The sequence below is a fragment of the Pseudomonas sp. NFR02 genome, from assembly GCF_900119375.1.
Taxonomy (GTDB): Bacteria; Pseudomonadota; Gammaproteobacteria; order Pseudomonadales; family Pseudomonadaceae; genus Aquipseudomonas; species Aquipseudomonas paracarnis.
Genome location: NZ_FPJJ01000005.1, coordinates 268175 through 325845, shown reverse-complemented (window position 1 = coordinate 325845; position 57671 = coordinate 268175). Strand labels below are relative to the sequence as shown.

Below are 57671 nucleotides of genomic sequence, written 5' to 3'. Positions count from 1 at the left end.
TACGTTCTTCATCGCGTCATCGGCAAAGCCTTGCAGGAAGGCTTCGAACGCCGGTACGTCTTCCTTGCCGCCCGTGTAGGGCTGACCAATGATGGTCCAGGTCGCCAGGCTCTGGTTCGGGCCTTGTGGCACCACCTCCATCAGCGCCCACAGGTTGCCGATGTTCAGCGAGGTGTAGATCAGTGACCAGGTCATGGTCATGGCTTGGTCGTCATGGCTGTTGAGTTGCTCGATCACCACATTGCCGTCCTTGAACAGCTTTTTGCGTACCGAACGCACGCCCTCGCCCGTCATATCGATATGAGACAAGGCCGGAATAAACTTCGCGAAACCGGCGAAATCTCCGACCACACTCCACACACTGCGAGCTTCGGCATTCACGCTGACGCTGGCGACGACAGGGTTGCCCACCGGGTTACGGACCAGGGTATCGGGTTGTTGCATGAGAGAGCTCCTTTTTTCCGAAGGGCGGATAGTGGGCGCCTACCAAATGCAGTGGGCTGTACAAGTTCAACACCTGCTTGGCGTGGTTATCCGCTCTTGGCTGACTGCCGTAATGCCAAGGCTGCTACCCCGCACACGATCAACGCAATACAGGACACATAAAACGCATCGCTGTAGGCCATCAGGTACGCCTCACGACGCACGGTGTGGATCAAGCCCTCAAGGACCTGCTGTTGAGCGGGTAATAGCTGGTTGAAGATAAAAGCCTCGCTGTCAGCCATGCTGGCGCGCAGGCGCTCCTGAAAGGACGGGGAAAACAGCGTGATCGACTCCCCTACCCGCTCAGAGTGAAAGCGCTCGCGCATGGCCACGATCTGCGTCAGGCCCGCGGTACCCACGGCACCACCCAGGTTGCGCAGCATGGAGAACAAGGCCGAGGCGGAGCCGGCTTCATCTTTGGCCAGGCCAGACACCGCGAGCACGGAAAGCGCCACCATGATCAGCGGCTGCCCGATGCCCCGTACCACGGTGGACGGAATAATCACGTTGGCGGCGCTGTCCACGTCCAGGTGCGCGCCGAGGTAGCACCCCAGGGCCATAATGAAAAAGCCACTGGCGACCATCAGTTTCGGGTTGAGCCACTTCATCAGGCGCGGCATGAACGGCGCCAGTACCAGCTGCACCATGCCGTAGGCGATCAGGCTGATGCCAATCTCCCGGGCGTTGTAGCCCTGCAGTTGGGACAGGTAATTGGGCACCAGGAACACCAGGCCGAAAGTCGCCCCGCCAAAGATGAACATCGCTGCGCTGGCCACGCCGAAGTTGTAGCTCTTGAGCAGGCGCAGGTTGATGAAGGAGCGACTGCCATACAACTGCGACAGCACGAAGTACACCAGGGCCACGCCGGCCACCAGTGACATCCACACAATGAAATCGGAGCCAAACCAGTCCTTGCGGCCACCTTCTTCCAGCACGATCTGCAAGCCACCCAGGCCGACGATCATGGCGATGATCCCGCCCCAATCGCCGCGTTTGAGCAGGCTCAACTGCATGGGCTTGGCATCGATCGACCATGCCACCGCCAACAGCAAGAGAATGCCGGGGGCCAGTTGCAGGTAAAAGATCCAGCGCCAGGAATAGGCATCGGTCAGCCAGCCACCAATGGACGGCCCGGCGGCCTGGGCGACGCTGTTGGACAGCGCGAACAAGGCCATGCCCATCGCGATCTTGCTGGGCGGCAGTTCAGTGATGATCAGCTGGAATGACAAGGGAATCAGCACTGCGCCGGCGGCGCCCTGGATCACCCGAATGATGATCATCACTTCCAGGTTGGGCGCCCAGGAGCAGGCAATGGACGCCACCAAAAACACAAACGAGCCCACGAGCATCACACGCCGCAGAGAGAACACCTGCACCAACCAGGCGGTCAGCGGGATCATCACGATTTCCGCGACCAGGTAGGCGGTGGAAATCCACGAGCCTTCTTCGAACGTCGCCCCCAGGGAGCCTTCGATCTCCGGCAGCGCGGCGCTGGTCACGTGCACGTTCATGCCGGCCATGAAACAACCGAACAGCCCACCGATCACGGCCACCCAGGCGCGAAAGGAGACGCTCTTTTCAGCCGATTCAGTCATGTGCAGCGCCCTGCTTATCTGGGCGGGTGTCCACCGTGGTGATGACCGACATGCCCGGCAGGATAGGTCCGCCTTCGTCATGCTCATCAATGACGATTTTCACTGGAAAGCGTTGCACGATCTTGGTGAAGTTGCCGGTGGCGTTATCCGACGGCAACAGTGCGAACACCGCCCCGGAGCCTGGCGAGAAGCTCACCACATGGCCTTTGAGCTTGCGTCCCGAATAACTGTCGACGCTGATATCCACCGGTTGGCCGGCACGCATATCGCGCAATTGGGTTTCTTTGTAGTTGGCCACGACGTAAGCCTGCTGCAAAGGCACCACCGCCAGCAGTGGCAACCCTGGCGCGACGTATTGGCGGGTACGGACTTTGCGCTGCCCCACCACGCCGTCGATGGGTGAGCGGATCAAGGTGTCCTCCAACGCATGCGTCGCCAGGTTCAACTGCGCCTCGGCCTGGCTGCGCCGGGCTATCTGCTGCTGGAGCGAAGCCTGGGCCAGTTGACGGCGGGTGATGGCCACGGTCAAGCGGGTTTCCTGCTGGCGTTGCATCGCCTTGGCAATTTCCACCGCAGCATTGGCCTGGGTGTAACTGGCGGCGGCCGTTTCCAGACGCTGCGCGCTGGCAGCATGTTCGCGCACCAAGCCTTCGTAGCGACGCTGGTCGAGGCTTGCGCGGCGTAACTCAGCGGCCACACTGCGAGCATGGGCCTCAGCCTGGGCAACCCCGGCCTTTTGCTGGGCGATCAGGCTGTCAGTGACTGTCAAGTTGGCCTCTTGCGCTGCCACCGAGGCCTGGGTCTCGGCCAGTTCTGCGCGGGCTTGTGCCAAGCGGGCCTGGTAGTCACGGTCCTCGATGCGTACCAGCACATCCCCTGCCTTGACCGGCTGATCATCCTCTACCATCACCTCGGCCACGTAGCCTGAGACTTTCGGGCTGATGGGGATCCAGTCGGCCCGCACATACGCATCATCGGTCTGCTCCAGGTAGCGGCCGACGGTCATCCAGTACAGGCCGAACACCGTCACCGCGATCAACAGCGCGGCGCCACCCTGCAGGATCAGATGTCTTTTGCGGCGTGTGTTGCGCGCAGGCACTTGTTCATCCTGGACAGCAGTTTTTTCATCAACGGCGATATTCATGGCTGGGTACCGGAAAAAGTGGTGTAAGCATGGGTGGAAACTGAAGACTGCCAACCACCGCCAAGGGCACGGAACAGGCTGATCTGGCGTTGCAGTAACCGGTCATCGGCGTCGGCTCGGGCGGCCTGCAAACGGATCAGTTCACGCTCACTGTCCAGTACGTCGAGAAAGTCGATGGCCCCCGCGTCATAGTTGAATTGGGCCAAGGTGTAGGCCTGGCGGCTGCTCTCCAGCGCCTGGCTCAGGGCCGCATGACGCTGCCGTTCGCCGTCGTACAACGCCAGGGCCTGGCGCACCTCCTTGAGGGCCTTGAGGACGCTGGCCTCGAACTGCGCGACCTCCACCTGCTCGAGTGCCCGTGCCTGCTTGACCCGCGCGCGGTTGGCCTGCCAATTAGGGAACTGCCAGGTAATCAGTGGGCCGATGCCGAACATCACCGCACTGCTGTCCCCCAGCTCATGGGGTTTGTTGGCCGAGGAGGACACTGAAGCGCCGAAGGTCACCTTGGGGTACAGGTCGGCCTGGACGATATCCACTTGCAGCGTGGCCGCCTGCAACGCGCGCTCGGCCTGACGTATGTCGGGGCGGCGCGCCAATAGTTGCCAGCCATCACCCACCGGCAACTCGGCATTGAGTTGGGGCACCACTTCACACGTTGCGGCGCCAGAGCCTTGGTCCAGTTCAGCGACGCCCGTCAGCATGGCCAATTCGTAGAGCGCGGCTTGTCGACGCGCCTCCAACATCGGCAGCAACGCCTGGGTTTCGCCTTGCAGGGCTTGCATGCGGCTGTATTCAAGGTCTGTCACCACACCGGCCTGGCGCTGGCGATCGGTCAACGCCAGGCTATGCGCGACCACGTCCAACGAATGGCGCTGGACCTTGGCACGCGCGCCCAGGGCGCAGGCATTCACATAGGCGCGAGTGGTTTGCGCCACGACCGTGATGCGCAGCAAGTCCTCGGCATCCTGCGCCGCTGCGGTTTGCACGTGGGCACGTTCAATGGTGCGCTGAACCTGGCCCCACACATCCACTTGATAAGCCAGCTCGAAGCCTGGGTTGAATGCCCACTCTGACGGCGCATGGCTATCGGTGGCCTTGGCCAGCGTCTGGTCATCGGCCGTCTTGCCATAAGCGGCCCCCAGCGACGCCTGGGTGGACGGCCAGCGCTCGGCATCGGCCTGCTGGATCCCGGCCAGCATCGCTTGCACATGGGCCTGGGCCGCCGCCAGGTCGCGGTTGTGCAGCAACGCCTGTTGCACCAGCGCATCGAGTTGCGGATCGTTGTACAACTGCCACCAGCGCTCGGGCAGTGCCTGGGCCGACACGCCTTGCGGCAGGCGACTCAGGGCATTGATGCGTTCCGGATGTGGCTGGGCCGGTGTATGGGCGATCCAGGACGAACACCCTGCCAACAACGCCACCGCCACGCCGAGCAGCGAGAGACGGCCATGCCGTGGGAAAAAAGAAGGCGAACCCATCGAAGAAATCCAGAAAGCCAAGTAGAGACGCAGGGTAAAAGCGCAACGGGGTGCGCATCTCCCGAGTTCTGGACAACCATCGTTTCGATTGGGACAAGGTGGGGCGGCGCTTCCGAATCGCGCGTCGAACTCGTTCAGAAATGTGGGAGCGGGCTTGCCCGCGAAGGGGGTGTGTCCGTCGATGCATCTGTTACTGCACTAAAGCTTTCGCAGGCGAGCCAGCTCCCACAACCGCTGTGAATTCAGACCAGGCGGCAGTGACTTGGCGTGTAACCCAGGGTGCGCTTGAACATCGCGGTAAATGCACTCGGGCTTTGGTAACCGTGCTCCAAGGCCACCTCCAAAATGGAGGCCCCACTGGCCAGCCGCTGCATGCTGAGCAGCAACCGCGTGCGCTTGCGCCACTCGCTATAACTCATGCCCAGCTCTTTCTGAAACAACCGCGCCAGGGTGCGCGAACTCATATTGAGCTGCGCCGCCCAACACTCCAGTTTCGACTCCTGGGAAGGGTTGTCGATAAAGTCCGCGCACAGCGCCTTGAGCCTCGGCTCATCCGGAATCGGCACATGCGCCAGCACTCGCTGCGCGCGGTCAAGCTCCGAGAAAATCAGCTCGACAATTTGCACATGACGCAACGACGCCGCCTGGCTTTCAGGTTCATCGCCTGCAGCCACAATCAGCTCGCGCAGCAACGGTGAAACCCTGATCACCTCGCACTCCTGCGCCAACCGACCATGCGCCCCCGGCGAGATCAGCAAGGTGCGCATACGCACCTCGCCGGTCATGCGGATCTGATGCTCCATCGCCGGTGGCACCCACAGGGCATGCCCGGAAGGCAGCACCCAGGTTGCCTGCTGCACCGACACCAGCATCACACCGTTGATGGCATAGACCAGTTGGCCCTCGTCATGTCGATGGGCAGGCACGATGTCACCGTGAAGATAGTTACCGGCGAGGGCTGCCAAGGGGGTATGCGCGTTCATCTCAGGAGGCCGCGAGCAGGTGAGGTCGGCTAGTGTTGGAAGGATCCTGGGGCGTCATGTCGTTTCTCCTTTTTTGAACAGAGTGACCCGTTGGGCCTCGGTGGCGACTGGATTCAATACTAAACAAAGAAAGGGTGGGGGAATTGCGTATTGAGTTGGGTATTGGGAAAAAACGTCGAGGAAAAATTAAAAAAGCCGGAATATTGGGGAGTGGATTTCAATAAAGAGAGATTGATACTTTTGGGGATAATAGGGGCTCGCAAAAAGGCCCTGTGGGCCTGTCACCTTTTTTCCTTTACTTAGGTTGATCGCCAGGAAACGTGTCGGAAACCGGCCGGGACGGATTGAGCCTCGCGCCATAAAACGAAGACCCAAACCTTACCCGATGCTGATGCAAACGCGTTCGGCGGCAAGGGCCGAGGTCAGGAGAAATGGACAACCAAAGAAGGTTAAGTAAGTGCCATTCAAATCTGTCCCCTTTTTCTACTTTTTCCAAATACCAGTGCCTTTTTTGTCTTTACGACTTTTCAGCCATGACAACATCCAAATACCCGCACCTACTGGAACCCCGCAGTAAGCAGCGACTTTCAGAGAGGCATTGATAACGCCAGCCTCAAGCGCCCAATGACCCAGCTTGAAATATGCAATCGTCGCCACGAGTAAATTACCGACAATACCTACCACAAAAAAAACCAGAAAAAAATACACAACTAGCGTACCCAATAGGTACCAACCTACCGTTTTTGGCTTCACTTAAAGACCACCTGGCGGTTGTGACCACGCTGTACAACATGATGAGGATAGTTGGGCAAAACGACACGTCCCACTCTGGGCATAGGTAACCTCCTTCCTTAGAGAATTACAGCCTAGCAAATTGGGAAAAAATAAATCTGCCCCTTTTTTTGTTTATTCAGAATAAATCAGAAAGAAAGCTGATCCAAAATCTCTCTCACTTTTACGGTATCTTCCGGATGAAGACTTACATACTTATCACATGCTAGCCGTATGTATTTAGAGCAAATTTCTTCACTTACAACAACTGTATCTTCATTTTTTGGCGGATAACCATAAGCGAACTCAACACCTTCAAAATGCTCCTCCTCAAAAAAACTATTTAAATCAGGAAAATTGCAGTACGCACCATCCGTACTGAAGCCCCACCTTTTCACCAATAGCTCAAGAGATTTTATAAAATTACCATCGTGATACATCCGATCAAAATACCCCTTCACTATCCAGTAAGGGTCTGAATCAGTATATGGCTGTCCAAATAGCTCTTTCATATCAATCCTCACTGTGGGTGAAAGTTAGTAACTGCCCCTGTAGCCTTGTCAAGGTAGACCCTAAAGCTAACGCCCCCGGCAGTAGCATCATATTGAGTCACCCCCTTCGACAAAGCACCCCTGTATCCACTGGCCGCAGCCTGCTGTCCAAGATCAAGGATCTTTTGATCAGAGAAGACCTTCGGATCATAAACAGTCTTAGTAAACTCTTTCGCTTTATAGCCGATCACATTTCCAGCTCGATCATAAGCCGGTATCTGATATTCAATATTTGTAATCCCCTTAACAGAAGTCGGTGTCTCACCCAATATCTTTATGCCATTTGAAGATGCGGCCTGAGAGAATGCATTAAGATTATGGGTTCCGCTAACCCCACTTTTCTGGGTCAATCCATCGAAACTACTCAGATGGTTTTTGATGCTCGGATTAAAGCTCATGCCTTCCGGGAAGCTTGCAGCCCCTTTTGCACCGACGCCACCTCCACTCGGCCTCATTCCTCCAAGCGACGCGCCTAGTAATGTACCAGCAGCAGCATCCCAAAATGAAGACTGATCACCATCCCGCAATGCCGCCAGTTCCGTGGCTATCGTTAAAGTCGCAGTGGTGTTATTGCTGATGATAATAGCCGCAATCGTAGTGGCTTCACTGGTATGACCTTGTGCATAGAGCGATTTGGCCAACTCACGCAGCTTGGGCTCATCCGCGATTAAACGATTTGATGCTGCATCGCATGCGGCGGGAGCAGCTTGGCAAACCGATCGCAGCTCCCCGTTTCTAGCTTCGTCAAGTTGCGCGTAGCGGGCACGAACCTCATTTTTCTCAGCCTCGGTTTTCTTACTAGCAACCTCCTCAGTCATCTCCTCCACTTCTTGGTGAAACAGATAGTTGTATTGCGTTGCGTTACCCGCTACCCATGCCCCCGTTTGCAGATTTTTAGCGTCGGCATCGCCTTGTACCGATGCCGCAAGCACCCCAAGCAACTGCGAGTTCATGACCAGCAAACCTTTCTTCTGGTCATCGGGCATGCCGGCATAGTGCTTGGCGAGGCTATCCAGCAATGCCTCATTCACACCCGCTGCCAGAGCGCCTGTGCGGAAATCTCCTCCAGAAGCCTCAGCTGCCAACCCGCCCATCAAGGCATGCAGCCCAATCTTGGTAATGCCACTTTCTGCAAACCGGTTCTTGGAAATATCCCCGACCAGGTTGAATCCATAAGCCGCAAATGCGTTAGCCAAACTACTCTGCAACGCGTCGCCAAGACGGGCTTCGCCCCCGAGCGCCCGATCCACCAATAGGGATGTTCCGTTTTGCATTACTTGGTTGGCCGTGAACTGCCCCACGCCTTGCCAAGTGCTCAACGGACTTACGGTGGCAACTGCACCTGAGTTGGGGAGTGCAGTGGAAGTGCCTGTCTGAGTGCCGGTCCATTTGTCATAGACACCTGCAGTCAAGCCAGCAGTGACGCCGGACACCACGTAGCCTCTCATCGCGTCGCTGGAAGTGACATCCTTTAAGACGGTGCTCAGGTTTCCACGGTTATTGATGGTGCTGATCGCGCCGTTACTCGCCATGCCAGCAAGCACGGTACTGCCCGCAGCATTGGCCCACCCGGCAGACGTGGCCGCAGTCCCAACAGCCGTTGCCCCCGCCATCGATGTTCCCGAACCCGCTGCGGCAATTGCACCGCTGGCGGCGCCCATCGTGAAGTAGGTAACAATGATCGCGATGATGATCTGCGCGCCGGCGCCCAAGCCTGAATTGCTGTACTTGAAACTGTCGTGCAGTTCTTTAACCTGGCGCCAATCCACGTCCCCGCGCTGCTCGGCCTCTTTTAGCCAGGCCAGTTGCGGGTCAGCCTTGACCATCACATCAATCGTCTGGCTAACCGTATTTTGATCGATCTGCTTGATGTCAATTTTCAAGCCATCGACGGCTTTAATCACCACGCTGCCTTCTGCAATCATCTGCGTTTGGCGTAGCGTCTCGTCGGTATTCCCTTTGCCCTTGGAGCTGGTCCAGGCGAGGTCGCCCTTGCTCTTGGTGTGGCTCTCGTCATGCAGATCCTTCACTGCCTCAAACGTCACCGCCCCACCGCTGACAATCGCAATATCCCCCCCACTCTCAAGCTTCGCCGCCTGATACTTCTGATCACCCCCACTCTCCAGCGTCAAATCCCCCCCAGTCTTGATCTCGCTCCCGACATTCTTCACATCGGTCACTTCATCACGCTGGGTTTTCTTGCTGCCCCAACTGCCCTTCTTGCTCATGTCGTACAGCGAGTAATGGCTGTCCTGCGCCGCCAGCATTTGCAGCTCGTTATCCGCATGCACATAGGCTTCATTGCCCGCGCTGATTTTGCTGGCGACTAGCGTGAGGTCGGTGCCAGCGATCGCGATCAGGTCGCCGCCGGCTTTGAGTTCGGCGCTTTGTTGGGTGATGTCGTCCAGTTGAGTGGTGGTTTTGGTGCCGCCTTTTTTGCCTTTGGAGTAGTCGTGCTGTTCGTTGGCGGCGGCGGCCAGGGTCAGGTTTTCGCCGGCTTTGACGCTGAGGTCTTTGGCGGCGCTGACGGTGCTGGCGACCACGGCGATGTCGCTGCGGGCGTCGATGGCGAGGTTGCCGCCCACGTCCACGGCGGAGGTGTGTTGCAGGATGGTTTGCTCGGTGCCGCTGATGCGGCGGCGTTGGTAGGCGTAATCGTCTTGTTCGGTCTGGCTGGCGATCAGCACGTCACGCCCGGCGGTGACACTGGCGTTGCCACCGGCCTTGAGGTTGCTGCCGAGGTTGAGCACGTCGCGGCCGGCGTTCAGCTTGAGCGTGTCGGTGGCTTCGAAGCGTGAGGCTTCGCTGGCCACGTCGTTGCGCAGTTGGTAGCCCTGGCCGTCCTGTTTGAAGGTGGTGACGGTGCGTTCGTTGATGATGTCGCCGGTCACGGCGGTGGCGCTGATGTCGCGGCCATTGATGATGCCGCCACGGGTGTTGCGGATCGAGTCGGTGGCGAGCATTTCCAGGCGGTTGCCGGCTTGCATCAGGCCGCTGTTGTCGATGTTGCCGGCCACCATGTTCAGGTTGTTGGTGGCGCGCAAGGTGCCGCTGTTGCGCAGGTCGCCGCCGCTGATCAGGCTCACGTCCTGGCCCTGGATCAGCGCGCCGTTGGGGGCCAGGCGGTTGTTGGCCTGGGCCAGGTAGAGCACGGGGGTGAGGACTTTCTGGCCGTTGATCTCGGCTTCTTCCATCCACACGATGTCGTGGGTCAGTGCCGCGACTTGCTCGGCAGTTAGCGACACGCCCAGTTGCAGGTTGAGCGAGTCCTTGTACGAGATGGCGTTGTCCATCAGGTAGCGGAACAGTGCGTCGTCGCTGGCGAGGCCGTTGATGTAGCGTTGGCCGGTACGGGCCACAACGGCTTCGCGGATCAGACGTTGCTCGTACAGGCCGTCGCCCAAGCGCTTCCAGCTGGCGTCGGGGTTGTAGCCCAGTTTGCCGAGCAGGTAGTCGGAGCTCATGAACTGCTTGAGGTCGGTGAGCGCCGGGTTGGTTTCGATCAGGTATTTGTGGCTGTTGTCTACCGGAGCGATGTCCGGCAGGCCTTGTACGCGGGTGACCGATTGGGCGCGGCTGTCCAAGGCCAACGGGCCTTGGCCGTTGACCGCGCCACTGGCCGGTTGGCCGTCGAGGCTGAAGCCGCGCTCTTGCACGGCGCTGTAGTCGAGGGTTTTCTCGCGGTCGGCGGCGGTGATGACACGTCCGTTTGCGTTGAAGTCACCCTTGGCGGTATCCGCTTTACCCGCTGCACCGGCCTTCGCGGCCTGGCCGCTGAGGCGGAATAAGCCGTTCTCACCCGTTGGCAGGCTGAAGCCCGGCAAGGTCACCGGATTGACTTGGCGTTGGGCCAGGTCTGGCGGTAGCTGCGCAGTGATGGCCGGTTTTACGGTAGAGGCAAATACATCCGAGTTGGTGTTGCGGTTGGCCACCGGGGTGTCGATGTCGGTGGCGTTCGGGCGGATGACGCTGTTGTTGATTTCTTTGGTTGCGTTAACGGTGACCGAGCCGGCTGCCTGGATCACCGCTTGGGCGATCACGCTGCCAGAGGTGGGGACGGTGTAGTCGACAGGTGACGTGAAGAAGGTGTCCGAGAACCTCGTCTTCTCAACAAACTGGTCGAACGTGTACGCACCCGGCTTATAGTCACTTGAGTTGGGATCGTTGCTGCGGTTGAACTGTTCGACTTCGCTCATCAGCAACGAGTAAGCCGACCGGTTGCGTGTGTAGTAGGCGTAACCGAAATTACGCTGTTCACCGCCGGCAGCGCCGGTGTTGTTCAGCACGTCGGTGTTGATCAGGATGTTTTTAGCGGCCGATACCGAGCTGTAGAGGTTATCGAAGGTCTGGCTGCCCACCGTCAGGTCGCCACCGGCATTGATGAATGCGGAGGCGGAGCTGCCTTTGATAACGTCCTCATAGGTTTCGACGCCGCTGAACTTCAGCTCACAGCCTTTGCCTTTGCAGTAGTCGTTGCCGTACACACTGATGCTGGCGGAAACCAGGCTTTTCTCGGTGGTGAACTGGTCGCGCCGGTTGCTCAGGGTATCGGCCAGCAAACGCATATTGCCGTCGCTCTCCAACGTACCGGAGACGTTTTCGATCAGCGCACTGCGCCCATTGGCATCATCGCGAGCAATGTCGAGGCCGCCCAGGCTGTAGACATCGCCAAAGCGGTTACTGAAGTCGTTGACCCGCAGGGTCATCTCTTCGCCGCTGAACAGCAGGCCTTTTTCGTTGAGCAGATGGGTGGCGTTGAGGCGAACGTTCTCGGAGCCGCCCAGGGTGCCGTAGTTGTTCAAGGTGGCGGCGTTGACCGTCAGATCACCTACTGATGTCAGGCGACCACGGTTGTTCAAGACATTGGTGCTCGTGATTTGAGTAAGCGCGCCACCGCCAATACGACCATTCTCGCCCAGGTCCACGTTGGCCGCCGCGAGGGTCATATCGCCCAGGCTGCTGACCCGTCCGTTGCCGCTGTAACCGCCGGTGAGGGTCAGCTTGAGGGTGCCGTCACTGGTCAGCAGGCCGTCGTTGGTCCAGGTGTCGCCCGTGCCGGTCAGGCTTTGTGCGCCGAGCAATTGCCCGCTGGCGGTCTGGGTGAATTGGCCGATGTCGAGGTTCAGGCGCCCGGCCTGGATCACGCTGCTGTTGGTCCAGCTGGCAGCCTTGATGTCCAGTTGGCCGTTGGTGACGAAGCTGCCGCCGGCGCGGGTGACTTGATCGGACGTGAGGTTGAATTTACCGCCGCCAGTGTGGACGATACGCCCGCCGTTGTTATCCAGGCTGGCCGCTTGCAGGTTGAGGGTTTCGTTGGCGCTTTCCAGCGCGCCGAAGCGGTTATCGAACAGGCCCGTGGTGCGAATATCAGTGGTGCCAACCCGGCCCATGGCACGCAGGTTGCCGCTGACGTTGTCGATGGTCTGCGCGACAAGGCTCAGGGTGTCGTCGCTTTCGATCAGGCCATTGCGGTTGCTCAGGGTGCCGGTGAGGCCGAAGTCAATGGTGCGCGCACCGACCTTGCCACCGTTGTTGGCCGCTGTGCCCTGGTTGTTGAAGTCCTGGGCGGTGACTTTGAGCAAGGTGTCGGCATACACACCGCCGCCCTGGTTATTCAGGGTAGTGGTGACAATCCGGCTGTCACCGCCAAGGGCCGACAGATGCCCCAGTTGGTTGAGCAGGCCGCCTTTGGCTTCGATGTTCAACGACTGCGCCTGGGTGATGCCGCTGCCGTTGTTGAACAGCCCAGTGACCAGCTTGATCCAGCCTTTGCTGCTGTTGAGGATGCCACCTGCGGTATTGGCGACGCTGGCCGTTTGCAGGTCCAGGTTGCCACTGAGGCTGTCGACGCGGCCGCCCTGGTTGTTCAGGGCGCCACTGAGGCGCAGGCGATTATCGGTCTGGCTTTGCAGCGTGCCTTGATAGTTGGTGAGGGCGCGGGCGGTAAGGTCGAGCTTGCCCTTCTGGCTGAACATCAGGCCGTCTTGCTGGTTTTGAACGTCACCGGCCAACAGCTTGATCACTAGGTCTTTCTGGCTGGCAAGCGTGCCTTTGGCGCTGTTATCCAGGTCGCCATTGGCGAGGGTCAGGTCAAGGCGATCCTGGCTGACCAGTTGGCCGCCTCGGTTGTCCAGTCTGGCGGCTTTCAGCAACAGGGCTGCGCCACTGGCCAGGCGCGCATTGTTGGCATTGATCAGCGCGCCACTGAGGGTGCCGTCCAAAGTACCTTGGCTGATCAGTTGGCCGGCACTGTTATCCAGGCTCTGGCCGATAAGACTGATGTTGCCGGCGTTGATCCGGCCAGCACGGTTGAGGATTTGGCTCTGGGCGTTATTGAAGCCCAGGTGTTGAGCCGCAGCAATCAGGCCGTTGTTGCTGTTATCCAGCCGACCGGCAACGTTGAGGTCCACATCGGCCTGGCCGGAGATGATCCCCTGATCATTGTTCAGGCTGCCCGCGATGAGCGTTTGTTTGCCCAGGCTGACCAGGGCACCCGCCGCGTGGTTATCCAATACACCGGTGAGGTCAGTGTGCAGGGTGCCACTCTTGCTCGACAACGTGCCCTCGGCGCGGTTGTCGAGGCCATTGCCGACCACCGTCAGACCGTTCCAGCCTGAGATCAAGCCCTTGTTGGCGTTGACCACTGTATCCGCTTCAAGACGCAATTGATCAGCGCTGAGGATGACCCCGCGATCACCGTTATCGATGCGTTTGGCGGCCACGGTAAACGCTGTTTGGCTGGAGATTTCACCCTGTTCGCGGTTGGTCAGGTCGGCCAGGCGCGCGAAGGTCAGCGGGCCTTTGGCGCTGATCAAGCCCGCGCTGTTATCAAGATTTCCGCCTTGCAGATCGAGGCTCACAGCGCGCTCGCCGATCAAGCGGCCCTGGCGCTGGATCAGCTGTTGGACGATGAGCTTCAAGTCGCCCTTGGCCGAGATTTCCCCATCCAGGCTTGAGTCGACTGTTTGCCCGGTCAGGGTCAAATCAGCCTGGCTGTTGATCAACCCGGCAGTGTTATCGAGGTTGGCAGTGGTCAGGTTCAACGCCTGTTGACTGCCGATCACACCCGTGCGGTTATCCACATTGGCAGCGGTGACTGTCTGGCTGCCGTCGCTGACGATTCGCCCGCCCTGGTGATTGTCCAGCGCGCCAGTGTTGAGCGTCTGGAGCGTGCCGGCCGAAAGGCTGCCCTTGTCGCTGTTGTTCAAGGAGCCTGAGGTGGTCGTCAAAACCGTAGCGGCGGTGATCTGCCCTTGGTTATGGTTATCCAGCACGCCGGTGACCTTCAGGTCCAGCGCACCACGGCTGGCGAGCGCGCCACCGGCCTGGTTGTCCAGGCTGTCGGCTGCCACCTGCAGAACGCTCTTGGCGGACAGTACACCTTCCACGCTGTTATCCAGCGCCTTGGCGATACGTACCTGCAGGCTGTCGCCACTGATGACTTTGCCGCCGCGGTTATTCAGCGCATCGGCCATCAACAGGAATGACCGGGTGCTGGAGATTTCACCGCCCTGACTGTTGTCGACGTTGCCCAGGTTGTTCAGCAGCAGTTGGCCCGGTGTCGCGATCAGGCCGTGGTCGCGGTTGATCAGTTGCCCATGGTTCAAGTCCAGTTCGATGTTGGTGTTGCTGACCAGCTCACCACGGTCATGCTGGTCCAGCCCACTCAGGGTTGCCTTGACCGTTGACTTGGCGAAGATCGACCCTTGCTGGCTGTTGTCCAGTTGCCCTGCGTTGAGGGTGATACCAGCGTCACTGCTGATACTGCCGCGCTGGCTGTTATTCAGGCCGGCACTGCGCACATCAACCTGCTGCTTGGCGCTGATCACACCGCCCTGGCTGTTGTTCAGCGCAGCGCTGACCAGCGTGGCTGTGCCATCGGCGAGTAGTTTGCCTGCCTGGTTGTTCAACTGGCCCTGAGTGGTGATCGACAACACATTGGCTGCGGACAAAATGCCGCCCTGGCTGTTGTCCAGCGTACCGGCCTGGATGGTTAACGCGCCCTCGCTGAGCAGCGTGCCCTGCCCTTGGTTGAGCAAGTCGCCGGTCAGGATAACGTTCAGGTCTTTTTGGCTGGTGACACGGCCACCCTGGCTGTTATCCAGTCGGGCGCCGTTCAACACAAGGCTCTCACGCCCCGCCAGCAGGCCTTTGCTTTGGTTGAGCAGACGTTGGACCGTGAGCGTCAGGCCGCTGTCGCCGATCACCTTGCCGGTGGTGTTGTTCAGTTGGTCGGCGACCACCAGCACCTTGGCCTGACTGGATATCTCGCCTTGCTGATTAAGGATGGTCTGGCTGCGCAGGTCCACGCCGTTGGTGGCAGCGATAAGGCCGCCATTACGGTTATCCAGGGAAGTGCCGGTCAGGTTCAGCGCACCGTCGCTGACGAGTTCGCCCGCTTGTTGATTGAGCACACCGACCGTTGCCTGCAAGTCGCCCTTGGCGCTGATGCGACCGGCGCTGTTTTCGAGCTGGTTGGCGTGGAGGGTCAGCGCACCATCGCTGCCCAACTTGCCGCCATTGCTGTTGTTCAACCGGTTCAGTTGCACGTGCGCGGCGGCTTTGGTGCTGATCACGCCCGCTTGGCTGTTATCCAGATCGCCGCCGGTGAGGGTCAGCGCGCCGTCGGCAATGACCAGGCCACCCTGGTTGATCAGGCTGTCGCCGTGCAGCGCCAGGGTGGTTTTGCTGGACGCCAGGCCGCCCTGGCTGTTGTTCAACTGCCCTGCGGCTATTTGTTGAGCCCCCTGGCTGACGAGGTTGCCTTCATTGCGATTGTCCAGCAGCCCGGCGACGGTCAGGTTCATCACGCCCTGGCTGGCAACGGAACCTTTATCGCGGTTATCCAGGCTGGCCGCCTGTACCGTCAGGCTGGTGGCGGAGAAAATCCCCAGGCGGTTATCGATGGCACCGCTGGCGGTCACGTTGAGGTTGCTGCCCAACAATTTGCCGGAACGGTTATCCAGGTTCGTGGCAATCACGGTGGTCTGGCTGGCAGAAATTTCACCCGCCTGGTTACTCAACTGCCCGGCGGTTACACGGGCCTGCGCCTGGCTGGCAACCAGACCGTTATCGTTAGTCAGTTGGCCGGCGTTAAGCGCCAGGTTTTTGAGGCCGATCACGCGACCGCTCTGGTTATCCAGTGCAGCGGTTACGGTAACGTCGGTGCTGTTTTCACTGTGCAGCAGACCGTTGGTGCGGTTATCCAGACCGGTTGCCGTGACTTTGAGCGAGTCCGTACCCAGTAAACGACCACCACGGTTGTCGAGTTGACCGGCGTTAATCACGGCGGTGGTACCGCTCAGAGTGCCGCCTTGATTGCTCAAGGTTTGGTTGGCCGTGGCGGTAAGGGTTCGGCTGGCAACCACGCTGCCGCTATTGCTCAGGTTCGCCGCGTGCAGACTGACATCGCCACCGGCATTGCGGCTTTCATCGGCGTTGACACCGGCTTCGATGATGCCGCTGTTGACCAGCGCCCCACCGCTGGTCACGGTGATGCTGTCGCGGGCCGCAAGGCTTTTCTGGTTGCTCAGGCCTGTCGTGGTTTGTACATCGACCCGCGTGCCAGCATACACCGCACCCGCAGCGTCCAATTGACCGGCCTTGATCACCACCGCTTCGCTGGCTTTGGCATTAGCCAAACTCAGTCGTCCATTGGCATCAAGCTGAATATCCCCGCCACTGGCCATTAACGTACCGTCGAGCTTCACGCCCACGCCAGCCTCGGTGCCCACCAGTTTGATCGCCCCGGCGTACATCCCACCCAACGCCGTCGAGTCAATCGCCAGCTCCGGCTTGGCACTGCCGTCATCTGCGCGGGCAGTGGCGTGCAGGCTTTTAGCATCGACGTCATTACGCCCGGCAACCACGCTCAAGTTGCGCGCATTGATCTGCGCATTGATCCTGGCCGAGCGGGTGATGATTTCGAAACGGTCGACGTTATCGGCGTTCAAGCCTTGGCCGTCGATGGTCACGGCGCCGCCATCAACCTGGTAACGTTGCAGTTGCCCGCTTGCGTCGAGTATCGGTTTACCGGTGGTCAGCGTGACATTGGGGGTGTTGATGAAGCCGCAGCCGCTGCAAGTAATACCGTAGGGGTTGGCGACAATGACTTTGGCCGACTGGCCCGCCACTTCGGTGTAGCCGCGCAGTTGGCTGGGGCTGCCGCCGTTGACTTCGTTGAGGATGATGTTGGCGGCGCGGCCTTGCAGGTTCGGGTTGCCGAGGATGATGCCGCCCAGTTGCGTCGATTGAGTGCGTTCGGTGGCGTTGTTGAGGATCACGCCGTTGGCGCCGACGTTGTAGTCCTTGAACTGGTTGTGGGACAAGCCACTGCCATTAGGGGTGGCGATGTTCACAACCGGCACGCCATTGCCCGCCGCGCCCACAGTGGTGCCGGGGGCGCTGACCACGATGCCTTCGGCCTGGGCCAGCAACGGTTGCCAGAACAGCGCGTTGGCCAGGATCAGCGCCAGGCCACGTTTGGGCAGGCCCAGGAACGCGTCACGGCTTTTCAGGGCAGCAGAAGGCTGGCGAACCAGGAAGGCAAATTGGCGAACATCCATTTCAAATTCTCGTTGCAACTGGGCGTTGAATTACAGGAAGAAATCCATGCGGAAGTAGATCGGTGCTTCACGCTCAAGCAGCGCGGCCGGTCGTTCCAGCGAGTGGGCAAAGGTCACGCTGGTGCTGAGGTATTTACCGCGGGCGAACAGCTCAAGTGAGTTACTCGAGACGCGGCCATGCACTTCGCCGTTGTAGCGACCATTGCGGATCACGCCCTGGTCGTAGCCCAAGCTGGCACCATATTCACCGAAGACCGGGCGCAGCCAACCGAGGGTCACCGGGCGGCTCCAGCGCAGGTCATTGCGCCAGTAACCGCCGCTGTCGCCGGTCAGTTGCTGATCCTTGTAGCCGCGTACCGACGCCGAGCCGCCGAGGCTCATGCGCTGGGGGCTGAACAGCACGTCTTCACTGCGTTGGCCGGTGGCCAGGCTGGTAAAACTGAACGACTCGCCCCACAGCGTGAAGGGTTGCAGGTAGCTGACGGTGGCGGTGTATTTGCGGTAGCGGGAATTGGCCAATCGATTGCCGTTCTGATCGCGCTCATGTTGCGCCTGGGCATCGAGCAAACCGATGCCGTCCTGCATGCCGAGGTCAACGTTGACAAACGCACTGCCAACTCGCCGACCGTGGTTGATGCCCCACTGCAACTCGCTGAGGCGATTGCTGCTGACGGCCAGGCGGCTGTCTTCGATGTAGTTGTTGGTGCGCAGGTGGGACAGGCCGACGTTGAGCGACGTCTTGCTCACGGCATCACGGTGGATCACCCGCTCAGCGCGCAACTGATGGTTTTCACTGTCACCGGTTTGCTTGAAGTCGAAACCGTCGCCCTGGACGACCGAACGATAGTCGCTCTGGTTGTAGCTGTAGCTGAAGTTCCACCAGCCCCAGGGCACGTTGTAGTAGAGCATCGCGTTCTTGGAGGTTTTCTGGTGGTCGCTGACCGCGTCATGGCCGCCGCGCAGAATCAGCTGATCGGCCAGGCCCAGCGGGCTGTCCCATTCAAAGCCGGTGCCCCACTGCTGTTCGCCGGTGCTTTTCTGGCCATCGTTGTTACGCGACAGGCTGGCACGCCATGGCTTTTGCGGGTTGTTTTTGACCAGCACCGAGCTGCCGCCGACGGCATCGCCTGGGGTCAGCTCCATTTGGGCTTGGTTGGACGGCAAACGGTTGAGCTGGTCGACGGCCTGTTCGATTTCTCGCAGGTTCAATATCTCGCCGCTTTTGCCGGGAAAGGCCATGGCCAGTTCGCGGTCCGACAGTTTGCTGTTGTCTGCGCCCTTCACGCCTTCGAGTTTGCCTTCCACCACCAGCACTTGCAGGTGCCCCTTGGACATGTCCTGTTGCGGCAAGTAGGCGCGGCTGGTGACCAGGCCTTTGTCGATGTAGAAGTCGGTGAGGTCTTTGAGCAGGGCGTTGAGTTGTGAGACGCCCAGGCATTGATCGGTGTACGACTTGAGCAGACGCTCGCGTTCAGGGGCAGGCAGGTGCTCGGCACCTTGCAGTTCAATGGTCTGGATCGAGAAGCAACGGCTGTCCACCGGGGCTGCCGGCGCTTCGGGCCTGGCCTCTTTGCCGGGCAGCTCTTTGAGCTGTTCAAGGCGCCGCTGCTGATCTTCCAACAGGCGATTTTGCCGCTCGCGGATCAAGTCCTGATCACCCGGGAGGGTTGCCGCCATTACGCTGTGGGAAACGAGGCAGGCAAGCAGGGCAATACTCAGGGAATACCGAGTCCGTGGCAGTTGGGAAGACATGTTCGATCCATCGAATTTATGAAGGGTGGCAAACTAACATCGTCCGCCCCTCCCGCCAATAAACCGACTGCACTTTAGGAAATTTCTTAAAACCTTCTTAAGCGGCTGAAAAAAAAGAAAAAACAAGCAACCAGGGAGAATTTCGTTTGAAGTTCCGGGTTGGTTTCCGACCAGCGGTATCAGATTTGATACGCACTGAACACGCACACGAACGACCGGACTATCGGTCAGCGCCGGTCCGCGTATGAGTATTTGAATTTAAGGAATGCTTTTTGGACTGCGACGGAATCTGAGCAAGGAATGACTCAGCGTCGGCTCGGGCCTGCCAAATGACAGGCAAAAAAAAACCCGGAAATCCTCACTTACGTGGGCCTTCCGGATTTTCTAAACCGCCAAAAATGGTGGGTCGTGTGGGATTCGAACCTACGACCAATTGGTTAAAAGCCAACTGCTCTACCAACTGAGCTAACGACCCGCTGTGTGGTGGCGCGTATAATACTGATTTCTAAGGATTATTCAACACCTTATTTTAAATAAATCAGAAAAAACGCATTTGAACGGTAATTCGGTGGGTAGAACGCCTCTCGCAGCCGCCTGATCAGCGCCCTGGCTCGTCGTTCCACAGGTACTTGTGCAGCTGCAATTGCAGGCGCACCGGCAGGTTGTCCGCCACTACCCAGTCGGCCAGCTCTCGGGCGCTCAGGTCGTGATGGCTGGGCGAGAACAGCACCTCGCCCGCACGACGCTCCAGGCCATACTGGATCAGCTTGGAGGTGGCCCAGTCGTAATCGTCGCGAGAACAGATGACGAACTTGACCTGATCGTTGGCCGTCAGCAAGTCGATGTTCTCGTAGCGGTTGCGGTGGGCTTCCTTGGAGTCCGGGGTCTTGAGGTCGACCACTCGGCTGACACGCGGGTCGACCGCAGAGATGTCCAGGGCGCCGCTGGTTTCCAGTGAGACCTCGTACCCCGCGTCACACAGCCGCTTGAGCAATGGGATGGCATTGGGTTGCGCCAATGGCTCACCGCCCGTCACGCAGACGTAGCGCGGCCGGTAGCCGGCAACCTGTTCCAGGATGTCGTCGAGGGTGCGCACGGTACCGCCGCTGAAGGCGTAGGCGCTGTCGCAGTATTGGCAACGCAATGGGCAGCCGGTGAGCCGTACGAATACGGTGGGCAGGCCAGCAGTGCGCGTTTCACCCTGCAACGAGTAAAAGACTTCGGTAATACGTAATGTGTCTTGCATAGTCGCCACGGGCGTAACAGCTAAACAGGCTGTCCGCCTCCGTCAGGCACTTCAAGGGATTGCGCCAACGCGTCAACCCCAGGAAGCGTGTTTCATAAAAGGGCGTGGATTCTAACGAAAAAACCCGCGACAAGCGCGGGTTTCTTCTGAACGGGCTGCATTGCTTACAAGCGTTGCAGGTCCCGCTGGGCCAACTGCGCCGCGGAGGTACCCGGATACTGGGCAACCACCTGCTGCAGAATACCTTTGACCTTGTCGGTGTGACCCAGGCGGCGTTCTACGTCAGCGAGTTTGTACAGCGAGTCCGGCACCTTGGCGTGCTTGGGGTACAGCTGGCTGACCTTGGCAAAAGCCTGGCCCGCGCCCTGCAAATCACCCTTTGCCAGGTTGACCTCACCCAACCAGTACTGGGCATTGCCCGCGTACTGGCTGTTGGGGTACTTGCGCAGGAAAGCGGTGAAGGCCTGACTGGCCTTATCGAAATCCTTGGCCTTGATCAGGTCGAAGGCTGCATCGTAATACAGTTTTTCCTTCGCCGGATCACCCGGTTCACTGCTGGCGGCAGGGGCAGCCGCGGCGGCCCCTGCTGCTGCGCCACCGGCAGCGGCGCTTGGCGCGCCACCGGCAGCAGAATTATCAGGAGTAGCGGCAGGTGCAACACCGGCTCCAATACGACGATCAAGATCCTGGTAACGCTCCAGGCCTTCTTGCTTGAGCTGGTTCACCTGGTTCTGCAGCACTTCAATGGCGCCTTGTTGCTGGGCCAATTGATCCTGCATGCGTTGCAGCTGGTTGAACAGCTCGCCCTGTGCCGAGGGAGCGGACGTAGCCGCTCCCCCCGCATAGGCGCCGTTCGTGCCATAACCTGCTGGCGGATAACTGCTCCCGCTATTGTTATAGCCTGAGTTGCTATCCGTTACAGGAACCGCAGCCCACACCGCAAGCGGTGCGAAGCTGAGAGCCAATACAGTCAGAGCACGACGGCACGTTCGCATGACGAATTACTTACGCAGTTCGACGCGACGGTTCTGAGCCCACGACTGTTCGTCGTTGCCAGTTGCAACTGGACGCTCTTTACCGTAGGAAACCAGTTCCAGTTGGCCTGGAGCAACACCTTGCAGTACCAGGTAGCGCTGAACGGCTTTCGCACGACGCTCGCCCAGTGCCATGTTGTACTCACGAGTACCACGGGCGTCAGTGTTACCTTCCAGAACAACGCGAGCGCCGTTAGCTTTCAGGTCCTTGGCGTGAACGTCCAGAGCGCGCATGGCTTCTGGCTTCAGGTCCGAACTGTCGTATTCGAAGTAGAAAGTGGTGATTGCGCGCAGAGCAGCTTCTTCGCTCAGGGAGCCGTCGACCGCACCAGTGTTGGCGCCGTAACCAGCGTTTGGATCAACAGCTGCGCCTTCACCGGCATTGTCGCCGCCTTTAGAGGAGCAACCAACGGCTACGGACAGAGCCAGAGCCAGAGCAGCAAACTTACCAAACTTCAGCATTTCCATCGTGAAACTCCTAATGAACCCCAGTGTGTTAAGTACTTCTTTTTGTAGCGCCGCGTCAGTTCAGGTAAGGGGACCAGGATGGTTCTCTGACTTCGCCTTGTGCGGTAGGAAGTGGGAGCCTTACGCGTCCATTGATGGACACGAGCATCAAGACTCCCCGGCCCTGCTGGCGGGTGGCGTAGATTACCATGGTGCCGTTGGGCGCAACAGTGGCTGACTCATCAAGGTTGGTATCTGTAAGGATTTTTACGGTTCCGCGCTGCAAATCCTGGGCCGCAACCCGAAAATTAGTGAAACCATCCTGACGGTGAATCATCACCAACGTCTTTTCATCGGCCGAAAGCTTGGGGTTGGCGTTGTAGTTACCAATAAAGGTCACACGTTCCGCACCGCCGCCGTTCACATTTGCCTTGTAGACCTGAGGCTTGCCGCCACGGTCGGAGGTGAAGTAGATGGTCGAACCATCCTTACCCCAGAACGGTTCGGTGTTGATGCCCGGGCCGCTGGTCACACGCGAGAGTTGACGCGAGGCCATGTTCATCACGTAGATATCCGGGTTACCGTCCTTGGACAGCACGAAAGCCAGGCGCGAACCATCCGGCGACCAGGCTGGCGCACCGTTGAGGCCTTCGAAGTTGGTGATCTGCTCACGACGGCCAGTATCGATGTGCTGCACAAAGATGCGCGGACGACGCTGTTCGAACGATACGTAGGCAATACGCTTGCCATCCGGCGCGAAGCGCGGCGACAGGATTGGCTCACGGGACTGCAGCAAGGTCACTGCACGTGCACCGTCGTAGTCCGAGCGCTGCAGGGTGTAGCGGGTGTTGTCTACCGAGAAGCGCTCAGCGGTGACGTACAACAGGCGCGTCGAGAACGCCCCTTTGATACCGGTGAGCTTCTCAAACGACTGGTCCGAGATGTAGTGGGCCATGTCGCGCAGTTGCTCGGCGGTACCCGATACGCTGCCGGTCAACACCTGCTGCTCGGTGGCCACGTTGAACAACGTGTACTGGATCTGCAGGCGACCGCCGGCCGGCGTGATGCTGCCGACCATCAGGTACTGGGCACCGACGGCCTTCCAGTCACGGAAGATGACTTCGCTGGCCTGGGTTGGCTGGCTGATCATGTTGCCTTTTGGAATTGGCGCGTAGTAACCGGAGTTACGCAGGTCGTCGCTGACGATCTGGGCCATGTCGTCCGGCAGCACGCTGCCGCCCTGCCAACCGAACGGAACTACCGCAATCGGTGTGGCCCGATCACTGCCGCTGGTAACCAGGATGTTCTTTTCATCCGCCGCCGCTATCCCTGCCATACAGCAAATAACGACAAGCATTCCTCGAAGAAGGTTTCTCACAAGGCTAGATCCTCAGGTGTGAATGTCATCTTGAATGAACGATAGGGAGCGAAGTCACTTGGTTTCATTCCCTGCATCTCGGTCAACCGGCCAATATTCTTGACCGCGGCAACCGCCGAACTGTCGAACGAACCGTCACCACTGGACTTGGCCACGCTGACCGAAGTCACCGTACCGTCCGGCAACATGCCGATCTGCAGCACTACTGTCATGCCTTTACGTGCCGAAGGTGGACGTGTCCAGCCTTCCGCTGCCCGCGCCCGAATCAGGTCGTCGAAACTGCCCGCGACTTCATCGCCACGCTCATCGGCCAAGGCTTGCTGACGCTGCGGCGTGTCGGAAAGCAAATCTGCCAGGGCCTGGGCCTTTTTCTCTTCGGCGGATTTGCGTGCTGCTTCCTGGGCCTTCTTCTTGGAGGCGTCGGCGGCAGCTTTCTTCTTCGCTTCGTCGGCGACTTTCTTCTTCGCCTCGTCTGCTTCAGCTTTTTTCTTGGCGTCTTCGGCGGCTTTCTTCTTCGCGTCTTCGACTATCTTTTTCTTGGCTTCTTCAGCGGCCTTTTTCTTGGCCTCTTCTTCGGCAGCCTTTTTGGCTTCTTCTTCCGATTTCTTCTTGGCTATATCAGCCAATTGTTTCTCTTCGGCCTTTTTGGCTTCGGCAGCTTTCTCGGCTTTCTTGGCTTCATCAGCCTTTTTCGCCTCGTCGGCTTTCTTGGCTTCGTCAGCCTTTTTCGATTCCTCGGCCTTTTGAGCCGCCTCTTCTTTCTTTTGTTCCGCAGCAGCCTTCACCGCTTCCTGCTCGACCTTCTTCTGTTCCATCTGCTCGACTTCAGTCTGGCGCGCAGCCGACTTCTGGGCCTCACCCGCAATCTTCTGATTGGTCTGGGTGGTGGCCTGACTTTTCGATTTCAGCTGATACAGGGTCGCCTGCACGATCGGCTTGGCTGGCGGCAGGTCCGGGGTCATGGCAAAGCTGACAAACAGCATGCCGAACACCAGGACGTGCAGGGCTATTGCCCACACGCCAGGCCAGAAGTAGCTTTCCGAGGCGGACGGCTCTCGCTGTTGCTGCATCAGGGCGCCTCGGTAATCAAGCCAACGTTACCGACGCCGGCCTTCTGCAGCCCGCCCATGGCGCCCATGACGGAGCCGTAGTCGACCGATTTGTCACCCCGGATAAACACCTGGGTGTGCTTGCCGCCTTCGTTGCCGGAGCGAATGATCTTGGTCACAGCATCGGTCATGGCCGGCAACGTCAGGGCCTTGTCCTGCTGCTTTTGCGTGTCGACTTCGCTGCCAAGGTTCCAGTAATAGGTCTTGTCAGCCTTGATCGAAATGGTCAGGACCTGAGTGTTGTTGTCCTGCGGCAAGGCTTCACTGGAAACCTTGGGCAGATCAACCTTCACGCCCTGGTTGAGCATCGGCGCGGTCACCATGAAGATCACCAGCAGCACCAGCATCACGTCGATGTAAGGCACTACGTTCATCTCGGCGACCGGCTTGCGCTTTTTGCGAGCTCGAGCGATTAAAGCCATTGGGAATTACCTGCTTATTCTTCGCTGGTGTGCACTTTACGGTGCAGGATCGCCTGGAATTCATCGGCGAAGGTGTAGTAACGGCCGATCAAGGTTTCGCTGGTTGCGGCGAAACGGTTGTAGGCGATTACTGCGGGGATAGCGGCGAACAGGCCGATCGCGGTGGCGATCAGGGCTTCGGCAATACCCGGGGCCACGGTGGCCAGTGTGGCTTGCTGCGCCTGGGCCAGGCCGCGGAAGGAGTTCATGATCCCCCATACGGTACCGAACAGGCCGATATACGGGCTGACGGAACCCACGGTGGCGAGGAACGGCAGGCCCTGCTCAAGTTTCTCTTCTTCGCGGGAGATGGCCACGCGCATGGCACGGGCCACACCTTCCATCACCGCTTCAGGATCGACACCCGGCTGCTGGCGCAGGCGCGAGAACTCCTTGAAGCCGGCACGGAAGATCTGCTCGACGCCCGAATCCGGGTCCGGGTTGCTGCCGGCCTGGCGGTACAGCTTGGACAGGTCGATACCCGACCAGAAGCGCTCTTCAAAGCTCTCCAGGGCACGTCGACCGGCGCGCAACATGTTGCTGCGCTGAAAAATCATGACCCAAGAGGTAACCGATGCGGCTACCAGTGTCAGCATGACCAGTTGAACCACGACACTGGCATTGCTGACCAGGCTCCACATGGAGGAATGGTCGACGACGGTAGGTTCCACGCTAAATCTCCTGCTTTGATTGTTGACCCGCGCCGCTCACGGCGGCAAAGGCCGCGCGTAGAGTTTCGGGAATGGCCCGAGGTTTCAAGCTGTTGGTGCGCACACACGCCACCAGGAACTGCCCCTCACAGAGCAGCGTTGCATCCGTGGCCCGCCTGACCTGCTGTTTGAAACGCAGGCTGGCACGGTTCAATTCGATGACTTCAGCGCTGACCAGCAACTCATCGTCCAGTCGCGCCGGCGCGTAATACCGCGCCTCGCTGGAATGCACGACGAATAACAGGTCCTCGCCTACAAGCTCGGACTGGGCAAAACCCAACTCCCGCAGCCGCTCGGTTCGAGCCCGTTCCATGAATTTCAGGTAATTGACGTAATAAACGATGCCGCCGGCATCGGTGTCCTCGTAATAAACGCGACAGCGATGTGCGAACGACTGATCCCCGTTTTGCGCGCGCATACTCTAGTGCTTACTCCTCAGGTTGCCAATTGGCTGGGCAACTGTTTTTTCATTCCTGAACGCTTTTGCAGTGAATCAAATGACGACGCCAGACACTGGGACAGCACAAAGCTCAGATAAATCGTCCGGCGTAAGCTTTTTAATCGTCTACCGCATCGAGGAATTCGTCTACCACGGGCATCTCTCCCAATCGTGACGGAATGTTTAGCCCAAAGTGCAGGTAAGCATGACGCGTCACCACCCTGCCCCGCGGGGTTCGCATGATGTAGCCCTGCTGAATCAGGTACGGTTCCAGCACATCCTCAATGGTATGGCGCTCTTCGCTGATGGCTGCGGCCAGGCTGTCCACGCCCACCGGGCCACCGTCGAATTTCTCGATCATGGTCAAAAGTAGGCGTCGATCCTGGTGATCAAAACCATGTTCGTCCACATCCAGCAGGTTCAAGGCAAGGTCCGCCACGGCCTTGGTGATGTGGCCCTTGGCACGCACCTCGGCAAAGTCTCGCACGCGGCGCAGCAAACGGTTGGCAATTCGTGGCGTACCGCGAGCGCGTCGAGCGATTTCAAAGGCGCCTTCCGGGTCCAGGGGCAAGCCAAGGATACTCGCCGACCGGCTGACAATGGTCGCCAGATCGGCGGTGCTATAGAACTCTAGACGTTGAACAATGCCGAAACGGTCTCGCAGCGGGTTGGTCAGCATGCCCGCACGGGTGGTCGCGCCCACCAGGGTGAATGGCGGCAGGTCGAGCTTGATCGAGCGGGCCGCAGGGCCTTCGCCAATCATGATGTCGAGCTGAAAGTCCTCCATGGCCGGGTACAGCACTTCCTCGACAATCGGTGATAACCGATGGATCTCGTCGATAAACAGTACGTCATGGGGTTCAAGATTGGTCAGCAGCGCCGCCAGGTCTCCAGGACGCTCCAGCACGGGGCCGGAGGTGGACTTGATCGACACGCCCATTTCCTGGGCGATGATATTGGCCAGGGTGGTCTTGCCCAACCCGGGCGGGCCGAAGATCAAGGTGTGGTCCAGGGACTCACTGCGCCCGCGCGCGGCCTGGATAAACAACTCCATCTGTTCGCGCACGGTGGGCTGGCCGATGTATTCGGCCAGGCTCAACGGGCGGATGGCCCGGTCCTGGACTTCTTCACGGTCACGCGGGCCGGTGGCCGCGATCAGACGATCGGCTTCAATCACTTAAATCATTCCCTTCAGGGCACGGCGAATCATGTCTTCAGCGCTCAGGTTCTTGTCCTTGATGGCCGATACGGCCTTGCTGGCTTCCTGAGGCTTGTAGCCCAGGGAGATCAGCGCATTGACCGCATCGCTTTCGGCGCTGGCGACCTGGGCCGCCGGCATATCCGGCTGGTTCGGTACCAGGGCGAACATGCTCGGCACCACCTCCCAGGCTTTGAAGCGGTCCTTGAGCTCGACCAGCAAGCGCTCGGCAGTTTTCTTGCCGACGCCCGGCACCTTGGTCAGGGCCGAGGTATCCTGGGCCGATACAGCACGCACCAACTCATCCACTTCCAGGCTCGACATCAAGGCCAGGGCCAATTTGGGCCCCACGCCATTGAGACGAATCAGCTCGCGGAAGAAATCGCGGTCGCGCTTGCCGATGAAACCATAGAGTAGTTGCGCGTCTTCGCGCACCACTAAATGCGTGTGCAAGGTTATCGGCTCGCCGACCGACGGCAGGCGATACAAGGTGGTCATGGGCACTTCCAGCTCATAACCCAACCCATTCACATCCAGAATCAGGTGCGGCGGCTGTTTCTCAGCCAGGGTGCCGCGCAAGCGTCCAATCACGGTTCAGATCCTTAAAGCTGGGGGGTCAGATCGGAGCCTGACCGCAAAAATAACGATTGCGCTGATGCTATCAGAGACGCAGGCGCCCGCCACGACTACGTGCTGCGCCCAAGCCGTGAGGCAACAGGCTGGAGCGGGTATGGGCATGGCAAATGGCGATGGCCAGGGCATCCGAGGCGTCGATCTGTGGCTTTGAAGTGAGCTTGAGCATGTGCATGACCATCATCTGCACCTGCTCCTTGTTGGCGCCACCGGTGCCGACCACGGCCTGCTTGACCTGGGTCGCGGTGTATTCAGCGATCTCCATGCCCTCCTCGGCACCCGCCACGATGGCAGCGCCACGGGCCTGGCCGAGCTTCAACGCCGAGTCGGCGTTCTTGGCCATGAAGACTTTTTCGATGCCCATGGTGACCGGGCCGTAGGTCTGGATGACTTCACGCACGCCGCGATAGACGATCTGCAGCCGTTCGGCCAATTCCCCTGCGCCAGTGCGGATGCAGCCCGAGGCGACGTACACACAGCCACGTGGGGTCTGCTGCACCACGCCAAATCCGGTGATGCGCGAACCGGGGTCGATACCTAGGATTAAAGTCATAACGCCTGCGGTTGGGGTAAACACATTTTTTGATACACAGAGGATCCGATGTGGGAGCGGGCTTGCTCGCGAAAGCGGTGGGTCAGACAGCTCATGTACTGACTGACCCACCGCTTTCGCGAGCAAGCCTGCTCCCACATTCGGAACCACATCATCCTTCAGACCAGCTGTGCTGCAACTTCTTCAGGGATGTCGGCATTCGAATACACATTCTGCACATCATCCAGGTCTTCAAGCATGTCCAGCAGCTTCAGCACCTTCTGCGCACCGTCCAGGTCCAGTTCGGCACTGGTGGTCGGCAGCATCACGATTTCTGCGTCGGTGCCGTTGAAACCAGCGGCTTCCAGGGCGTTGCGCACGGCGTAGAAGCTGGCGAACGAGGTAAACACGTCGATGGAGCCGTCTTCGTTGGTCACGACGTCATCGGCATCCGCTTCCATTGCGGCTTCCATCAGCGCGTCTTCATCGGTGCCCGGTGCGAAGGTGATCTGCCCCTTGCGCTCGAACAGGTAGGCCACCGAACCATCCGTGCCGAGGTTGCCGCCGCACTTGCTGAACGCATGACGTACGGCTGCCGCGGTACGGTTGCGGTTGTCGGTCATGCATTCGACCATCACCGCCACGCCGCCCGGGCCGTAGCCTTCATAGGTCAGCTCGACCATATCGTCGGTGTCGGCCGCACCAGCACCACGGGCCACGGCGCGGTCGATGATGTCGCGGCTCATGTTGGCGCCCAGCGCCTTGTCCAGCGCCAGGCGCAGACGCGGGTTAGAGCCCGGGTCACCGCCACCCTGGCGGGCCGCGACGGTCAGTTCGCGAATCCACTTGGTGAAGATTTTGCCTTTCTTGGCATCCTGACGCTCTTTGCGGTGCTTGATGTTCGCCCACTTGGAATGGCCAGCCATAACACAACTCCGAATTCTCTAGAAACCTTATCAATCTCGCCCCAGGCGAGATTTCCCTCTTTTAAACGCAAAGGCGCATCCGAAGATGCGCCTTTTTGACTGCGTACAACCTTATCGCGCTTTCACGCTGCAGCCTTACTCAGCCTTCGGCGTCTCGCGCAGGCGGATGTGCAGCTCGCGCAGGGCCTTGGCATCCACAACACCCGGCGCCTGGGTCATGACGTCCGCAGCGCTCTGGGTTTTCGGGAAGGCGATCACTTCACGGATCGACTGGGCGCCGGTCATCAGCATCACCAGACGGTCCAGGCCGAACGCCAGGCCACCGTGCGGCGGCGCGCCGTATTTCAGGGCGTCGAGCAGGAAGCCGAATTTCTCTTCCTGTTCCGCTTCGTTGATGCCCAGCAGGCGGAATACCGCTTGTTGCATCTCTTTGCGGTGGATACGGATCGAACCGCCACCCAGTTCAGTACCGTTCAACACCATGTCGTAGGCACGGGACAGCGCGCCTGCAGGGTTGGCTTCCAGCTCTTGCGGGGAGCACTTCGGTGCGGTGAACGGGTGGTGCAAGGCGCTGAAGCTGCCGTCGTCGTTCTCTTCGAACATCGGGAAGTCCACAACCCACATAGGCGCCCACTCGCAGGTCAGCAGGTTCAGGTCGTGACCGAGCTTGATCCGCAGCGCGCCCAGGGCTTCGCTGACGATCTTGGCCTTGTCGGCGCCGAAGAACACGATGTCGCCGTCAACCGCACCGACGCGATCAAGGATCGTGTTCAGGTTGGCTTCAGGGATGTTTTTCACGATCGGCGATTGCAGGCCGTCGACGCCGTTGGCGCGCTCGTTGACCTTGATGTACGCCAGGCCCTTGGCACCGTAGATGCCGACGAACTTGGTGTAGTCGTCGATCTGCTTGCGCGGCATGCTCGCGCCGCCAGGCACACGCAGGGCGGCGATGCGGCATTTAGGATCGTTGGCCGGGCCGCTGAACACCTTGAAGTCGACGTCCTTGAGCTGGTCGGCCACGTCCACCAGTTCCAGCGGGTTACGCAGGTCTGGCTTGTCGGAACCGTAGCGGCGCATGGCTTCTTCGAAAGTCATGTGCGGGAATTCGCCGAACTCCAGGTCCAGCACTTCCTTGAACAGGTTGCGGATCATCTGCTCGGTCAGGCCCATGATCTCTTTTTCATCGAGGAAGCTGGTCTCGATGTCGATCTGGGTGAATTCCGGCTGGCGGTCAGCGCGCAGGTCTTCGTCACGGAAGCACTTGGCGATCTGGTAGTAGCGGTCGAAACCGGCCACCATCAGCAGTTGCTTGAACAGCTGCGGCGATTGCGGCAAGGCGAAGAAGCTGCCGGCATGGGTACGGCTCGGTACCAGGTAGTCACGCGCGCCTTCCGGGGTGGCCCGGGTGAGGATCGGCGTTTCGACGTCCAGGAAGCCGTTTTCATCCAAGAAGCGGCGGATGCTGGTGGTCATGCGCGAACGCAGGCGCAGCTTCTCGGCCATTTCCGGACGACGCAAGTCCAGGAAGCGGTAGCGCAGGCGGGTTTCTTCGCCCACATCGGAGTATTCGTTGAGTGGGAACGGTGGGGTTTCCGACTCGTTCAGCACTTCCAGCTCATAGCCCAGTACTTCGATGCCGCCGGACGCCATGTTCTTGTTCACGGCACCGGCCGGACGCAGGCGTACCTTGCCGGTGATCTTGACGACGTATTCGCTGCGCACGCGGTCGGCGGCTGCAAAACTCTCGGCGCGGTCCGGGTCGAACACCACCTGGGCCAGACCATCACGGTCACGGATATCGAGGAAGATCACCCCGCCGTGGTCGCGGCGACGGTGAACCCATCCGCAAAGGGTGATTTCCTGACCTTCCAGGGTCTCGTTCAGTTGGCCGCAATAGTGGCTGCGCATCATGGTCGTGGTTTCACTTCTCGTAATTCGAAATTCGGTGGCAGGCCCGCCTCGTCACCGTACATTAAAGCAGGGGACGGATAATGCAGGAGCCTGCGCGTAGAGTTCAACTCAGTCTGCTTTGTCGCCGCCCGCCAGGTTCTTCTTGGCGCCGGTCTTGAAATCGGTCTCGTACCAGCCGCTGCCGCTCAGGCGGAAGCCCGGCATGGACAACATCTTCTTCAACTCAGGTGCCTGGCAGGCAGGGCAATCGACCAGCGGCGCGGCGCTGATCTTCTGAATGGCTTCCAACTGATGACCACAGGAAGCGCATTGATAGTCGTACATGGGCATGGAGATGTCTCGGCGATCAGATCGTTACAGCGCCACGCCCTGCCCTGTGCTTAAAGCCCGGCATGCGCAGCAAAGCGCGGGATTATATCTGGTAAATCAACACAGCGCAGCCGGCTTTGTGCTCAGGGCCCGGCCCGCCGGGATGACGGACCGACCACCGGACTACTGCGCAAGCGTGTCCCCGCACGTGAGGGCGCCACGGCCTTTGAGCACATGGACCACGCACACCACCCTCACCAGCCCACTGAAGTTCTTCACGCCTCCGTAACGCAAATGCACTTCCCGATCGACGTAGGACAACAACGCACTGACCGAACAGGTATTGAGCCTGGCGATTTCCGTCAGGATGTTCCAATAGATCTGTTCAAGCCGCAGGCAGGTAGAAAACCCATTGAGCCTGACCGACCGGGACAGCGGCTTGGCCAGCCCCATATCAAAACCCTTGGCAAAAGGGTCGACCTTTATCTTGTGAAAACCACAGGTTTCCATCGCTCCCTTACTCACTCCACGTGACATACAGCTGACACTCCATTGCCAAACAACAGCCAACAGGTTTCTCCCATTGGACGATGGGCCTATAAAACAGCAGCCAGCACAGAGCAGCCAGAAGACGGGGAGTTGTTAGTCGTAGGACAACGCCAGGAAGCGCAGGGAAACCAGCAGGCGGCGCCCAAAAGGCGCCGCCAGGGTTCGACGATTACTGGTTTTCGAGCAGGGAGCGCAGCATCCACGCGGTTTTCTCGTGAACCTGCATACGCTGGGTCAAGAGGTCCGCCGTCGGCTCATCACTGACTTTGTCGAGCAATGGGAAGATGCCCCGCGCGGTACGCGTGACTGCTTCCTGACCGGCCACCAACTGCTTGATCATCTCTTCGGCGCTCGGCACCCCCTCTTCTTCCTTGATGGAAGACAGGCGGGCGTAAATCGAATAGGCACCCGGCGCCGGGAAGCCCAAGGCACGGATACGCTCAGCAATGGAGTCCACTGCCAGCGCCAGCTCGTTGTACTGCTCTTCGAACATCAGGTGCAGCGTACGAAACATGGGGCCTGTGACGTTCCAATGGAAATTGTGGGTCTTCAGATACAGAACATAGGTATCGGAGAGCAGGCGGGAAAGTCCGTCGACGATGGATTTACGGTCTTCTTCACTGATACCAATATCGATTGCCATGTGTTTCCCCTTCAATTGACGAGCATTCATTGATCAGGTGCAGCTCCACTCTAGCAAGAGAGTGCGCCACGTGCAGCCCGACACACTCGGGCGGCATGCGGCAAATCGCCCCGCACCGCCTGCGAGATCTGAGTTGGCAAGCCTGTTTACCTGTAGGAAGGGTCTTGGCTGCCACTGAAAAAATCCCGCACCTGTCTAGGACAAGCGTTTGACGCAGAAATGCCGTGGCCGTGGCAACACCCCGAAATGCTTGATTTGAGTAGGCACAGCCTTTGCTGTTAAATAGACGCGGTGTGGCTGCCGTTTATTCCTGCGGCACGTCACATAGGCTGATACCCGCGCACGTGCTCAACGCCTCCCATTGTTCAGAAGCGAACCGTGCCAGTCAGCTCTTCCTTGTGATCCGTCTTAACGTGAGTTAACCAAAATGTTGAAAATCGTCCACCTGCTAACGGGCGTTGCAGCGTTGCTGCTGTCCTTTATTCCGAGCCTGCAGCCTGAAAGCCTGCCCTACCTGGAACAACACGACGCCCTGTACCTGGCCTTGTTCGGCCTTCTTAACCTGACGCTCGCACCGGTAATCCCTTACTGGAACAAAGGCACGCGTCATCAACTGCAAAACCTGGTCAGTGCGCTGCTGGTGCTGACTGTTGTCGTACAAACCCTTACCCTCCTGGCGCCCATGCCTGAAGTCGGGGGCCATCCGGCCATCCTACTCAGCCTGGTGATTGCTGTGGTCGCCATCGTTCTTCACCTGGCCATCAGCTTCTACCGCTCGTCTCCAGCGGCCGCGTCGCAAAACTATGACATGACCAACCGGGATACCGGGACCGTCAAGTGGTTCAACACCTCCAAGGGCTTCGGCTTCATTTCCCGCGATTCGGGCGACGATATCTTCGTCCACTTCCGAGCCATTCGTGGCGAAGGCCATCGCGTACTGGTCGAAGGCCAGCGCGTGGAGTTCTCGGTGATGAACCGTGACAAGGGCCTGCAAGCCGAAGACGTCATCGCTGCCCTGCCGCGTCGCTGATTCCCCAGCTTTCGCAGCAAAAAAAACCGCGATCCAGCCTTGGCTGGGTCGCGGTTTTTTATTGCGTGCGCAGTCAATAGTGGGGCGGCGGCGCTTCTTCTTCGGATGACTCGAATTGCCCGCCCATTTCTTCCTGGCGCTTGAGCAGTGCAGTCATCTGCAATTGCAGGCGTTCGACGGCCCGCTGCTGGGTGACCAGAATGTCATTGAGGGTTTCAATGGTGTCGTCCTGGAAGGCCAGGCGGCTTTCCAGGTCGGTGACGCGTTCTTGCAGGTCCATGGTTCAGTCCTGGGTAAAGATGAAGTCGGCAGGCAATAGCTCACGCAATCGGCTGCGAATCGCGGCCACCTGCTCTTCGGTATAGGGCTGGGCCGGGTGCTTGCCCCACACGGGGGCTGGCCAGGCGGCGTCGTCGCGCTTGCGCACAATCACATGCACATGCAACTGGCTGACCACGTTACCCAACGCGCCGATGTTCATTTTGTCGGCCGCCAAGCCCTCGTTGAGCAACTGCGCCAAGGCTGTCGTTTCTTGCCACAAGGTTTGTTGATCGGCGACATCCAGTTGAAACACTTCGCTGATACCGTCGATGCGTGGCACCAGAATGAACCAGGGGTAATTGGCGTCATTGGACAGCAGCAGACGACAGAGCGGGAAGTCCCCAATGGCCAAGGTATCTTGTAGCAGGCGTTGATCTAAGGCGAACACGTGGCACTCCGTTCGGCAGGTCGGTAACAGGTGCCCAGCATACCTTCGAATGCCCAAGGCTTCACGGGCAATGCTGGCGGCCTTGAGGCAGCCGGGCAAAAAAATGCACCCTTTAGAGGCAGTAACTCAAGAGAGCAACGCTAGGCCGGGCCTCAACGGGATGCACCAAAATGACCCACCTGTGCCTCAAAGGGATCCGCCGATTACCCACTGATAAGGGTCAACCGGTAACGTTTTACCCAGGTACAGGATTCAGGTACCACCGAACCGGGGTAACACCCTGGCGTCAAGCCCAACCCAAATGGCGTAAAACCCCCGTGCTTATGCGGTTTTTACAGGTTCATCACACTTTTCACGAAAAAATGACATTCGGTCAGCGGTTTGAGCACGCTTGTTGCATTCACCCCCATATCGTCGGCAACGGCACCCGTTTGGACACAGGTGTTTCGCGATAAAAATAGTGGCGTTTCAATGTGTATCAGGGAAGTGTTCAAACTTTGAAAGAAGTCTGAAAACAGCATTGAAGTTGTCAGCCTGGATACATTTTTGGCTGTGAATTTGCGACATGGATCTAGCGATTTACGACAGCCTCGTAAAGAAGCTGAAAGGATAGTTGAGTAAGTATCGTCAATAGGGTCTGCGTGAGCTAACTTTGCGCCGACACAAAAAGAAAGAGCCGCCCAGATAAAAATACAGGTGGGACGGCAGTACTCTTCCTAAAACCAAAGGAGCAAATCACGATGCGCGTGATGAAGTGGAGCATGATCGCCCTGGCTGTTTCAGCAGGCACCTCGCAGTTCGCAATGGCGTCCGCCCAGGACGATTCCAAGGGCTTTGTTGAAGACAGCACGTTCAGCATCAATACTCGCGCGCTGTACTTCAGCCGTGACTTCCGTAACAACCCGTCGGGCCCAGGCTCCAAGAGCCGAGCTGAAGAAACCGGCCTGGGCTTCAATGCCCTCTACGAGTCTGGCTTCACCCAGGGCACCATTGGTGTCGGTGTCGACGTGATCGGCCTGATGGGCGTCAAGCTCGACAGCGGCAAGGGCCGCGCCGGCACCGGCCTGTTCCCAACCGGTTCCGATGGTCGCTCGCAAGACGACTACTCCAAAGGCGGCGGCGCGGTGAAGTTCCGCATCTCCAACACAGTGCTGAAAATCGGTGACCAATACACCACAGCCCCAGTGTTTGCCTCCGACGACAGCCGCCTGCTGCCAGAGCTGCCGCAAGGTATCTCCATCACCAGCAACGAAATCAAGGGCCTGAAGCTTGAAGGCGGTCACTTCACTTCCAGCGTCGCGCAGAACCAGACCTACCACGACAGCCTGGGCCTGACCAAAACCGACTTTGTCGGGGGTGTGTATGCCTTCACTCCAGAAGTCACCGGCAGCCTGTACTACGCGAAAACCGAAGATTACTTCCGCAAGTACTACAGCAACCTGAACTGGACCCACGCCCTGAGCGATGATCAGTCGTTCGCCCTGGACTTCAACATCTACGACACCAAGAGCGACGGCGCCGGCCTGCAACGCGCAGAGAAAGATGGCGTGACCAAGCTCGACAACCGTGCCTTCAGCTTGCAGGGTGCGTACACCATCGGTGCTCACACCTTCACCCTGGCAGCCCAGAAAGTCACCGGTGACGGCGACTACGGTTACGGCGTAGACGGCGGCGGCACTGTGTTCCTGGCCAACTCCATCGCCCGTTCCGACTTCAACGCCGAAGGCGAAAAGTCCTACCAGGCGCGTTATGACATCAACATGGCGACCTTTGGCATTCCGGGCCTGAGCTTCATGACCCGTTACGTCACCGGTAGCGGCGCCAACACCGGCACCACCTCGAACGGCAAAGAGTGGGAACGCGACATCGAAGCCAAGTACGTGATCCAGAGCGGCCCGGCGAAAAACCTGAGCCTGCGCCTGCGTCAAGCGACTTACCGTTCCGGTGATGGCGTGTACTACGGTTCGCCGTCGATCGACGAGCTGCGTCTGATCGCCAACTACCCGCTGAACATCTTGTAATTGCCGGTTCAATTACAACGATGACTTGAGGCCTCGGCCTTAAACAAAAAGCCGCTCCTCTGTTTAAACAGGGAGCGGCTTTTTTATTGCAGTTTTACTTCAACCAACAAAACAACTAGCAAGCTAAGTAACTAGTTTTTCAAAGCTGACCTTTCGGCCAACTTCGATAGCATCACGCCAAGTTACTTCGGCGCACTTTCCTGCATCACCCGAATAACCCGTTGCGGAAACGGAATATCAATCCCGGCCGCTTTCAAACGGTCACGCGCCAGTTCATTGAGCATAAACATCACGTCCCAATAATCCGGAGTGTTGGTCCAGCAACGCAGGGAGACGGTGATGGAACTGTCGCCCAAGGTCGACACCACCGCCACGGCGGCAGGGTCCTTCAGTACACGCGGGTCTTCGGCCAGAGCCAGCAATACTTCACGGGCCTTTTGCAGGTCCGCCTCATAGTCCACACCCACGTCAAACACGACCTTGCGGGTCGGCTGGCGGTTGGTGTTGGTGATAAGGCCGTTGGACAGGCTGCCGTTGGGAATGATCACCGTCTTGTTGTCGCCGGTACGCAGCACCGTGTGGAAGATCTGGATGCTGTCGACGGTACCCGAGGTACCCTGGGCTTCGATCCAGTCACCGATACGGAACGGGCGGAACAACAGAATCAACACGCCGCCGGCAAAGTTCGCCAGGCTGCCTTGCAAGGCCAGGCCGATAGCCAGGGTAGCGGCACCGATCGCCGCAACGAACGAGGTGGTTGCCACACCGATCATCGAGGCCACGTTGACCACCAGCATGACTTTGAGCGCGATGTTCGCAAGGCTGGTGATGAAGTGTTGCAGTGCCAAGTCTGCGTTACGCATGGCCAGCAGACGGCCCACGCGGTGAGTCAAGACGTTGATCAGCCACCAGCCGATGGCCAGGGTGACCAACGCCAGCAATACGCGGCTGCCGTATTCCATGATCATGGGGAGCCAAGACTGGGAGGTCTTGATCAGGTGATCCATTTCAGCGTTCAAATCCATCTACTTTCTCCTGTTGTGCGGCGATAAGGCTGTATTGACTGCCTGAAAACGCAATTGAGCCCCGAAGGGCTCAATTGTAGGCACTGATGCTGGGGCGTGGGACGTCAAAAGTGCCCACAGGTTCCCCAAAGTGCCATCAGTCGCGGAAGTTATTGAACTGCAGCGGCATGTCGAAAGTCTTGGCGCGCAGAGCTGCGATAGCCTCTTGCAGGTCATCACGCTTCTTGCCGGTGACGCGAACCTGCTCGCCCTGGATGGCGGCCTGGACTTTGAGCTTGGCGTCCTTGATATGCGCCACGATCTTCTTGGCCAGCTCTTTGTCGATGCCTTCCTTGAGCACGGCTTCCTGCTTCATCAGCTTGCCGGAGGCGTAGGCATCTTTGACTTCCAGACATTGCACGTCGATCTTGCGCTTGACCAGGGCCAGCTTGAGGATCTCGATCATCGCTTCCAGCTGGAAATCGGCTTCAGCGGTCAGGTTGACGGTCAGTTCCTTTTCCTTGAATTCGAAGCTGCCCTTGCCTTTCAAGTCATAGCGACGGTCCAGTTCCTTGACGGCGTTCTCGACGGCGTTGGTGACTTCGTGTTTGTCCAGTTCAGATACCACGTCGAACGAAGGCATGTGATTTCTCCAATATAAGGGGCGGGCTCAGTAGAGATGGAGCGCGCCCGAGCTAAAATGCCGGGGCATTATAGCGGTTCTTTCGCGCCGTTCACCGCTGGCGACCTTATGGAGTACACACTGATGTCGACCCCCTGGCATATTCTTGGCGCTGGCAGCCTGGGCACCCTCTGGGCCACGCGGCTGGCACGCGCGGGGGTGCCCGTCAGGCTGATCCTGCGTAACCAGGCGCGCCTGGCCAGCTATCGCGCAGGCAAAGGGCTGACCCTGGTGGAGCACGGCGTGGAACAGACTTATCCGGTCATCGGCGAAACGCCTGATAGCTCGGAGCCGATTCGGCGTCTGCTGGTAGCGTGCAAAGCCTACGACGCTCAAAGCGCCATCGCACAGTTGCAGCATCGACTGGCGCCGGACGCCGAATTGATCCTGCTGCAAAACGGCCTCGGCAGCCAGGACGCCGTGGCTGCGCAATGGCCGTCGGCGCGCTGCATCTTTGCCTCCAGCACCGAGGGCGCATTTCGCGATGGCGATTGGCGGGTGGTATTTGCCGGCCATGGCTACACCTGGCTGGGGGACGCGAGCCATCCCACCCCGCCGCTGTGGCTGGATGATTTGCAAGCGGCAGGCATCCCCCATGAATGGGCCACCGATATCCTGACGCGCCTGTGGCGCAAGCTCGCGCTCAATTGCGCCATCAACCCACTGACCGTGTTGTACCACTGCCGCAACGGCGGTTTGAGCGCCCACCACTGCGAGGTCGCCACGCTCTGCGCCGAACTGGCCGAACTGCTGGAGCGCTGTGGCCAGCCTGCGGCTGCACAGGACTTGCACAGCGAAGTCGAGCGGGTGATCCAGGCCACCGCCGCCAATTATTCCTCCATGTACCAGGACGTCGCCAACGCCCGACGCACCGAGATCAGTTACCTGCTGGGCTACGCTTGCCAGGCCGCGGCCCGCCATCAGTTGGCAGCGCCGCACCTGCAACAGGTACACACGCGGTTGGTGGCGCATCTGCTTGCACGCGGATTGGCCAGCGACTGAGGCACGCGCTACCCTGCCTACCTGTCTATCACCGGGGAAAACTCTGATGCCACTGCGCCAGCGTCTTGAAAATCTACCAGTAGGACAAAAACTGCTGGCGGCCCTGCTGGTGCTTCTCACCACCGTATTGCTGGTGGCCAACCTGACGTTTATCAGCGCCGCCTACTGGATCTCCCAGGAAAGCATGGCCCCCCAGGCCTTGCAGGCTATTGGTCGACTGGTGTCCAACCCCTCGCTCGCCGCCGAGGCGCTTGAGTCCCCGACCAAGGCCGAGGCGCTGCTCAATGAATTGACCAGCTATTCACCGTTGCGCGCCGCCGCGCTGTACGACGGCGAAGGCAACCGCCTGGCGCAGATGCAGCACGGCGACCGCCTGCACCTGCCGGACCACTACCGGCATATCGAAGCGTGGCGCCTCACCGAATTTCGCAGCAACCAGATCATCACCCTGCCCCGTGGCACTCAGCCTTCGGGGCATTTGTTGCTGGTGGCCAGCAGTGAGCTGCCGGTGGCGTTCTATACCGGCACGCTGACCGCGAGCCTGGGCATCCTGATTTTCAGTGTGTTGCTGTGGCTGGTCATCGCCCGGCAGATCAAACGCCTGATCACACGACCGATTCATGAACTTGAAGAACTGTCCCGCCAGGTGACCCGCGAGGAGAACTACGCTTTACGCGCCGGGCGTGGCAACCGTGATGAAATCGGCAGCCTGGCCGAAGCGTTCAACACCATGTTGTCGCGCATCGAAGCCCGCGAGCAGCAGCTCAAACGCGCGCGCGACGACTCTCAGGCCGCGTATGACCAGGCCCAGGGTTTGGCCGAAGAAACCCGGCATACCAACCGCAAGCTGGAACTGGAAGTCCAGGTACGCAGCAAGATCGAGAAAAAGCTCACGGGCTTCCAGAACTACCTGAACAGCATCATTGACTCGATGCCCTCGGCGCTGATCGCCCTGGACGAACAACTCTATGTCACCCAGTGGAACCAGGAAGCTACCGCCCTCTCCGGTACGCGTCTGGACGAAGCCCTGAACCAGCCGGTGTTCCTGGCCTTCCAGCCGCTCAAGCCGTACCTGCCACAGATCAAGGCCACCGTGGAGCAGCACACAGTGGAGCGGATAGAACGGGTCACCTGGATCAAGGACGACGAGCCCAAGCATTATGCGCTGACGTTCTACCCGTTGATGGGCGGCGCCGGGCGCGGTGTGGTGATCCGAATCGACGACATCACCCAGCGCCTGTCCCTGGAAGAAATGATGGTGCAATCGGAAAAAATGCTCTCCGTGGGCGGCCTGGCCGCAGGTATGGCCCATGAGATCAACAACCCGTTGGGCGCGATCCTGCATAACGTGCAGAACATTCGGCGGCGCCTGTCCCCCGAGCTGCCCAAGAACCTTGAACTTGCCGAACAGGTGGGCATCGAGCTGGAGACGGTCAACCGATACCTGCAAGGCCGCGAAGTCCCGCAACTGCTCGACGGCATTCAGCAGGCCGGGGCGCGTGCCGCGAAAATCGTTACCCACATGCTCAGCTTCAGCCGCCGCAGCAATCGCCAGATGGCGCCCTGCGATTTGCCGGCGCTGATCGACCAGGCCGTGGAAATCGCCGGTAACGACTTTGACCTGACCATCGGTTTCGATTTCAAGGGCCAGGCGATCATCCGCCAGTTCGATCCGCAACTGGGCCCGGTGCCCGGCACCGCCAACGAGCTGGAGCAAGTGCTGCTCAATTTGCTGAAAAACGCTGCCCAGGCCATTCACCTGCGCGAGGACGACAGCGAGCCGGGGCGCATCATCCTGCGCACCCGCCTCAACCCGCCGTGGGCGGAAATCCAGGTGGAAGACAACGGCATCGGCATGAGCGAAAACGTGCGCAAACGCACGTTCGAACCGTTCTTTACCACCAAGGAAATCGGCCAAGGTACCGGGCTTGGGCTGTCAGTGTCGTATTTCATCATCACCAACAACCACAAGGGCCAGATGGAAGTGCATTCCACCCTGGGCCAGGGCACCTGCTTTACCTTGCGCCTGCCTTTGGCCGGCAGCCAATTGCCCCCCACTGAACTTACCCAACTGGAGCACTGACCATGGGCTTTCGCCTGTCGAAGATCTACACCCGTACCGGCGACAAAGGCGAGACCGGCCTCGGCGACGGCCGCCGCGTGCCCAAGGACCATCCACGCGTGGAAGCGATTGGCGAGGTGGATACGCTGAACAGCCAACTCGGCCTGCTGTTGGCTAACCTTGAAGAACAAAGCGGCAAGCATCCGGGGTTGAAGGATGTGATTGAAGTGCTCACGCCTTGCCAGCACCGTCTGTTTGACTTGGGCGGTGAGCTGGCCATGCCGGTGTACAAGGCATTGAATGCCGCAGAAGTGGATCGGCTGGAAGCGGCGATTGACCGCTGGAATGAGGAGGTTGGGCCGCTGGAGAACTTCATCCTGCCTGGCGGTTCAGCGTTGATCGCTCAAGCCCATGTGTGCCGCAGCCTGGCGCGCAGCGCCGAACGCCGTTGTCAGCACCTGAATGCGGTGGAACCGTTGGAGGGTGTGGGGTTGGCGTACATCAATCGGTTGTCGGATTTGCTGTTTGTGGCGGCCAGGGTGATTGCCAAACGCCAAGGTGTTGCGGAAGTGTTGTGGCAGGCGGCGGCCAAGCCACACTGAGCAGATCGTTCCCACGCTTTGCGTGGGAATGCATCAACGGACGCTCCGCGTCCCAAAGCGTGACGCAGAGCGTCGCAGGAGGCATTCCCACGCAGAGCGTGGGAACGATCAGCACGATCAGCAGAGCGTGGGAACGCTCATCACACCTGCGGCCAGAACGCCCGAATACCTGCCACACCTTGCGCACCAGCCTCCCAAGCTTGCTCCCGCTGCGCCGGCCCAACCCCGCCCAACAGAAACACCGGCTTGCTGAACCCGGCGATCAACTCAGCCGCCTGTTCCCAACCCAACGGCTGCGCATCCGGATGGGTCTGAGTCGGCTGCACCGGCGACAGCGTGACGAAATCCACGTCCATCAACTCTGCCAGTGCCAGTTCTTCCGCGTTGTGGCAAGACGCCGCCAACCAGCGGTCTTTGGGCAGCGGCCGGCCCTTGCTCGCGTATTTGCGCAACTGCGCCGAGGTCATATGCCATCCCGCAGCAGGGAAATCCCCCAGCCACTCGAACGGCCCCTTGAGCATCAGTTGCGCCTTGCCAGCACACAGGCCCACCGCATCCACCGCCAGGTCACGGTATTTGGGGTCATAGCCGTTGGGCGCACGCAGTTGAACCAGCTTGATGCCACCGGCAATAGCCTTCTGGATACCGCGCAACAGCGTCGGGGTTTCCAGCTCGCCAGGGGTGATCAGGTACTCGGCGGGCAAGCGTGCCGCGGCGACAATCGGCGCATTCGCCGCCGGAAATTCATAGTTGACCAGGTCCCGCGGTGCCACCCACGCCAACGGCTGCCCTTCAGCGCCATGGGGCTCGCCGGTAAAAGCCGAGACTTCCCAGACATCCAGCAATACCTGCTTGTCCGGATAGTCATGTTGCACCTTGATCAGCGGCCGCGCCGTGGTGACCTGGATGCCCAGCTCTTCCTGCAATTCACGGGACAAGGCCGTGGCAACCGACTCATCAGCCTCCACCTTGCCGCCGGGAAATTCCCAGAGGCCGCCTTGATGCTGAGTATCGGCACGGCGCGCCAGCAGGATCCTGCCATCGACACCGCGGATCACCGCTGCTGCTACATGTACTCGTTTCACCGCCAGTTTCCTCTTGGTATCAGGTACGGTATTCCGCGTTGATCTTCACGTACTCGTGGGACAGGTCGGTGGTCCAGATGGTTTCGCTGCAGTCACCACGACCCAGTTCGATACGGATGGTGATTTCTTCCTGCTGCATCACCGCCGAGCCCTGGGCTTCGGTGTAGGTTTCGGCGCGGGCGCCACGGCTGGCGATGCACACGTCACCCAGGAACACGTCGATTTTGCTCACGTCCAGGTCCGGCACGCCGGCACGGCCGACAGCCGCGAGGATACGGCCCCAGTTCGGGTCCGAAGCAAACAGCGCGGTCTTGATCAGCGGCGAGTGCGCCACGGTGTAGCCCACATCCAGGCATTCCTGATGGTTGCCGCCGCCGTTGACTTCAACCGTGACGAACTTGGTCGCGCCCTCGCCGTCACGCACGATGGCCTGGGCCACGTCCATGCACACTTCGAACACCGCCTGTTTCAACGCCGCAAACAACGGGCCTTCGGTGGAGGTGATTTCCGGCAGGTTGGCCTGGCCGGTGGCGATCAGCATGCAACAGTCGTTGGTGGAGGTGTCACCGTCGATGGTGATGCGATTGAACGACTTGTTGGCGCCGTCCAGCATCAGGCGTTGCAGCACATCACGGGAAACTTTGGCGTCGGTGGCGATATAGCCGAGCATGGTGGCCATGTTCGGGCGGATCATGCCTGCGCCTTTGCTGATACCGGTGACGGTGATGGTCACGCCCTCATACACGAACTGGCGGCTCGCGCCTTTGGGCAAGGTGTCGGTGGTCATGATGCCAGTGGCCGCAGCCGCCCAGTTATCCACAGACAGATCATCGAGCGCGGCTTGCAGGGCGCCTTCGATTTTTTCCACCGGCAGCGGCTCACCGATCACACCGGTGGAGTACGGCAACACCTGGCTGGCATCGACGCCGGTCAACTGGGCCAGCTTGGCGCAGGTGCGCGCCGCCGCCACCAGGCCGGGCTCGCCGGTGCCCGCGTTGGCGTTGCCGGTATTGGTCAGCAGGTAGCGAATCGACCCGGCCACGCGCTGCTTGGCCAGAATCACCGGCGCGGCGCAGAAGGCGTTGAGGGTGAACACGCCCGCTACGGTCGAGCCTTCAGCACAGCGCATCACCACCACATCCTTGCGCCCCGGGCGCTTGATGCCGGCCGAAGCGATACCAAGTTCAAAACCGGCAACCGGGTGCAACGTGGGCAAAGGACCAAGACCAACAGCCATGAATGCGCTCCTTAAAAATAGGTGATGTCTGTGCCGTCGCTATCGACGGTGGGAATTAATGGCAAAACGCCGCGACGGCAAAGGCCGGTCGCGGCGCGGGGTGTTGCAGCGTCAGGCGAAAATCTTATTCGATCTGGCCGTGGCAGTGTTTGAATTTCTTGCCCGAACCGCAGTAGCACAGCTCGTTGCGGCCCAGCTTCTGGTCATTGCGAACCGGGGTCTGGGCCAGGGCCACATCGACCTCTTCACCCAATGCTTCAGGCTCATCCAGGCCCGGCGCTTCGTCGTGCTGGAACTGCATGCGCGCCGCCAGTGCTTCGGCTTCCTGACGCAGGCGTGCTTCTTCCTCGATCGGGTCTTCGCGACGCACTTGAACGTGGGACAGCACGCGGATCGAATCGCGCTTGATCGAATCCAGCAATTCGGAGAACAGCGTGAACGACTCGCGCTTGTACTCCTGCTTCGGGTTCTTCTGGGCGTAGCCACGCAGGTGGATACCGTGACGCAGGTGGTCCATGGTCGACAGGTGGTCTTTCCACAGATCATCCAGCACGCGCAATACGATCTGTTTTTCGAAGGTGCGCAGTGCTTCGGCACTCGCTTGCTCTTCTTTCTCGTTGTACGCCGCCAGCAGCTCGGCCATCAGTTTTTCGCGCAGGGTTTCTTCGTACAGGTGATCGTCTTCGTCCAGCCATTGCTGAACCGGCAAGTCCACACCGAAGTCGCTCTTCAATGCCGCTTCCAGGCCGGCAACATCCCACTGCTCAGGCAGGGACTGTGGCGGGATGTGGGCGCTGACAGTGGCGTTGAGCACGTCCTGACGGAAATCCGCGATGGTCTCGCCAATGTTGTCGGCGGCCAGCAACGTGTTACGCATGTGATAAATCACTTTACGCTGTTCGTTGTTGACGTCGTCGAACTCAAGCAGTTGCTTACGAATGTCGAAGTTACGGCCTTCTACTTTGCGCTGGGCCTTCTCGATGGCGTTGGTCACCATGCGGTGCTCGATCGCCTCACCGGACTGCATGCCCAGGGCTTTCATGAAGTTCTTCACCCGGTCCGACGCGAAGATACGCATCAGGCTGTCTTCCAGCGACAGGTAGAAACGGCTGGAACCGGCGTCACCCTGGCGACCGGCACGGCCACGCAGCTGGTTGTCGATACGGCGCGATTCGTGACGCTCGGACGCGATCACCTGCAAGCCACCGGATTCCAGCACAGCCTGGTGACGCTTCTGCCAGTCGGCCTTGATCTGGGCGATCTGCTCAGGCGTCGGGTTGTCGAGCGAGGCCACTTCCACTTCCCAGTTGCCGCCCAGCAGGATGTCGGTACCACGACCGGCCATGTTGGTGGCGATGGTCAATGCGCCTGGGCGACCGGCCTGGGCGATGATCTCGGCTTCTTTTTCGTGGAACTTGGCGTTCAGTACCTTGTGCTCGATACCTTCCTTGTTGAGCAGGTTGGACACGTGCTCGGAGGTCTCGATGGTGGCGGTACCCACCAGGATCGGACGGCCCTTGGCCATGCCATCCTTGATGTCATTGATGATCGCCGCGTATTTCTCTTCGGCGGTCAGGAACACCAGGTCGTTGTAGTCTTTACGCGCCAACGGCTTGTTCGGCGGGATGACCATCACGGCCAGGTTGTAGATCTGGTGGAATTCGAACGCTTCGGTGTCGGCCGTACCGGTCATGCCGGACAGCTTGTTGTACAGACGGAAGTAGTTCTGGAAAGTGGTGGACGCCAACGTCTGGCTTTCGGCTTGGATGTTGAGGTGTTCCTTGGCTTCGATGGCCTGGTGCAGGCCTTCGGACAGACGACGACCGGGCATGGTACGACCGGTGTGTTCGTCAACCAGTACCACCTGGCCGTCCTGCACGATGTACTCGACGTTGCGGTGGAACAGCTTGTGGGCGCGCAGGCCAGCGTACACGTGGGTCAACAGGCCCAGGTTGTGCGCCGAGTACAGGCTTTCACCTTCGGCCAATTCGCCGATCTGGGTCAGCATCTCTTCGACAAACTGGTGACCGGCTTCGTTGAGTTCGACCTGGCGGGTCTTCTCGTCGATGGTGAAGTGACCTTCTTTGGTCACCACGCCTTCCACCTCCTCGATGTGCTGCTCAAGACGCGGGATCAACTTGTTGATCTCGGTGTACAGGCGCGAGCTGTCTTCGGCCTGGCCGGAGATGATCAGCGGGGTACGGGCTTCGTCGATGAGGATGGAGTCGACTTCGTCGATCACGGCAAAGTTGAGTTCACGCTGGAATTTTTCATCCATGCTGAACGCCATGTTGTCGCGCAGGTAGTCGAAACCGAATTCGTTGTTGGTACCGTAGGTGATGTCGCAGGCGTACGCGGCGCGCTTCTCTTCCGGCGGCTGGAACGGCGTTACCACGCCGACGGTCAGGCCGAGGAATTCATACAGCGGGCGCATCCAGTTGGCGTCCCGGCGAGCCAGGTAGTCGTTTACCGTCACAACGTGCACGCCCTTGCCGGACAGTGCGTTGAGGTAAACGCCCAGGGTTGCCACCAGGGTCTTGCCTTCACCGGTGCGCATTTCGGCAATCATGCCTTCATGCAAGGTCATGCCGCCGATCAACTGGACGTCGAAGTGGCGCATGCCCATGACGCGCTTACCGGCTTCACGGGCGACCGCAAAGGCTTCGGGCAGCAGCTTGTCGAGGGTTTCACCTTTGGCTATGCGGGCCTTGAACTCTTGGGTCTTGGCGCGCAATTGCTCGTCCGACAGAGCAACCATCTGCTCTTCGAAGGCATTGACCAGCTGCACCGTCTTGAGCATGCGTTTGACTTCGCGCTCATTCTTGCTTCCAAAAAGTTTCTTTAACAAAGGCGCAAACATATCGGCAGGTTCTTCCACACATAGGGATGGAGGGCGCACCGTGAGTGGCCCGAGCAGCCCTCACGGCCGCATTGCGAACGCGCATTCTACCCGGAATCGTGGGTGAGGAAAGTGGCGTTGTTCCCCGAGGCAGGCACGGCGCTGTGAGAGGGCCTGTTTAAAATAAGGGCTTTTGCGCGAACTTCAACCCATGGAGCGCAGAAGTTACTTATTGATTTCATGGGCAAAGCCCAGCCGAGGCACGGCCGCGGGGTGTACCGGCGCTTTCTGTTAAGATAACCGCTCTGTTACCTAAGGTGTCTAAACATGGCATTTCGCCCTCTTACAGCCCGCGCGCCCGGCGTGTTGCTTCGCGAAGCCAAGCCGTTGAAAGCCATCTTTGGCCATGCCAAACGCCTGGGCCATTTGCAACGCCTGCTGGAAAGCCAGCTGCAACCTGCCGCACGTGAGCACTGTCATGTGGCGTCCTGGCGAGAAGGCAATCTGCTATTAATCGTCACCGATGGTCATTGGGCCACGCGCTTGCGTTATCAGCAAAAACGCTTGCAGCGCCAGTTGATGGCGTTTGAAGAATTCGCCGGCTTGACGCGCATTCAGTTCAAGGTACAGCCACCCACCGTGCCGCAAGGCGCAGTGGGGCATACCCTGGACCTGTCGGAAACGGCCGCCGAAACCCTTCAGGCCACCGCCGAAGGGATCAACGACCCGGGCTTGCGCGCCGCCCTGGAACGGCTGGCCGCCCATGCCCGGCCCAAAGCCTGAAACGTTATTTGCGTTTGCTGCCGCCCAATAACGAACCCAGCAGACCACGTACCAACTGGCGCCCCATCTGATTGGCGGCCTGCTGCATGGCTGACTTCAACGCCTTGCCCGCCGTGGTCCCCAGGAAGGCACCGGCCCTGTCGGTAAAGCTCGGCTCTTCGGCGGCCGGAGCAGCCTGCTCGGCAGGCCCAAGCTCCTTGCGGGCCATCAGCACTTCATAGGCAGACTCACGATCCACCGGCTTGTCATAGCGCCCCAACAGCGGCGAGCTGGCAACCAACGCTTTACGTTCGGCTTCGGTGAGCGGCCCGATCCGCGATTGCGGAGGAGCAACCAGTACGCGCTGGACGACTTCCGGCGTGCCCTTTTCCTGCAAGGTTCCCACCAAGGCCTCACCAGTGCCCAACTCTGTAAGCACCGACAAGGTATCGAATGTCGGGTTGGGACGAAAACCGTCCGCCACCGCTCGCAGGGACTTCTGTTCTTTGGCAGTGAACGCGCGCAAACCGTGCTGGATGCGCAGGCCCAGTTGCGCCAGCACCGTATCCGGCAAGTCGCCCGGCGATTGCGTGACGAAATACACGCCGACGCCTTTGGACCGGATCAGGCGCACTACCTGCTCCAGGCGCTCCTGCAAGGCTTTTGGCGTATCGGCGAACAACAAGTGCGCTTCATCGAAAAACAACGCCAGCAACGGTTTGTCGGCATCGCCGCGTTCCGGCAATTGTTCGAACAACTCTGCCAGCAGCCACAACAGGAAGGTCGCGTAGACCTTCGGCGCTTCATGCACCAAGCGGCTGGCGTCCAGCAGGTGGATGCGCCCACGCCCATCACTGGCGGGCTGCAAAATATCCTCCAATTGCAGGGCCGGCTCGCCAAACAGGGCTTCGGCGCCCTGCTGCTCCAGCACTGCCAGACGCCGCAACAAGGCCTGGCTGGAACCGGTGGTCATCAAGGCGGCGTCTTCGCCCAGTAGTTCCGGGTGATAGCGCAGGTGATTGAGCAGTGCCTTGAGGTCCTTGAGGTCCAGCAGCAACAGGCCTTCGCGGTCGGCCACTTTGAACGCCGCATAGAGCGCCGATTGCTGGCTGTCGGTGAGCTCCAACAGGCTGCCGAGCAAGAGCGGGCCCATTTCACTGATGGTGGTGCGCAACGGATGACCGGATTGGCCGTGGATATCCCACAGGGTTACCGGGTACGCCTGGGCCGTGTAATTAAGGAAGGGCATACCGGCGATGCGCTCGGCCACTTTGCCCTGGGGGTTGGCGGCGGCGCCCAGGCCGCAGAGGTCGCCTTTGATGTCGGCAGCGAACACCGCCACACCCGCATCACTGAAGGCTTCCGCCAGGCGCTGCAAGGTGACGGTCTTGCCGGTGCCCGTGGCGCCAGCGATCAACCCATGACGGTTGGCCAGGCGCATGGACTGGGCGATGGGCAGGCCGTCAAGGCCAGCACCGATAAGCAGTTGTGTGGAGTCAGGCATTTCGTCACCTATGGTTAATCTTTAGTGCCGCGAGGTCGATATAGACGGATGTAAGCCCGACAAAGACTAAAAAACGGTCAGATAATTCCGATATGGACCAACGGAGCTATCACCAGAAATACCACACCTTTTTTGACGCTGCCATTTTGCGCCTCCCGCATAGGATGCGCCTCGGATATTAAGACCTTAGCGGACCCTTCAAGCCATGAACAAAAATCTGCGCTTCAGCCACAAGATCCTGCTTGCAGCCTCCCTTATCGTCATCGCCGCTTTCGCGTTGTTTACCCTCTACAACGACTACCTGCAGCGCAACGCGATTCGTGACGACCTCAATAACTACCTGCATGAGATGGGCGACGTCACCGCCAGCAACATCCAGACCTGGCTCACCGGGCGTATCGCCCTGGTGGAAAACGCCGCACAGAACATCGCCATCAACCCTGAACAAAGCGTGGTCGCCAGCCTGCTGGAACAGAAAGCGCTGACCTCGTCATTCATGGCCACCTACGTCGGTGACAGCCAGGGCACCTTCACCATTCGTCCTGACACCAAGATGCCCGACGGCTTCGATCCGCGTGTTCGCCCCTGGTACAAGGGCGCCCAGGCCAGCAACGGTTCAACCCTGACCGAACCCTATATCGACGCGGCGACCGGGCAACTGATCATTTCTGTCGCCACGCCCAGCGCCAAGGGTGGCCAGAGCATCGGCGTAGTCGGCGGCGACCTGAGCCTGCAGACCCTGGTGGACAACATCGGCGCGCTGGATTTTGGCGGCATGGGTTATGCGTTCCTGGTCAGCGCCGACGGCAAAGTGCTGGTGCACCCGGATAAAGCCCTGGTGATGAAGACCCTGGCGGACGTTTATCCAAAAGACACGCCGAAGATCAGCGGCGATTTCAGCGAAGTGCAAGCCAACGGCAAGACCAATATCGTGACGTTCACACCGATCAAGGGCCTGCCCTCGGTGAACTGGTACCTGGGCGTTTCGGTGGATAAAGACAAGTCTTTCGCCATGCTCAGTGAGTTTCGCACCTCGGCGGTGATCGCAACGATCATCGCGGTGGTGATCATCATCGCCCTGCTCGGCATGCTCATCCGCGTCTTGCTGCAACCTTTGCACCTGATGACCCGAGCCATGCAGGACATTGCCGACGGTGAAGGCGACCTGACCCGCCGCCTGACCATCCAGAACAATGATGAATTCGGCACCCTGGGCAATGCCTTCAACCGCTTCGTCGAGCGCATTCATACCTCGATTCGCGAAGTGTCTTCAGCCACCGAGCACGTCAATGAAGTGGCCCTGCGGGTGGTCAGCGCCTCCAACTCGTCGATGGTCAACTCCGACGAACAGGCCAACCGCACCAACAGCGTCGCTGCGGCCATCAATCAACTGGGGGCCGCAGCTCAGGAGATCGCACGCAACGCCGCCCAAGCCTCCAGTCAGGCCAGCGATGCCAGGCACTTGGCCGAAGACGGCCAGCAGGTGGTTGAACGCAATATCAAGGCGATGACGCAGTTATCCAGCATGATCAGCACCTCAAGCACCAATATCGAAGCACTTAACAGCAAAACGGTGAATATTGGCCAGATCCTTGAAGTGATCACCAGCATTTCCCAGCAAACCAACCTGCTGGCGCTCAATGCGGCGATCGAAGCGGCGCGCGCCGGGGAAGCCGGGCGTGGCTTTGCGGTCGTGGCCGATGAAGTGCGCAACCTAGCTCATCGCACTCAGGAGTCGGCGCAACAGGTGCAGACGATGATCGAAGAGCTACAGGTGGGCGCCCGGGACTCGGTGACTACCATGAGCGAAAGCCAACGCCACAGCCTGGACAGCGTGGAAATCGCCAACCTGGCCGGCGAGCGCCTGAACAGCGTGACCCAGCGCATTGGCGAGATCGACGGTATGAACCAGTCGGTCGCCACCGCCACTGAAGAACAGACCTCGGTGGTGGAGTCGATCAATATGGACATCACCGAGATCAACACCCTCAACCAGGAAGGCGTGGAAAACCTGCAATCGACCTTGCGCGCCTGCTCGGACCTGGAACAACAGGCCTCGCGTTTGAAGCAATTGGTGGGCAGCTTCCGGATCTGAGGGGCAATACCGACCATTACAGCGAACGCAATGCGATCCAATGTGGGAGCGGGCTTGCTCGCGAAAGCAGTCTATCAGTTGAAGATGTACTGACTGATTCACCGCTTTCGCGAGCAAGCCCGCTCCCACAGGGGACCTGCGTTTAACAGACCGGCATAACACACCAATCCCAATCGAACATCTATCCTTACCTCAGGTCCATCTAGGGAGAGCAATGGATCGGAGGGATGTTCATCGTGCATATCGCTGACATAACCATGTTCTACGCCCCGGCCAGCGGTGGCGTACGCACTTACCTTGACGCCAAGCACCGGCGTCTGGCGCTCAAGCCGGGCATTCGCCACAGCCTGTTGATACCCGGTGCACACTTGAGCGAGCAGGACGGCATCTTCAAAGTACCGGCGCCCGCCCTGCCCTTCGGCAAAGGCTATCGCTTCCCCCTTCGTTTGGCGCCTTGGCGAAATGTCCTGCACGATTTACAGCCTGACCTGATCGAAGTTGGCGACCCTTACCTGACCGCCTGGGCCGCACTGGATGCCCGACGCCAATTGGATGTGCCGGTCATCGGCTTTTACCACTCCGACCTGCCACTGCTGGTGAGCAATCGCATGGGGCCTTGGTTTACCCCCAATGTTGAAGCCTATGTGCGCAAACTCTATGGGAATTTCGACCGAGTGCTCGCCCCCAGCCAGGTAATGGCCGACAAGCTCACCGGGCTTGGCGTCAGAAATGTCTTCGTGCAACCCCTGGGTGTAGACCTGCAAACCTTCACCCCTGAGGTACGTGACCCCGGCCTGCGCGCCGAACTGGGGATTGGCGAAGACACTCGACTACTGATCTTCGCCGGGCGCGGCTCCAAGGAGAAAAACCTGCCGGTGCTGCTCAACTGCATGAAACGCCTGGGGGAAGGCTACCACTTGCTGTTGGTGGGCTCCGGCATGCCGGCCAGCGTGCCAGACAATGTCACCGTGATTGACGGATTCCGGCCCGCCCAACATGTCGCTCGGCTGATGGCCAGCGCCGACGCCTTACTGCATGGTGGCGACCAGGAGACCTTCGGCCTGGTGATCCTGGAAGCCATGGCCTGCGGTATTCCAGTGGTCGCCGTGGCGGCCGGGGCCTTTACCGAGATTATCGACGAGCGTTGTGGCGTGCTGTGTGCGCCAAACAACCCCAAGGCCATGGCCGATGCGGTGCTCGAGTTGTTCAGTACCGACAGCCGACGCCTGGGTGCTCAGGCTCGGCGCCATGTCGAGCAGCATTATGCGTGGGACACAGTAGTCGACAGCCTGCTGGGGCATTACTGCGCCGTGCTGGGCAGCCATGAACCGATGCTCGCCCATGGCTGAGCGCGCGCTGATGCTGGTACTGCACGACGTGGCACCGCACACCTGGGCCGACTACCGGCCCTTCGTCGAGGCCGTCGATGCACTGGGCGACGTGCCCATCACTTGGCTGGTGGTGCCGGACTTCCATCACCATGACGACCTAGCCGCCCACCGCGATTTTCGGCGCCTGCTCGATAGCCGTGTCGCCAAGGGCGATGAACTCACCTTGCATGGTTATTACCATTGTGACGACCAACCTCGGCCGCGTACGCCAAAAGAATGGTTTATGCGACGCATCTATACCCACGAAGGCGAGTTTTACCAGCTGTCCGAAGCCGAGGCGTTGCGGCGGTTGACCGCCGGCATTGAGGTATTCCAGCGCAATGGCTGGCCGCTGCATGGCTTTGTTGCGCCAGCCTGGTTGATGAGCGATGGCACCCGGCAGGCATTGCGCCAGTTGCCGCTGAGCTACACCAGCGACCCACAACATTTTTATCGCCTACCGGACTTCACGCCTATCAACGCCCCTGGCCTGGTGTGGAGCGCCCGCAGTGCATGGCGCCGGGGATTGTCCAAAATCCTCACTGATCGCCGTGAACAGCGATGGCAGGCCGCCCCGCTGATCCGACTGGGTTTGCATCCGGTGGACATGCGCCACAGGTTTTCCCGCGATTATTGGCTAGACACCCTGCAACGCCTGCTCAACGCGGGGCGCGTCCCCCAAACCAAGGCCGCCTGGCTGGCGACGCAGCCATGGGCCGACTGATCTGGTTAGTGTTGGCGCTCTTGGTGGCGCTGGTGATTCCATTGTGGCTGGGCGGCGGCGAAAGCATTGCGCGCCTGCGCCAGTTTCCGTTGCCCCAGTTACTGGGGATGTTCGCCATGATCATCGGCTGCTGGCTGATCAACAGCCTGCGCATCCGCCTGTTGCTTGGCGAGCATCGCGGCCAGTTAGGGCCGCTCAAAAGCCTTGGCGTGGTGATATCCACTGAATTCGCCATGTGTGCAACTCCCGGCGGCAGCGGCGGGCCGTTGACCCTGATGGCCCTGCTGGCGCGCAACGGTATCCGCCCCGCCCATGGCAGCGCGGTGTTCGCCATGGACCAGTTGAGCGACCTGGTGTTTTTTCTCTGCGCACTGGTAGGGATCTTGCTGTATGCGCTGTTCCATAGCCTCAGCCCGCGTCTGGAGTGGTTGCTGGGGCTCAGCGCCGTGTCGATGGTGGGTGGGGTAATCAGTGGCTGGGCCGTGGTGCATGTTCACCGGCGGCTGATTCGCCTGGCGGGTTTGGCACTCAAGGCCATGAAGGTCAGTGCTACCACCCGCCGACGCTGGGCACGCCGGTTGCTGCGTTTTCTTGCGGCGTTCAGCGCCACCCTGAAACTACCCCGGAGCACCTTGCTTGGGGTCTTTGCGCTGACCAGCCTGCATTGGCTGCTGCGTTACAGCGTGCTGTACCTGGCGCTGCGCGGGTTGGGGGGCGAGGTACAGTGGGCCTGGAGCTTTCTGATCCAGATGTTATCCCTGACTGCGGGGCAGTTCAGCCTGGCGCCTGGTGGGGCCGGCGCTGCGGAATTGACGTCAGCGGCACTGCTGGCGCCCATGGTGGGCACATCCACAGCGGCTGCGGCAATTCTGATCTGGCGCGCGGTGACCTACTACTTCTATTTGCTGGCCGGTGCGCCAGTGTTTCTATTGATGGTCGGCAAACCGCTGCTCAAGCGTCTTTTTCAGGGGCGGCAGGCGGCTGGTCCTGCGCCTGTGTCTGCTCCCATAAACGCGCCGCGCCTGGAAAATCAGTACCATCCTCGGCATCCAGCGCGTCCGGGTCGTAACGACTCAAACAGCCCTCGCCCAAGGTAGCAGGCGCCCGTGAGGTGGCTTTATCCAGCGGGTCGCTCATGGGAATCTCCTGAAACAGAAATAAAAAAAGGGCCTGGAGAGTTTTACCTCCAGGCCCCGGTGTCTTTCAATCACAATCGCCGGGTCAGAAGACCACGGTCTTGTTGCCGTGCACCAACACGCGATCTTCCAAGTGATAGCGCAGGCCACGGGCCAGCACCATCTTCTCGACGTCACGGCCGAAGCGCACCATGTCTTCAATGCTGTCGCTGTGGCTGACGCGCACCACGTCCTGCTCGATGATCGGGCCGGCGTCCAGCTCTTCGGTCACGTAGTGGCAGGTTGCACCAATCAGCTTCACGCCACGCAGGGAAGCCTGGTGATACGGCTTGGCACCGACAAAGGACGGCAAGAAGCTGTGGTGGATGTTGATCACCTTGCCAGCGTATTCGCGGCACAGTTCCGGTGGCAGGATTTGCATGTAGCGCGCCAGCACCACTACATCCGCATCATGCTGCTTGACCAGACGCGACACCTCGGCAAATGCCGGTTCCTTGTCCTGTGGGTTGACCGGCACATGGTAATAAGGGATGCCATGCCATTCGACCATGCTGCGCAGGTCATCGTGGTTGGAGATCACGCAAGCAATCTCGCAATCGAGTTCGTCGCTGTGCCAGCGGTGCAGCAGGTCTGCCAGGCAGTGGGATTCGCGGCTGGCCATCAGCACCACGCGTTTCTTCTGCTCTGTATCGGTGATGTGCCAGGTCATCGAAAACTCTTCGGCAATCGGCGCAAACGCCTCGCGGAATGCTTCCAGGCCAAAGGGCAGCGTATCGGCACGGATTTCGTGACGCATGAAAAACCAACCACTGAGATCGTCCGAGTGATGGCTCGCCTCGGTGATCCAGCCATTATGGGAAGCCAGAAAGTTACTGACCTTGGCAACGATGCCAACCCGGTCCGGGCAAGCAATCACCAGCCGAAAAGTGCGCATTAGGGGAAAACTCCAGAACTTCACAAAGGCCGCTATTCTAGCGATTACGCAGAAAAACTGCAGTATTCCCTTGCACCTTATCTTGAGGCATGGCCGTGGTAACACCCCTTAACCGTGTAAGGTTTTACCACCGCTATATGACGGTACAACGGCATGCTGAGGTCAGTAGCAAAAAATTAACGCGATTATCTTTGCGCTTAACGCTGACTAATTAACTCATCGGCCAGGTTTTCTCACACACATTCAATGTCATTCACCTGAATAACGTCTTAAATGTTTACTTGATGAAATTGCCTGACTATTATTAGGCCACTCACCCTGTCAATCAGCGTTCTACATAAGGTAGTCCACATGTCACTGATCAACGAATACCGCGCCACCGAAGAAGCTATCAAAGAGCTGCAAGCCCGTTTGAAGAACCTGTCCGAAGACGACAAGCTGAAAACCGAGCTGGAATTCGAAGGCAAATTGCGCACCCTGATGGGTGAATACTCCAAATCCCTGCGTGACATCATCGCGCTGCTGGATCCAGAGTCGAAAGTTAAAGCACCGCGCGGCGCTGTGAAAACTACCGGCACCAAGCGTGCTCGCAAGGTCAAGCAATACAAAAACCCACACAACGGCGAAGTGATTGAAACCAAAGGTGGCAACCACAAAACTCTGAAAGAGTGGAAAGCCAAGTGGGGCGGTGACGTAGTTGAAGGTTGGGCAACCCTGCTGGGCTAAGCCCGGTCGGACGTTCACCCGATACGTCACACATGAAAAACGCCAGCTTGCTGGCGTTTTTTATTGTCTGAATATTCTGTAGTTATGCGCTTACAGACTCAAGCGCGCCGCTAATGAATCCACATAGTCCTGCCATTGCGCCAGCACCTGGCACTGAAACGATGTAGCACTAACCGCCAACTCCTCACGCGCCTGCTTAAATGCCAACAGGGTATTCGGCGCCCCCCACTGCGCCTCCGACAAACGTTGCTGACAGAAAAGTTTCCAGCGTTGTTGCTCGTCATTGTTCAAGGTTTCAGGAAAGTTACGCGCCCGGTAGCGAAATAATAATTCCGGCAAACGATGATCATCGAACGGCCACTGCTGACGGGCTAATTGCGCGGGCTCTGCCATGCGAACTTGCTCACATAAACGGCGGTCACGATCACCAATAAAACCCTCGTAGAGCTGCTGCTCCGGGTCCGCGTTCGACGCAAAGTCTTCCTCGGCATAAATGGCCGCTAACTTGTCCCGCCAAACTTCCTGTGCGTCAGTTAGTCGCAGCGCCCGCGCGAGGCAAGCCTTCTTATCCAGTTGCAGGCGCTCAAGATCTTGCGGGCGCAGCACCTTCAACGGCGCAACCACCGGGCAGCGGTTGATATGCAGTAGCTTGAGCGGAACCGGCAGCTCACCTTCGGCCAGCTCATCGCGGCGCGTGTAAAGACGCTGGCGCAGGGTCGCCGCATCCAGGTCCAACAGCCCTTGTGGATCGAGCCCCAGGTCACAGACGATCAAGGCATTGCGATTGCGTGGGTGCCAGGCCAGGGGCAAGACCACGCCCAGGTAATGGCGTTCGGCGGAGAAACGCCCGGAGATATGCACCATCGGTTGCAGCAACCGCACCTGATCCATGACCCGTTGTTTACTGCGCAGTTGAAACAACCATTCATATAACTTCGGTTGTTTCTCCCGGACCAACCGCGCCAGGGCGATGGTTGCACGCACATCCGACAACGCGTCATGGGCCTGGCCGTGGTCTATGCCGTTGGCCTCTGTCAAGCGTTCGAGCTTGAGGGTCACGCGCCCTTCCTGCTCGGGCCAGTTGATGCCCTCCGGCCGCAGGGCGTAGGCGGTGCGCATCACATCGATCAAGTCCCAGCGACTGTTGCCGCCCTGCCACTCGCGCGCATAGGGGTCGAAAAAATTGCGGTACAGACTGTAGCGCGTCATTTCATCGTCGAATCGCAGGGTGTTGTAGCCGGCGCCGCAGGTACCTGGCGCGGCCAATTCGGCGTGCACCCGAGTCATGAAATCGGCTTCG

At 59.4% G+C, this 57671-nt stretch carries 46 protein-coding genes, 1 tRNA gene and 3 pseudogenes (2 of these 50 running past the window's edge); 13 read left to right on the top strand and 37 right to left on the bottom strand.

Going from position 1 to position 57671, the window contains the following annotated elements:
• From BT199_RS17440 to BT199_RS17420, 5 genes are all read right to left on the bottom strand, one after another.
• Window positions 1-444 carry the 5' portion of an SRPBCC family protein gene (locus tag BT199_RS17440; protein WP_014719706.1) on the bottom strand. The gene continues 18 nt to the left of window position 1, outside the view, so the window shows 444 of its 462 coding nt (coding positions 1-444); its start codon is at window positions 442-444; the stop codon falls past the left edge of the window.
• Window positions 445-530: 86 nt separating this feature from the next.
• Complete coding sequence (locus tag BT199_RS17435) at window positions 531-2078, bottom strand: MDR family MFS transporter (protein WP_072435141.1); 1548 nt, start codon at window positions 2076-2078, stop codon at window positions 531-533.
• Complete coding sequence (locus tag BT199_RS17430; RefSeq protein ID WP_072435140.1) at window positions 2071-3222, bottom strand: HlyD family secretion protein; 1152 nt, start codon at window positions 3220-3222, stop codon at window positions 2071-2073. Before BT199_RS17430 ends, BT199_RS17435 begins: the two co-directional genes overlap by 8 nt.
• Complete coding sequence (locus BT199_RS17425) at window positions 3219-4700, bottom strand: efflux transporter outer membrane subunit (protein WP_072435138.1); 1482 nt, start codon at window positions 4698-4700, stop codon at window positions 3219-3221. The genes BT199_RS17430 and BT199_RS17425 overlap by 4 nt, the downstream gene beginning before the upstream one ends.
• Before the next feature lie 242 nt (window positions 4701-4942).
• Entirely contained in the window at window positions 4943-5683 is a 741-nt protein-coding gene (locus BT199_RS17420; RefSeq protein ID WP_072435136.1) for an AraC family transcriptional regulator, read from the bottom strand.
• Window positions 5684-5978: 295 nt separating this feature from the next.
• Between BT199_RS17420 and BT199_RS27515 the strand changes: the two are divergent.
• Window positions 5979-6140 (top strand): annotated as a pseudogene (locus BT199_RS27515) (IS4 family transposase); the annotation flags it as partial.
• 26 nt (window positions 6141-6166) lie between these two features.
• Here the strand turns inward: BT199_RS27515 and BT199_RS17410 are convergent.
• The 22 genes and pseudogenes from BT199_RS17410 to BT199_RS17300 form a co-directional block, all read right to left on the bottom strand.
• Window positions 6167-6436 (bottom strand): hypothetical protein, encoded by a 270-nt coding sequence (locus tag BT199_RS17410; protein ID WP_072435135.1) that lies wholly within the window; start codon window positions 6434-6436, stop codon window positions 6167-6169.
• A gap of 2 nt (window positions 6437-6438) precedes the next feature.
• Window positions 6439-6519, bottom strand: a pseudogene (locus BT199_RS17405) (transposase); the annotation flags it as partial.
• Between the two features lie 84 nt (window positions 6520-6603).
• The gene (gene cdiI, locus BT199_RS17400; RefSeq protein ID WP_072435133.1) at window positions 6604-6966 is read right to left on the bottom strand and encodes a ribonuclease toxin immunity protein CdiI; all 363 of its coding nucleotides are present in this window, start codon (window positions 6964-6966) and stop codon (window positions 6604-6606) included.
• An 8-nt stretch (window positions 6967-6974) separates the two neighbouring features.
• The gene (locus BT199_RS27615; RefSeq protein ID WP_083535079.1) at window positions 6975-17570 is read right to left on the bottom strand and encodes a two-partner secretion domain-containing protein; all 10596 of its coding nucleotides are present in this window, start codon (window positions 17568-17570) and stop codon (window positions 6975-6977) included.
• Window positions 17571-17600: 30 nt separating this feature from the next.
• Window positions 17601-19322, bottom strand: coding sequence for a ShlB/FhaC/HecB family hemolysin secretion/activation protein (locus BT199_RS17385; protein WP_072435131.1), 1722 nt, complete (start codon window positions 19320-19322; stop codon window positions 17601-17603).
• 399 nt (window positions 19323-19721) lie between these two features.
• Window positions 19722-19797, bottom strand: a tRNA-Lys gene (locus tag BT199_RS17380).
• A 123-nt stretch (window positions 19798-19920) separates the two neighbouring features.
• On the bottom strand, window positions 19921-20568 hold the full coding sequence (gene queE / locus BT199_RS17375; RefSeq protein ID WP_072435129.1) for a 7-carboxy-7-deazaguanine synthase QueE: 648 nt from the start codon (window positions 20566-20568) through the stop codon (window positions 19921-19923).
• Between the two features lie 164 nt (window positions 20569-20732).
• Window positions 20733-21563, bottom strand: coding sequence for a tol-pal system protein YbgF (ybgF, locus tag BT199_RS17370; protein ID WP_014719713.1), 831 nt, complete (start codon window positions 21561-21563; stop codon window positions 20733-20735).
• 6 nt (window positions 21564-21569) lie between these two features.
• Complete coding sequence (pal, locus tag BT199_RS17365) at window positions 21570-22070, bottom strand: peptidoglycan-associated lipoprotein Pal (RefSeq protein WP_003193861.1); 501 nt, start codon at window positions 22068-22070, stop codon at window positions 21570-21572.
• Window positions 22071-22125: 55 nt separating this feature from the next.
• Window positions 22126-23406, bottom strand: a complete 1281-nt coding sequence (gene tolB / locus BT199_RS17360; protein ID WP_032874245.1) for a Tol-Pal system beta propeller repeat protein TolB — start codon at window positions 23404-23406, stop codon at window positions 22126-22128.
• Window positions 23407-23423: 17 nt separating this feature from the next.
• Window positions 23424-24497 (bottom strand): cell envelope integrity protein TolA, encoded by a 1074-nt coding sequence (gene tolA / locus BT199_RS17355; protein WP_003193863.1) that lies wholly within the window; start codon window positions 24495-24497, stop codon window positions 23424-23426.
• The gene (gene tolR / locus BT199_RS17350; RefSeq protein WP_161793227.1) at window positions 24497-24949 is read right to left on the bottom strand and encodes a protein TolR; all 453 of its coding nucleotides are present in this window, start codon (window positions 24947-24949) and stop codon (window positions 24497-24499) included. The genes tolA and tolR overlap by 1 nt, the downstream gene beginning before the upstream one ends.
• Window positions 24950-24972: 23 nt before the next feature.
• On the bottom strand, window positions 24973-25668 hold the full coding sequence (gene tolQ / locus BT199_RS17345) for a protein TolQ (protein WP_003193865.1): 696 nt from the start codon (window positions 25666-25668) through the stop codon (window positions 24973-24975).
• A 1-nt stretch (window position 25669) separates the two neighbouring features.
• The gene (ybgC, locus tag BT199_RS17340; RefSeq protein ID WP_014719714.1) at window positions 25670-26125 is read right to left on the bottom strand and encodes a tol-pal system-associated acyl-CoA thioesterase; all 456 of its coding nucleotides are present in this window, start codon (window positions 26123-26125) and stop codon (window positions 25670-25672) included.
• Window positions 26126-26264: 139 nt separating this feature from the next.
• Entirely contained in the window at window positions 26265-27323 is a 1059-nt protein-coding gene (ruvB, locus tag BT199_RS17335; protein WP_003193867.1) for a Holliday junction branch migration DNA helicase RuvB, read from the bottom strand.
• On the bottom strand, window positions 27324-27935 hold the full coding sequence (gene ruvA, locus BT199_RS17330) for a Holliday junction branch migration protein RuvA (RefSeq protein ID WP_003193868.1): 612 nt from the start codon (window positions 27933-27935) through the stop codon (window positions 27324-27326).
• 70 nt (window positions 27936-28005) lie between these two features.
• Window positions 28006-28530, bottom strand: a complete 525-nt coding sequence (gene ruvC, locus BT199_RS17325) for a crossover junction endodeoxyribonuclease RuvC (RefSeq protein WP_019821257.1) — start codon at window positions 28528-28530, stop codon at window positions 28006-28008.
• A 158-nt stretch (window positions 28531-28688) separates the two neighbouring features.
• Entirely contained in the window at window positions 28689-29435 is a 747-nt protein-coding gene (locus BT199_RS17320) for a YebC/PmpR family DNA-binding transcriptional regulator (RefSeq protein WP_072435127.1), read from the bottom strand.
• Window positions 29436-29570: 135 nt separating this feature from the next.
• A complete protein-coding gene (gene aspS, locus BT199_RS17315) occupies window positions 29571-31346 on the bottom strand; it encodes an aspartate--tRNA ligase (protein ID WP_005790914.1) in 1776 nt (591 codons plus the stop codon).
• A gap of 108 nt (window positions 31347-31454) precedes the next feature.
• Complete coding sequence (locus BT199_RS17310; protein WP_003193872.1) at window positions 31455-31676, bottom strand: FmdB family zinc ribbon protein; 222 nt, start codon at window positions 31674-31676, stop codon at window positions 31455-31457.
• Between the two features lie 162 nt (window positions 31677-31838).
• Window positions 31839-32192, bottom strand: coding sequence for a ribbon-helix-helix domain-containing protein (locus BT199_RS17305; protein ID WP_072435124.1), 354 nt, complete (start codon window positions 32190-32192; stop codon window positions 31839-31841).
• A gap of 181 nt (window positions 32193-32373) precedes the next feature.
• Entirely contained in the window at window positions 32374-32847 is a 474-nt protein-coding gene (locus tag BT199_RS17300) for a Dps family protein (protein ID WP_003193874.1), read from the bottom strand.
• A gap of 427 nt (window positions 32848-33274) precedes the next feature.
• On the opposite strand from BT199_RS17300, the gene BT199_RS27610 reads away from it, so the two are divergent.
• Entirely contained in the window at window positions 33275-33877 is a 603-nt protein-coding gene (locus BT199_RS27610; RefSeq protein WP_003193875.1) for a cold-shock protein, read from the top strand.
• 73 nt (window positions 33878-33950) lie between these two features.
• Here the strand turns inward: BT199_RS27610 and BT199_RS17290 are convergent, their stop codons facing one another.
• On the bottom strand, window positions 33951-34157 hold the full coding sequence (locus BT199_RS17290) for a SlyX family protein (RefSeq protein ID WP_005790924.1): 207 nt from the start codon (window positions 34155-34157) through the stop codon (window positions 33951-33953).
• Window positions 34158-34160: 3 nt separating this feature from the next.
• A complete protein-coding gene (locus BT199_RS17285) occupies window positions 34161-34586 on the bottom strand; it encodes an HIT domain-containing protein (protein ID WP_072435122.1) in 426 nt (141 codons plus the stop codon).
• A gap of 740 nt (window positions 34587-35326) precedes the next feature.
• Here BT199_RS17285 and BT199_RS17280 point away from each other — a divergent pair.
• Entirely contained in the window at window positions 35327-36607 is a 1281-nt protein-coding gene (locus BT199_RS17280; RefSeq protein WP_072435120.1) for an OprD family porin, read from the top strand.
• Between the two features lie 182 nt (window positions 36608-36789).
• Here the strand turns inward: BT199_RS17280 and BT199_RS17275 are convergent, their stop codons facing one another.
• Window positions 36790-37632 (bottom strand): mechanosensitive ion channel family protein, encoded by an 843-nt coding sequence (locus BT199_RS17275; protein ID WP_014719720.1) that lies wholly within the window; start codon window positions 37630-37632, stop codon window positions 36790-36792.
• 136 nt (window positions 37633-37768) lie between these two features.
• Window positions 37769-38254: a YajQ family cyclic di-GMP-binding protein gene (locus BT199_RS17270; RefSeq protein ID WP_003193880.1), complete on the bottom strand. Its 486-nt coding sequence runs from the start codon at window positions 38252-38254 to the stop codon at window positions 37769-37771.
• 123 nt (window positions 38255-38377) lie between these two features.
• Between BT199_RS17270 and BT199_RS17265 the strand changes: the two genes are divergently transcribed.
• From BT199_RS17265 to BT199_RS17255, 3 genes are read left to right on the top strand one after another with little or no spacing between them, the layout of a single operon-like run.
• The gene (locus BT199_RS17265) at window positions 38378-39295 is read left to right on the top strand and encodes a putative 2-dehydropantoate 2-reductase (RefSeq protein ID WP_014719721.1); all 918 of its coding nucleotides are present in this window, start codon (window positions 38378-38380) and stop codon (window positions 39293-39295) included.
• Between the two features lie 46 nt (window positions 39296-39341).
• Entirely contained in the window at window positions 39342-41378 is a 2037-nt protein-coding gene (locus BT199_RS17260) for a sensor histidine kinase (RefSeq protein ID WP_014719722.1), read from the top strand.
• Between the two features lie 2 nt (window positions 41379-41380).
• Window positions 41381-41959, top strand: coding sequence for a cob(I)yrinic acid a,c-diamide adenosyltransferase (locus BT199_RS17255; protein ID WP_014719723.1), 579 nt, complete (start codon window positions 41381-41383; stop codon window positions 41957-41959).
• Between the two features lie 140 nt (window positions 41960-42099).
• On the opposite strand, the gene BT199_RS17250 is transcribed toward BT199_RS17255, so the two are convergent.
• From BT199_RS17250 to secA, 3 genes are all read right to left on the bottom strand, one after another.
• Window positions 42100-43044, bottom strand: coding sequence for a Nudix family hydrolase (locus BT199_RS17250; RefSeq protein WP_014719724.1), 945 nt, complete (start codon window positions 43042-43044; stop codon window positions 42100-42102).
• Between the two features lie 19 nt (window positions 43045-43063).
• The gene (gene argJ / locus BT199_RS17245) at window positions 43064-44281 is read right to left on the bottom strand and encodes a bifunctional glutamate N-acetyltransferase/amino-acid acetyltransferase ArgJ (protein WP_014719725.1); all 1218 of its coding nucleotides are present in this window, start codon (window positions 44279-44281) and stop codon (window positions 43064-43066) included.
• 124 nt (window positions 44282-44405) lie between these two features.
• Window positions 44406-47141: a preprotein translocase subunit SecA gene (gene secA, locus BT199_RS17240; RefSeq protein WP_014719726.1), complete on the bottom strand. Its 2736-nt coding sequence runs from the start codon at window positions 47139-47141 to the stop codon at window positions 44406-44408.
• 306 nt (window positions 47142-47447) lie between these two features.
• Between secA and BT199_RS17235 the strand changes: the two genes are divergently transcribed.
• On the top strand, window positions 47448-47903 hold the full coding sequence (locus BT199_RS17235; protein ID WP_019821244.1) for a DUF721 domain-containing protein: 456 nt from the start codon (window positions 47448-47450) through the stop codon (window positions 47901-47903).
• 4 nt (window positions 47904-47907) lie between these two features.
• On the opposite strand, the gene BT199_RS17230 is transcribed toward BT199_RS17235, so the two are convergent.
• On the bottom strand, window positions 47908-49386 hold the full coding sequence (locus BT199_RS17230; RefSeq protein WP_014719728.1) for a helicase HerA-like domain-containing protein: 1479 nt from the start codon (window positions 49384-49386) through the stop codon (window positions 47908-47910).
• 205 nt (window positions 49387-49591) lie between these two features.
• Between BT199_RS17230 and BT199_RS27745 the strand changes: the two are divergent.
• From BT199_RS27745 to BT199_RS17210, 5 genes and pseudogenes are all read left to right on the top strand, one after another.
• Window positions 49592-50623, top strand: a pseudogene (locus tag BT199_RS27745) (cache domain-containing protein); the annotation flags it as partial.
• 93 nt (window positions 50624-50716) lie between these two features.
• A complete protein-coding gene (locus tag BT199_RS27740) occupies window positions 50717-51481 on the top strand; it encodes a methyl-accepting chemotaxis protein (RefSeq protein WP_370694806.1) in 765 nt (254 codons plus the stop codon).
• A 227-nt stretch (window positions 51482-51708) separates the two neighbouring features.
• Window positions 51709-52830, top strand: coding sequence for an N-acetylglucosaminyl phosphatidylglycerol synthase (locus tag BT199_RS17220; RefSeq protein WP_072435119.1), 1122 nt, complete (start codon window positions 51709-51711; stop codon window positions 52828-52830).
• On the top strand, window positions 52823-53575 hold the full coding sequence (locus BT199_RS17215) for an N-acetylglucosaminyl phosphatidylglycerol deacetylase (RefSeq protein ID WP_014719731.1): 753 nt from the start codon (window positions 52823-52825) through the stop codon (window positions 53573-53575). The genes BT199_RS17220 and BT199_RS17215 overlap by 8 nt, the downstream gene beginning before the upstream one ends.
• On the top strand, window positions 53563-54672 hold the full coding sequence (locus BT199_RS17210; protein ID WP_072435117.1) for a glucosaminyl phosphatidylglycerol flippase: 1110 nt from the start codon (window positions 53563-53565) through the stop codon (window positions 54670-54672). Before BT199_RS17215 ends, BT199_RS17210 begins: the two co-directional genes overlap by 13 nt.
• A 124-nt stretch (window positions 54673-54796) precedes the next feature.
• Here the strand turns inward: BT199_RS17210 and purU are convergent, their stop codons facing one another.
• Window positions 54797-55645 (bottom strand): formyltetrahydrofolate deformylase, encoded by an 849-nt coding sequence (gene purU, locus BT199_RS17205; protein ID WP_019821236.1) that lies wholly within the window; start codon window positions 55643-55645, stop codon window positions 54797-54799.
• Between the two features lie 351 nt (window positions 55646-55996).
• Between purU and mvaT the strand changes: the two genes are divergently transcribed.
• Window positions 55997-56371, top strand: a complete 375-nt coding sequence (mvaT, locus tag BT199_RS17200; RefSeq protein ID WP_019821235.1) for a histone-like nucleoid-structuring protein MvaT — start codon at window positions 55997-55999, stop codon at window positions 56369-56371.
• Window positions 56372-56461: 90 nt separating this feature from the next.
• Here mvaT and sbcB read toward each other — a convergent pair whose 3' ends face one another.
• Window positions 56462-57671, bottom strand: the 3' portion of a protein-coding gene (sbcB, locus tag BT199_RS17195; RefSeq protein ID WP_072435115.1) for an exodeoxyribonuclease I. It continues 218 nt past the right edge of the window; only the last 1210 of its 1428 coding nucleotides appear in the window; its start codon lies beyond the right edge, outside the window; its stop codon occupies window positions 56462-56464.

Coding starts and splice junctions, on each gene's coding strand:
- BT199_RS27610 (WP_003193875.1), top strand. CDS start 33,275: ATGTTGAAAATCGTCCACCTGCTAACGGGCGTTGCAGCGTTGCTGCTG.
- argJ (WP_014719725.1), bottom strand. CDS start 44,281: ATGGCTGTTGGTCTTGGTCCTTTGCCCACGTTGCACCCGGTTGCCGGT.
- secA (WP_014719726.1), bottom strand. CDS start 47,141: ATGTTTGCGCCTTTGTTAAAGAAACTTTTTGGAAGCAAGAATGAGCGC.
- BT199_RS17430 (WP_072435140.1), bottom strand. CDS start 3,222: ATGAATATCGCCGTTGATGAAAAAACTGCTGTCCAGGATGAACAAGTG.
- BT199_RS17210 (WP_072435117.1), top strand. CDS start 53,563: ATGGGCCGACTGATCTGGTTAGTGTTGGCGCTCTTGGTGGCGCTGGTG.
- tolB (WP_032874245.1), bottom strand. CDS start 23,406: ATGCTTGTCGTTATTTGCTGTATGGCAGGGATAGCGGCGGCGGATGAA.
- purU (WP_019821236.1), bottom strand. CDS start 55,645: ATGCGCACTTTTCGGCTGGTGATTGCTTGCCCGGACCGGGTTGGCATC.
- BT199_RS17230 (WP_014719728.1), bottom strand. CDS start 49,386: ATGCCTGACTCCACACAACTGCTTATCGGTGCTGGCCTTGACGGCCTG.
- ybgC (WP_014719714.1), bottom strand. CDS start 26,125: ATGCGCGCGCAAAACGGGGATCAGTCGTTCGCACATCGCTGTCGCGTT.
- BT199_RS17235 (WP_019821244.1), top strand. CDS start 47,448: ATGGCATTTCGCCCTCTTACAGCCCGCGCGCCCGGCGTGTTGCTTCGC.
- BT199_RS17220 (WP_072435119.1), top strand. CDS start 51,709: ATGTTCATCGTGCATATCGCTGACATAACCATGTTCTACGCCCCGGCC.
- BT199_RS17420 (WP_072435136.1), bottom strand. CDS start 5,683: ATGAACGCGCATACCCCCTTGGCAGCCCTCGCCGGTAACTATCTTCAC.
- BT199_RS17260 (WP_014719722.1), top strand. CDS start 39,342: ATGCCACTGCGCCAGCGTCTTGAAAATCTACCAGTAGGACAAAAACTG.
- BT199_RS27615 (WP_083535079.1), bottom strand. CDS start 17,570: ATGGATGTTCGCCAATTTGCCTTCCTGGTTCGCCAGCCTTCTGCTGCC.
- BT199_RS17280 (WP_072435120.1), top strand. CDS start 35,327: ATGCGCGTGATGAAGTGGAGCATGATCGCCCTGGCTGTTTCAGCAGGC.
- mvaT (WP_019821235.1), top strand. CDS start 55,997: ATGTCACTGATCAACGAATACCGCGCCACCGAAGAAGCTATCAAAGAG.
- BT199_RS17435 (WP_072435141.1), bottom strand. CDS start 2,078: ATGACTGAATCGGCTGAAAAGAGCGTCTCCTTTCGCGCCTGGGTGGCC.
- queE (WP_072435129.1), bottom strand. CDS start 20,568: ATGCAAGACACATTACGTATTACCGAAGTCTTTTACTCGTTGCAGGGT.
- BT199_RS17300 (WP_003193874.1), bottom strand. CDS start 32,847: ATGGCAATCGATATTGGTATCAGTGAAGAAGACCGTAAATCCATCGTC.
- aspS (WP_005790914.1), bottom strand. CDS start 31,346: ATGATGCGCAGCCACTATTGCGGCCAACTGAACGAGACCCTGGAAGGT.
- BT199_RS17320 (WP_072435127.1), bottom strand. CDS start 29,435: ATGGCTGGCCATTCCAAGTGGGCGAACATCAAGCACCGCAAAGAGCGT.
- BT199_RS17425 (WP_072435138.1), bottom strand. CDS start 4,700: ATGGGTTCGCCTTCTTTTTTCCCACGGCATGGCCGTCTCTCGCTGCTC.
- BT199_RS27740 (WP_370694806.1), top strand. CDS start 50,717: ATGGTCAACTCCGACGAACAGGCCAACCGCACCAACAGCGTCGCTGCG.
- BT199_RS17385 (WP_072435131.1), bottom strand. CDS start 19,322: ATGTCTTCCCAACTGCCACGGACTCGGTATTCCCTGAGTATTGCCCTG.
- BT199_RS17310 (WP_003193872.1), bottom strand. CDS start 31,676: ATGCCCATGTACGACTATCAATGCGCTTCCTGTGGTCATCAGTTGGAA.
- ruvC (WP_019821257.1), bottom strand. CDS start 28,530: ATGACTTTAATCCTAGGTATCGACCCCGGTTCGCGCATCACCGGATTT.
- BT199_RS17270 (WP_003193880.1), bottom strand. CDS start 38,254: ATGCCTTCGTTCGACGTGGTATCTGAACTGGACAAACACGAAGTCACC.
- BT199_RS17275 (WP_014719720.1), bottom strand. CDS start 37,632: ATGGATTTGAACGCTGAAATGGATCACCTGATCAAGACCTCCCAGTCT.
- ybgF (WP_014719713.1), bottom strand. CDS start 21,563: ATGCGAACGTGCCGTCGTGCTCTGACTGTATTGGCTCTCAGCTTCGCA.
- BT199_RS17305 (WP_072435124.1), bottom strand. CDS start 32,192: ATGTCACGTGGAGTGAGTAAGGGAGCGATGGAAACCTGTGGTTTTCAC.
- BT199_RS17215 (WP_014719731.1), top strand. CDS start 52,823: ATGGCTGAGCGCGCGCTGATGCTGGTACTGCACGACGTGGCACCGCAC.
- BT199_RS17265 (WP_014719721.1), top strand. CDS start 38,378: ATGTCGACCCCCTGGCATATTCTTGGCGCTGGCAGCCTGGGCACCCTC.
- BT199_RS17290 (WP_005790924.1), bottom strand. CDS start 34,157: ATGGACCTGCAAGAACGCGTCACCGACCTGGAAAGCCGCCTGGCCTTC.
- pal (WP_003193861.1), bottom strand. CDS start 22,070: ATGGAAATGCTGAAGTTTGGTAAGTTTGCTGCTCTGGCTCTGGCTCTG.
- BT199_RS17255 (WP_014719723.1), top strand. CDS start 41,381: ATGGGCTTTCGCCTGTCGAAGATCTACACCCGTACCGGCGACAAAGGC.
- tolA (WP_003193863.1), bottom strand. CDS start 24,497: ATGCAGCAACAGCGAGAGCCGTCCGCCTCGGAAAGCTACTTCTGGCCT.
- cdiI (WP_072435133.1), bottom strand. CDS start 6,966: ATGAAAGAGCTATTTGGACAGCCATATACTGATTCAGACCCTTACTGG.